The 57,671-nt window shown below is 45.1% G+C and carries 51 protein-coding genes and 3 pseudogenes (1 of these 54 running past the window's edge); 24 read left to right on the top strand and 30 right to left on the bottom strand.

Features of this window, described 5'->3' with window-relative positions; translation table 11 throughout:
* Positions 1 to 899, bottom strand: the 5' portion of a protein-coding gene (locus OU793_RS10645) for a DEAD/DEAH box helicase (protein WP_069544733.1). 670 nt of this gene lie to the left of the window's left edge; the window shows 899 of its 1,569 coding nt (coding positions 1–899); its start codon is at positions 897 to 899; its stop codon lies beyond the left edge, outside the window.
* A 233-nt stretch (positions 900 to 1,132) separates the two neighbouring features.
* Here OU793_RS10645 and OU793_RS10640 point away from each other — a divergent pair.
* The 4 genes and pseudogenes from OU793_RS10640 (at position 1,133) to OU793_RS10625 (ending at position 5,816) form a co-directional block, all read left to right on the top strand.
* Positions 1,133 to 1,560 (top strand): annotated as a pseudogene (locus tag OU793_RS10640) (VOC family protein).
* Positions 1,561 to 2,129: 569 nt separating this feature from the next.
* Positions 2,130 to 3,474 (top strand): annotated as a pseudogene (locus OU793_RS10635) (diguanylate cyclase).
* A complete protein-coding gene (locus OU793_RS10630; protein ID WP_025572507.1) occupies positions 3,461 to 4,777 on the top strand; it encodes a glycosyltransferase in 1,317 nt (438 codons plus the stop codon). The pseudogene OU793_RS10635 and the gene OU793_RS10630 overlap by 14 nt, the downstream one beginning before the upstream one ends.
* A gap of 1 nt (position 4,778) precedes the next feature.
* Complete coding sequence (locus OU793_RS10625; RefSeq protein WP_140103208.1) at positions 4,779 to 5,816, top strand: HlyD family secretion protein; 1,038 nt, start codon at positions 4,779 to 4,781, stop codon at positions 5,814 to 5,816.
* Between the two features lie 49 nt (positions 5,817 to 5,865).
* Here the strand turns inward: OU793_RS10625 and OU793_RS10620 are convergent, their stop codons facing one another.
* Positions 5,866 to 6,576 (bottom strand): lipoate--protein ligase, encoded by a 711-nt coding sequence (locus OU793_RS10620; RefSeq protein WP_140103209.1) that lies wholly within the window; start codon positions 6,574 to 6,576, stop codon positions 5,866 to 5,868.
* 224 nt (positions 6,577 to 6,800) lie between these two features.
* Between OU793_RS10620 and OU793_RS10615 the strand changes: the two genes are divergently transcribed.
* Positions 6,801 to 7,127, top strand: coding sequence for a DUF4156 domain-containing protein (locus tag OU793_RS10615; protein WP_020834976.1), 327 nt, complete (start codon positions 6,801 to 6,803; stop codon positions 7,125 to 7,127).
* A 95-nt stretch (positions 7,128 to 7,222) separates the two neighbouring features.
* On the opposite strand, the gene OU793_RS10610 is transcribed toward OU793_RS10615, so the two are convergent.
* Together OU793_RS10610 and OU793_RS10605 are read right to left on the bottom strand one after the other, a co-directional pair.
* Positions 7,223 to 8,251 carry a hypothetical protein gene (locus tag OU793_RS10610; protein ID WP_159404298.1) on the bottom strand — a complete coding sequence of 343 codons (1,029 nt, stop codon included), beginning with the start codon at positions 8,249 to 8,251 and terminating at the stop codon, positions 7,223 to 7,225.
* A 414-nt stretch (positions 8,252 to 8,665) separates the two neighbouring features.
* Positions 8,666 to 9,814 carry a PLP-dependent aminotransferase family protein gene (locus OU793_RS10605; protein ID WP_159404299.1) on the bottom strand — a complete coding sequence of 383 codons (1,149 nt, stop codon included), beginning with the start codon at positions 9,812 to 9,814 and terminating at the stop codon, positions 8,666 to 8,668.
* Positions 9,815 to 9,939: 125 nt separating this feature from the next.
* Between OU793_RS10605 and OU793_RS10600 the strand changes: the two genes are divergently transcribed.
* A complete protein-coding gene (locus OU793_RS10600) occupies positions 9,940 to 10,809 on the top strand; it encodes a GyrI-like domain-containing protein (RefSeq protein WP_140103210.1) in 870 nt (289 codons plus the stop codon).
* 104 nt (positions 10,810 to 10,913) lie between these two features.
* Here the strand turns inward: OU793_RS10600 and OU793_RS10595 are convergent, their stop codons facing one another.
* On the bottom strand, positions 10,914 to 11,951 hold the full coding sequence (locus OU793_RS10595) for a DUF4382 domain-containing protein (RefSeq protein ID WP_180793860.1): 1,038 nt from the start codon (positions 11,949 to 11,951) through the stop codon (positions 10,914 to 10,916).
* Between the two features lie 232 nt (positions 11,952 to 12,183).
* Between OU793_RS10595 and OU793_RS10590 the strand changes: the two genes are divergently transcribed.
* Entirely contained in the window at positions 12,184 to 12,423 is a 240-nt protein-coding gene (locus OU793_RS10590) for a YdcH family protein (protein WP_005479911.1), read from the top strand.
* Positions 12,424 to 12,485: 62 nt separating this feature from the next.
* Here the strand turns inward: OU793_RS10590 and OU793_RS10585 are convergent, their stop codons facing one another.
* Positions 12,486 to 13,394: a DMT family transporter gene (locus tag OU793_RS10585; protein ID WP_140199502.1), complete on the bottom strand. Its 909-nt coding sequence runs from the start codon at positions 13,392 to 13,394 to the stop codon at positions 12,486 to 12,488.
* A 98-nt stretch (positions 13,395 to 13,492) separates the two neighbouring features.
* Between OU793_RS10585 and OU793_RS10580 the strand changes: the two genes are divergently transcribed.
* Complete coding sequence (locus OU793_RS10580) at positions 13,493 to 14,281, top strand: helix-turn-helix domain-containing protein (protein ID WP_017447919.1); 789 nt, start codon at positions 13,493 to 13,495, stop codon at positions 14,279 to 14,281.
* On the opposite strand, the gene OU793_RS10575 is transcribed toward OU793_RS10580, so the two are convergent.
* On the bottom strand, positions 14,276 to 15,193 hold the full coding sequence (locus tag OU793_RS10575) for a M14 family metallocarboxypeptidase (RefSeq protein ID WP_159404300.1): 918 nt from the start codon (positions 15,191 to 15,193) through the stop codon (positions 14,276 to 14,278). The two genes, OU793_RS10580 and OU793_RS10575, sit on opposite strands and share 6 nt — an antisense overlap.
* 172 nt (positions 15,194 to 15,365) lie before the next feature.
* Between OU793_RS10575 and OU793_RS10570 the strand changes: the two genes are divergently transcribed.
* Positions 15,366 to 16,271 carry a DUF808 domain-containing protein gene (locus tag OU793_RS10570; RefSeq protein ID WP_005464288.1) on the top strand — a complete coding sequence of 302 codons (906 nt, stop codon included), beginning with the start codon at positions 15,366 to 15,368 and terminating at the stop codon, positions 16,269 to 16,271.
* Positions 16,272 to 16,359: 88 nt separating this feature from the next.
* Here the strand turns inward: OU793_RS10570 and pyrC are convergent, their stop codons facing one another.
* Both pyrC and OU793_RS10560 read right to left on the bottom strand, forming a co-directional pair.
* Positions 16,360 to 17,388, bottom strand: a complete 1,029-nt coding sequence (pyrC, locus tag OU793_RS10565) for a dihydroorotase (RefSeq protein WP_005480191.1) — start codon at positions 17,386 to 17,388, stop codon at positions 16,360 to 16,362.
* Between the two features lie 157 nt (positions 17,389 to 17,545).
* Positions 17,546 to 17,710 (bottom strand): YqaE/Pmp3 family membrane protein, encoded by a 165-nt coding sequence (locus OU793_RS10560; protein WP_005480188.1) that lies wholly within the window; start codon positions 17,708 to 17,710, stop codon positions 17,546 to 17,548.
* Positions 17,711 to 17,976: 266 nt separating this feature from the next.
* On the opposite strand from OU793_RS10560, the gene OU793_RS10555 reads away from it, so the two are divergent.
* Positions 17,977 to 19,794, top strand: coding sequence for a hybrid-cluster NAD(P)-dependent oxidoreductase (locus OU793_RS10555; protein WP_062852185.1), 1,818 nt, complete (start codon positions 17,977 to 17,979; stop codon positions 19,792 to 19,794).
* 85 nt (positions 19,795 to 19,879) lie between these two features.
* On the opposite strand, the gene nadE is transcribed toward OU793_RS10555, so the two are convergent.
* Positions 19,880 to 20,710 (bottom strand): ammonia-dependent NAD(+) synthetase, encoded by an 831-nt coding sequence (gene nadE / locus OU793_RS10550; protein ID WP_274647768.1) that lies wholly within the window; start codon positions 20,708 to 20,710, stop codon positions 19,880 to 19,882.
* A 222-nt stretch (positions 20,711 to 20,932) separates the two neighbouring features.
* Here nadE and OU793_RS10545 point away from each other — a divergent pair, with 222 nt between their 5' ends.
* Both OU793_RS10545 and OU793_RS10540 read left to right on the top strand, forming a co-directional pair.
* Positions 20,933 to 21,466, top strand: coding sequence for a nicotinate-nicotinamide nucleotide adenylyltransferase (locus OU793_RS10545; protein WP_159404301.1), 534 nt, complete (start codon positions 20,933 to 20,935; stop codon positions 21,464 to 21,466).
* A 13-nt stretch (positions 21,467 to 21,479) separates the two neighbouring features.
* Entirely contained in the window at positions 21,480 to 21,962 is a 483-nt protein-coding gene (locus OU793_RS10540; RefSeq protein WP_005480810.1) for a hypothetical protein, read from the top strand.
* Between the two features lie 163 nt (positions 21,963 to 22,125).
* Here the strand turns inward: OU793_RS10540 and OU793_RS10535 are convergent, their stop codons facing one another.
* Positions 22,126 to 22,734, bottom strand: coding sequence for an AraC family transcriptional regulator (locus OU793_RS10535; RefSeq protein WP_005480809.1), 609 nt, complete (start codon positions 22,732 to 22,734; stop codon positions 22,126 to 22,128).
* Positions 22,735 to 22,926: 192 nt separating this feature from the next.
* Between OU793_RS10535 and OU793_RS10530 the strand changes: the two are divergent.
* Positions 22,927 to 24,020, top strand: a pseudogene (locus OU793_RS10530) (1-acyl-sn-glycerol-3-phosphate acyltransferase).
* Positions 24,021 to 24,132: 112 nt separating this feature from the next.
* Here OU793_RS10530 and OU793_RS10525 read toward each other — a convergent pair.
* Positions 24,133 to 24,732 carry a hypothetical protein gene (locus OU793_RS10525; protein ID WP_129147168.1) on the bottom strand — a complete coding sequence of 200 codons (600 nt, stop codon included), beginning with the start codon at positions 24,730 to 24,732 and terminating at the stop codon, positions 24,133 to 24,135.
* A gap of 208 nt (positions 24,733 to 24,940) precedes the next feature.
* On the opposite strand from OU793_RS10525, the gene OU793_RS10520 reads away from it, so the two are divergent.
* Positions 24,941 to 25,213, top strand: a complete 273-nt coding sequence (locus OU793_RS10520; RefSeq protein ID WP_140103780.1) for a YnjH family protein — start codon at positions 24,941 to 24,943, stop codon at positions 25,211 to 25,213.
* Between the two features lie 44 nt (positions 25,214 to 25,257).
* Here OU793_RS10520 and OU793_RS10515 read toward each other — a convergent pair whose 3' ends face one another.
* Positions 25,258 to 25,557, bottom strand: coding sequence for a YfcZ/YiiS family protein (locus OU793_RS10515; protein ID WP_005488152.1), 300 nt, complete (start codon positions 25,555 to 25,557; stop codon positions 25,258 to 25,260).
* A gap of 524 nt (positions 25,558 to 26,081) precedes the next feature.
* Between OU793_RS10515 and OU793_RS10510 the strand changes: the two genes are divergently transcribed.
* Positions 26,082 to 26,543, top strand: coding sequence for a TetR/AcrR family transcriptional regulator (locus OU793_RS10510; protein ID WP_005481342.1), 462 nt, complete (start codon positions 26,082 to 26,084; stop codon positions 26,541 to 26,543).
* 131 nt (positions 26,544 to 26,674) lie between these two features.
* Here OU793_RS10510 and OU793_RS10505 read toward each other — a convergent pair whose 3' ends face one another.
* From OU793_RS10505 to OU793_RS10480, 6 genes are read right to left on the bottom strand one after another with little or no spacing between them, the layout of a single operon-like run.
* Positions 26,675 to 27,457 carry a heme ABC transporter ATP-binding protein gene (locus OU793_RS10505; protein WP_069490731.1) on the bottom strand — a complete coding sequence of 261 codons (783 nt, stop codon included), beginning with the start codon at positions 27,455 to 27,457 and terminating at the stop codon, positions 26,675 to 26,677.
* Entirely contained in the window at positions 27,457 to 28,494 is a 1,038-nt protein-coding gene (locus OU793_RS10500) for an iron ABC transporter permease (protein ID WP_069490729.1), read from the bottom strand. The genes OU793_RS10505 and OU793_RS10500 overlap by 1 nt, the downstream gene beginning before the upstream one ends.
* Before the next feature lie 9 nt (positions 28,495 to 28,503).
* The gene (locus OU793_RS10495) at positions 28,504 to 29,373 is read right to left on the bottom strand and encodes a hemin ABC transporter substrate-binding protein (RefSeq protein ID WP_079857641.1); all 870 of its coding nucleotides are present in this window, start codon (positions 29,371 to 29,373) and stop codon (positions 28,504 to 28,506) included.
* Between the two features lie 27 nt (positions 29,374 to 29,400).
* Entirely contained in the window at positions 29,401 to 29,814 is a 414-nt protein-coding gene (locus tag OU793_RS10490; RefSeq protein WP_274647767.1) for a biopolymer transporter ExbD, read from the bottom strand.
* Complete coding sequence (locus OU793_RS10485) at positions 29,811 to 30,509, bottom strand: MotA/TolQ/ExbB proton channel family protein (RefSeq protein WP_021487040.1); 699 nt, start codon at positions 30,507 to 30,509, stop codon at positions 29,811 to 29,813. Before OU793_RS10485 ends, OU793_RS10490 begins: the two co-directional genes overlap by 4 nt.
* On the bottom strand, positions 30,509 to 31,252 hold the full coding sequence (locus OU793_RS10480) for an energy transducer TonB (RefSeq protein WP_025517877.1): 744 nt from the start codon (positions 31,250 to 31,252) through the stop codon (positions 30,509 to 30,511). Before OU793_RS10480 ends, OU793_RS10485 begins: the two co-directional genes overlap by 1 nt.
* 162 nt (positions 31,253 to 31,414) lie before the next feature.
* Between OU793_RS10480 and hutW the strand changes: the two genes are divergently transcribed.
* From hutW to OU793_RS10460, 4 genes are all read left to right on the top strand, one after another.
* A complete protein-coding gene (hutW, locus tag OU793_RS10475; protein ID WP_140103779.1) occupies positions 31,415 to 32,785 on the top strand; it encodes a heme anaerobic degradation radical SAM methyltransferase ChuW/HutW in 1,371 nt (456 codons plus the stop codon).
* A gap of 33 nt (positions 32,786 to 32,818) precedes the next feature.
* Entirely contained in the window at positions 32,819 to 33,322 is a 504-nt protein-coding gene (gene hutX / locus OU793_RS10470; protein ID WP_025507548.1) for a heme utilization cystosolic carrier protein HutX, read from the top strand.
* A 118-nt stretch (positions 33,323 to 33,440) separates the two neighbouring features.
* Positions 33,441 to 33,971, top strand: a complete 531-nt coding sequence (hutZ, locus tag OU793_RS10465) for a heme utilization protein HutZ (protein ID WP_005488117.1) — start codon at positions 33,441 to 33,443, stop codon at positions 33,969 to 33,971.
* A 75-nt stretch (positions 33,972 to 34,046) separates the two neighbouring features.
* Positions 34,047 to 34,583 (top strand): ATP--cob(I)alamin adenosyltransferase, encoded by a 537-nt coding sequence (locus tag OU793_RS10460; RefSeq protein ID WP_025500720.1) that lies wholly within the window; start codon positions 34,047 to 34,049, stop codon positions 34,581 to 34,583.
* A 140-nt stretch (positions 34,584 to 34,723) separates the two neighbouring features.
* Here OU793_RS10460 and OU793_RS10455 read toward each other — a convergent pair whose 3' ends face one another.
* Entirely contained in the window at positions 34,724 to 35,638 is a 915-nt protein-coding gene (locus OU793_RS10455) for a chemotaxis protein (RefSeq protein WP_140103778.1), read from the bottom strand.
* Positions 35,639 to 35,903: 265 nt separating this feature from the next.
* Here OU793_RS10455 and ppiC point away from each other — a divergent pair, with 265 nt between their 5' ends.
* Positions 35,904 to 36,182: a peptidylprolyl isomerase PpiC gene (gene ppiC, locus OU793_RS10450; RefSeq protein ID WP_140103776.1), complete on the top strand. Its 279-nt coding sequence runs from the start codon at positions 35,904 to 35,906 to the stop codon at positions 36,180 to 36,182.
* 538 nt (positions 36,183 to 36,720) lie between these two features.
* Positions 36,721 to 38,178 carry a DUF3360 domain-containing protein gene (locus tag OU793_RS10445; RefSeq protein ID WP_005498234.1) on the top strand — a complete coding sequence of 486 codons (1,458 nt, stop codon included), beginning with the start codon at positions 36,721 to 36,723 and terminating at the stop codon, positions 38,176 to 38,178.
* Between the two features lie 405 nt (positions 38,179 to 38,583).
* Here OU793_RS10445 and OU793_RS10440 read toward each other — a convergent pair whose 3' ends face one another.
* Positions 38,584 to 42,102, bottom strand: a complete 3,519-nt coding sequence (locus OU793_RS10440; protein ID WP_140103775.1) for an AAA domain-containing protein — start codon at positions 42,100 to 42,102, stop codon at positions 38,584 to 38,586.
* Positions 42,103 to 42,920: 818 nt separating this feature from the next.
* Here OU793_RS10440 and OU793_RS10435 point away from each other — a divergent pair.
* Positions 42,921 to 44,825 (top strand): S8 family serine peptidase, encoded by a 1,905-nt coding sequence (locus OU793_RS10435; protein WP_159404302.1) that lies wholly within the window; start codon positions 42,921 to 42,923, stop codon positions 44,823 to 44,825.
* Positions 44,826 to 44,916: 91 nt separating this feature from the next.
* On the opposite strand, the gene OU793_RS10430 is transcribed toward OU793_RS10435, so the two are convergent.
* Both OU793_RS10430 and ati1 read right to left on the bottom strand, forming a co-directional pair.
* Complete coding sequence (locus OU793_RS10430) at positions 44,917 to 46,410, bottom strand: VPA0450 family T3SS effector inositol phosphatase (protein WP_047123299.1); 1,494 nt, start codon at positions 46,408 to 46,410, stop codon at positions 44,917 to 44,919.
* 40 nt (positions 46,411 to 46,450) lie between these two features.
* Positions 46,451 to 46,900, bottom strand: coding sequence for an Ati1 family type III secretion system chaperone (gene ati1, locus OU793_RS10425; protein ID WP_017447901.1), 450 nt, complete (start codon positions 46,898 to 46,900; stop codon positions 46,451 to 46,453).
* A 246-nt stretch (positions 46,901 to 47,146) separates the two neighbouring features.
* On the opposite strand from ati1, the gene OU793_RS10420 reads away from it, so the two are divergent.
* A complete protein-coding gene (locus tag OU793_RS10420) occupies positions 47,147 to 47,677 on the top strand; it encodes a cytochrome b (protein WP_005498252.1) in 531 nt (176 codons plus the stop codon).
* A 125-nt stretch (positions 47,678 to 47,802) separates the two neighbouring features.
* Here the strand turns inward: OU793_RS10420 and katG are convergent, their stop codons facing one another.
* From katG to OU793_RS10385, 7 genes are all read right to left on the bottom strand, one after another.
* Positions 47,803 to 49,968, bottom strand: coding sequence for a catalase/peroxidase HPI (gene katG / locus OU793_RS10415; protein ID WP_159404303.1), 2,166 nt, complete (start codon positions 49,966 to 49,968; stop codon positions 47,803 to 47,805).
* 126 nt (positions 49,969 to 50,094) lie between these two features.
* On the bottom strand, positions 50,095 to 50,565 hold the full coding sequence (locus OU793_RS10410; protein ID WP_005457571.1) for a Dps family protein: 471 nt from the start codon (positions 50,563 to 50,565) through the stop codon (positions 50,095 to 50,097).
* Between the two features lie 239 nt (positions 50,566 to 50,804).
* The gene (locus tag OU793_RS10405) at positions 50,805 to 51,695 is read right to left on the bottom strand and encodes a hydrogen peroxide-inducible genes activator (protein ID WP_017447896.1); all 891 of its coding nucleotides are present in this window, start codon (positions 51,693 to 51,695) and stop codon (positions 50,805 to 50,807) included.
* Positions 51,696 to 51,999: 304 nt separating this feature from the next.
* Positions 52,000 to 52,665 carry a hypothetical protein gene (locus OU793_RS10400; RefSeq protein ID WP_274647766.1) on the bottom strand — a complete coding sequence of 222 codons (666 nt, stop codon included), beginning with the start codon at positions 52,663 to 52,665 and terminating at the stop codon, positions 52,000 to 52,002.
* A 65-nt stretch (positions 52,666 to 52,730) separates the two neighbouring features.
* A complete protein-coding gene (locus OU793_RS10395) occupies positions 52,731 to 53,594 on the bottom strand; it encodes a LysR family transcriptional regulator (RefSeq protein WP_140103989.1) in 864 nt (287 codons plus the stop codon).
* Positions 53,595 to 53,700: 106 nt separating this feature from the next.
* Entirely contained in the window at positions 53,701 to 56,085 is a 2,385-nt protein-coding gene (locus tag OU793_RS10390) for an arylsulfatase (RefSeq protein WP_140103990.1), read from the bottom strand.
* A gap of 9 nt (positions 56,086 to 56,094) precedes the next feature.
* Positions 56,095 to 57,366, bottom strand: a complete 1,272-nt coding sequence (locus tag OU793_RS10385) for an anaerobic sulfatase maturase (protein ID WP_159408164.1) — start codon at positions 57,364 to 57,366, stop codon at positions 56,095 to 56,097.
* A 94-nt stretch (positions 57,367 to 57,460) separates the two neighbouring features.
* Here OU793_RS10385 and OU793_RS10380 point away from each other — a divergent pair.
* Positions 57,461 to 57,671, top strand: a 211-nt coding sequence (locus OU793_RS10380; RefSeq protein WP_274647765.1) for a LysR family transcriptional regulator, incomplete at its 3' end; no start/stop codon positions are given.

Raw genomic sequence — 57,671 nt, 5'->3', positions numbered from 1 at the left:
GTCGCGACCAACACACGAATTTCACCCGATTTAAAATCCGCCAGTGCTTTGGTACGCGCACCTTGGCTCTTGTTGCCGTGGATGGCAGCAGCCGGTAGATTTTGTTCGATCAGGAACTTCGCCAGACGGTTTGCGCCGTGTTTCGTTTTCGTAAACACCAGCACTTGCTTCCAATCGCCGTCTTTGATCAATTTAACCAACATCGGTGCTTTTTTCTTCACGTCTGCTGGGTAGATGCTTTGCTCAACCGTTCTTGCCGTCGAGTTCGCCGGGTTGACTGAAATCTCAACCGGGTTGTTCACCAAGCCTTTCGCAAGGTCGCGGATTTCATCCGAGAAAGTCGCCGAGAACAGTAGGTTCTGACGTTGTTTTGGTAGCAGAGCTAGGATCTTACGAATGTCACGGATAAAGCCCATATCCAACATGCGGTCTGCTTCATCCAGCACCAGAACTTCTAGTTGGTCGAACTTCACCGCATTTTGGTTGTACAAATCCATCAGGCGGCCTGGTGTCGCAACCAACACATCTGCACCTTTGCGAAGACGCAGCATTTGCGGGTTGATCTTTACACCACCAAAAACAACCGCACTGCTTAGTGGAAGATGACGGCCGTACATAAACACGTTTTCTTGCACCTGAGCCGCAAGTTCACGCGTTGGCGTCAGGATAAGTGCACGAACTTGGTTAGCACGAACGCGAGGGCCATTCGATAAACGCTCAAGAATCGGTAGCGTAAAGCCTGCAGTTTTACCTGTACCAGTCTGCGCTGCTGCCATTACGTCTTTCCCTTCCAAAATAGCAGGAATTGCTTTTGCCTGAATTGGCGAAGGGGTGTCGTAGCCTTTCTCTTGAATAGCTTTAAGGATTGGAGCAGATAGACCTAACGAGGTAAAACCCATATGTATGATTCTCAATTGTAGAGTTAGATAACAACGCGCCGAAAACAAATCGGTGCGAAAAGTGCGACATTCTGAGGCTTTTACGCGCAGGCTTCAACTAATTCCGTCATGGATAAATATTTGAACTGGATCTCATTTATTTTTGGCAGGCAAAAATAGGTTCTTTACCTAAACTTAGCTTGAGGTTCTAGAGTTGCATTAACAACAAAAAACAAGAACCCAAAGGAAAACACATGAGCAGTTATGTAGAACATGCCAATATCTCAGTCGTTGACGCACAAAAGATGATCCAATTTTTGACCGCCGCTATCCCTGAATGGAAAGTGCGCGGCGGCGGAAAAATAGATAATTGGTTTGGCCGACCAATTGAATGGTTTCACGTAGGTGATGATCATTCTTATATTGCCATCTCGTCAGGAGGAAAAGGCGACGCTACTCATTGGACATCACACTTCACAGGTTTTAAACACATAGGGATTGTGGTGCCGGATGTAGAAGCCCTCATCGAAAGGCTAAGCAAAGCAGGTTATGAGCTCGACCACCGAGGCGACGAACACCCATTTAGAAAGAACGTCTACTATCTAGAAGACCACGGTATGCTGTTTGAGTTTATCGAGTACTCTCGGAGAAAGGCTGCGAACGAAATGACTATAATCAATAAGCGTGATATTTCGATGTTTTTCGTCTGATAAGTAAACTAAATGATTGGATTTATTTTTGTGTTATGCCCTCCATTTTTATCAAAATTAAGCTAGTAATATATAACTAAGTCTCAGATTTGATACTGACTGCTGTGATTAAATACTGAGCAGGATGGAACTTGACTTATACAAATAACAATTAGCTTGATGTGAATACAAGGACCTATTTCGGCATCAATTTCGTCGTATATCAGCTTGCTTAAAAAGGTTTATCATGCTCTTTCTACAACATTGTGCTGTTTACAGCTCACCCTTCTCTTTGCTGAATGAAACACTAGCTTTAACTTACTAAGTTATAGCTAGTTAGTAACTTATTCCTATTGTTCGATTGGGCAAGTAGCAAATTTATGCTGGCTTGACATTTTTGTGCGCACTGATTTTGGTTGGTAGCAAAGAGAGTTTGCCTCACTCTGCCGAGGTCAAAGATATAAGTGTGCTCTCAACTTTGGAAAATATAGGAAGGTTTTATGGTATCTAGTCCTATATTTTATTGTGATGAGCAAATATTTTGGTCGTGAGAACTAATGCAATGTCATTAAAAAATAAAAGTTTCTATTGGGTAGGCGAACCGCCAACAAGTAATTTCTGTGAGGGAGTTATCTTAGTTAATCAGATCGAAGAGGTCCCAGTTGGTTTGGGGGGGATGGTGTGTATTTCCTACCAAGACACTCAGCAGATGAACCATGCGTTAAAAGCATTTTTTAAAGAGAAAGGGCGTTGGTCATGGGCGGTTTATGTCACTGTGGAAACTCCTTATTCTCGATGTATTGCCGACGGTGTATTTGAAGAAGTAGAGTCAAAAAAAGTTTGGCGCTCCATTCAAAGCAAGATCGACTCCATTGACGAACCGGACGTGTTGGACCCGTTGATTGGTTGGCTTGGAGTAAATCGTCAGCGTCGAGTGAGCGCTTTAAAAAGTTTAGAGTCTACGTCGATTTATTCGTTTCCGATAATTGACCTTCTGTTTCCTGATATTTATTCCACTTATCGATACGTACTCTCCGAGCAAGGCCGGGGAGTATTAGAGCCTGAAGCGCTGATTGACAGAATTCGTGTTTGCTCCCATTGCAATAGTGGACACTTGAACTATGTAGAAGTATGTCCTGACTGCAGCAGTATCGATATCGATTCTCAGAGCTCTTTACACTGTTTCACTTGTGGTCATGTTGGTGAACAACATAGCTTTCAGCGTCGTGGAAAGCTTGAATGTCCAAAATGTCTGACTCAGCTACGCCATATTGGTGTGGACTATGACCGTCCGCTTGAAAATCATGTGTGCCATAGTTGCTCTAGTTTGTTTGTCGAGGCTGCTACCATCAGTCAATGTTTGAGCTGTGATTCAAAGATCAAAGTCGAAGAGCTTGTTGTTCGTAAAATTTATCAATATCGACTTGGCGAAGTCGGTGAGTACATCTTCCAGCACGGAAAGTCTATTCAGGCTCCTGAGTTATCGATTAAAGGAAAAGTCGAAGTCAGCTTTTTCCAAAACCTACTGGCGTGGCTAAATAAAGTCGCATTGAGACACAAAGAGCAGCATCTTCTACTTGGATTACACTTACCGACTATTGATGAAATATGGTGATGCCAAATTATTCTCGTTGATGGATCAACTGACGCGCCGTCTTAGCGGCTTGTTTCGAGATACGGACATATGTTGTCAGTACAAACAGGATGTGTTGCTTGTCCTAATGCCAAACACGACTAACGCAAGCTTGTCCGTTTTACAGCAAAAATTATCGGATTTGGGTGATCTTGTTGAAGACGAAGAATTTGAGTTGGACGTATTTGCTTGGGATTTGCCTGATCCGGTCATTGAAGGTGGTGTTTCTGTTTGGATCGAATCGTTGATGGGAGAGATCTATGCTGCAAGATAGTCTCGTTTTACTCGACTATCTTCGAGGCATGCTTCTTCACAATGAAGAACTATGGCTATTGTTGTTTCCAGTAATGATCATCATAGAGTTGCCGCTGTATTTGTTGGTGTTAACAGGGATATTTCGTTGGTCATATATGCGAGAAGAGCCAGAGTTAAAACGATTTCCATCAGTAAGCTTCGTTATCACTTGCTACGGTGAGGGAGAGGCGATTGGGATCACCATCGATACGTTAGTTGAGCAAGTTTACCCAGGTCATATTGAAATACTCGCAGTGGTTGATGGGGCGGTGCAAAACCAAGATACCTATAAAGCCGCATTAAATGGTGAGAGAAGACATACAGGTGTCCGTAATCGTAAAGTTCGTGTCTTGCCAAAGTGGCAACGTGGAGGCCGTGTTTCGACATTGAATGCCGGCTTATCAATGGCCAGCGGTGAAATTGTCATTAACGTAGATGGAGATACCTCATTCGATAACGACATGGTTTTCACCATGATGAAACAGTTTGCGGATAAAAATGTGATTGCTAGCGGTGGTGCGTTAAGAGTTCGCAACCACAACGCCAACTTACTAACCAAAATGCAATCCTTGGAGTACATGCTGTCTATGCAAGCAGGTAAAACAGGGATGGCGACGTGGGGTGTGCTCAATAATATCTCTGGCGCATTCGGAGCGTTTCGAAAGAACCTTCTTAAGCAAGTAGGGGGGTGGGATACGCATACTGCAGAAGATCTCGACTTAACCATGCGTTTGAAGCAATACAAACGTCGTTATCCTGATAATAAGTTGGCCTTTTCGACGCATTCAATCGGCCATACTGATGTACCAGATACGTTGAAAGGTTTGGTATTGCAACGACTTCGTTGGGATGGCGATTTATTGTTTTTATTTTTGCGTAAGCACAATGAGGGGCTGTCTCCACGTTTACTTGGTTGGGGAAACTTTGTATTCACTTTGGCTTATGGCGTGATTCAAAATGTTCTATTACCGCTGCTCGTGGTGATATTTAGCATTTATATGGTGATTGTCTATCCACTTAAATTTGTATTGGCGTTGATGCTAATGCTCTATTTTGTCTACCTCTTTTTATCTGCTCTGATTTTTGTTGTCTATATCGGGCTTGTATCAGAGAGAAAAAAAGAGGATCTGAAGTCAGCGAAATGGTTATTTCTTTACCCTGTCTACCAGTTTTTTATGCGTTTGATTACCGCTTTCTCAATGGTTAACGAGGTTGTGAGGAGAAGTCATGAAGAATCAAGTATGGCACCTTGGTGGGTATTGAAGCGAGGTAAAAAGTTTTAGTATGAAAGTTAACTTTCACTTAGATAAGAAAAACAAACCGCAGTCTGAGAGCGGTATGAAAGTCGTCTATGGACAGGCAAAACGTGGCGGCTATCGTCTTCGTTGGTACTTGATTTTAGCCATTGTAGTCAGTCCACTCTTGTTCATGGCATATTACTTGTTCCGAACTCAGGTGTTAGTGACAGCGCCAGCGATAATTACTTCTTACCCATTAACGGTAACCTCAACTCGCTCAGCGATTGTTGGCCCTATTCCGGTCAATGTTGGTACGGAAGTAGCTCAGGATCAAGCGCTCTTGCTGTTAAAAGACAATCCTCTGAACAAGGAGATTGATTTTATAAAAGAAGAGTTGATTAAATTGTCAAAAAATCAGGTTCAGAGTACGGATGAACTGTATAAAAATGCGATTGGAAGTTCTGAAGAGGGCTTGAAAAAAGTACAAGAAATTCAAAAAAAATATGACGTGTATAGAAAAAAGGGACAGGTTTCAGAGGTCGATTATGCTGCAATTGTTAGTGTAAACAACTCTTTGAGTAATCAATTGAGTAGTCAAAAAATTGCTTACGTAGATGCGATGCGCGATTTAGAAGAACTGGAGCTTGCTGGTCCGGTAACTCAAGAGTACCGATCATTAATGCGTGAATTGGTAGTCAAACGCGCGCAACAAGAAAATTTAACTTTTCGTTCTCCTATGAAAGGGCGAGTGCTCGATGTTCATGTACACGAAGGGCAAAATGTCTCTGAAAATACTCCCTTACTTACGATCGCTCGCAATGTTACGCCGGAGATAACCGCTTTCTTAAACCCGAAATATCTCCAATACAGTAAGATGGATACTAAAGCGAAAGTTGTATTTCCTGATGGCAGAAAGTTCAGTGCAACGGTATCGAAGCCGGTTGAAGTGGTGAACAAGCTGCCTTCTGAACTGCAAAGCCCATTCGAAGGTCAACCTGCGTATTTGAAGGTGACGCTGAGTTTTGATGAAGCTCTAGAAAAAAGCCGTTGGATTGAAGGCGTAGAAGTCGAAGTTCGCTTTTAATATCGTTAAACAAAAAGGAGCTTTTGCTCCTTTTTGTTTACACTGATTTTTACTCAGCTTTTGCATGCGTTAAAAACGCACTCGTCAATTGCTGAAAGAGTGAATCTACCGATGGGCGGTCGGATATATGATGGAAGAGCGGTGTGTGGACATCGCCACGAATATCATCGTCATGACCACAAAGCTGATTACACATTCTTACTGGTTCGACAATCTTCTCGACGTCGGCATCAATCAGAATGCATGCTTGTGACAATACCACTTGTCCGCCGCCTTTTTTAAGTAAAACACGCTGCGCGGTTCCCACGACTTTTTGCCCGCCAATGTTGAGGTTGTATTCGCCATCGCAGTAGGAATAAGGCGTAGCATGAACATCCACTTTCACGCCTAACTGTTCAAAGAAAACCGTTAATATCGCACATAAATCGAGATACGCTTTTTTGATGTTGTAAGGCTCACCTTCTGGCCAGTGATAGATATGGGATAGATTAATAATACCCGGTACCTGAGGGACTGGTGCACCACCGGTTTTACGAGAAAAGAGCTTCCAGCCAGACGTATTTAACGCATGTTCCAATTCATTAGACACTGGCCATTTCTTGCCCGCGGGAAGCACGAGCGTCGGGCTTTTTACTTGCCAAAGTAAGAGCACTTGCAAGAGTTGGTTGGATTGAACTTGTTTAATGAGCTCATCTTCTTTTTCAAATGCATCAGCGACTTCCGTAGCTGTGAAGCGAATTAGCTTATTCTTAGCAACCAAAACTCTATCCCTCGTGTGTATTTAATCGTTACTGTTTTATCTCAGATACGGTTTTATTGCTAGGTCTGTGATTGCGAGGTTTTTACTCGTTAGATGCGTTGCCACTTTTGGGTTTTTCCGTTGTCCATTAGTTCTACTTGAACGCGCGATAGAAATATTTTGTTGGTCATCGCATAAGCAACTCATAAAATCCGCCATCTATAAAATTTTTTGGCGATATGAATATGAAAAAGCGAGTGATGTGTCTCGCGTTAGCGGCATCATTAACGGGGTGTGTGACGTTCCCAACTCAAGAATCTGAGCAAGTACAGGTGCTTTGGGATAATGTGAATGCGATTGAAAACTGTGAACTAATGGGTACCGTGATTGGCTCAGAAGGGCACTTTTACGACTACTGGCTTCACGCAGATAAAGACATGGTTTGGGGTACACTAAACCAAATGCGCATCAAGGCAGCAGATTTAGGCGCAGATACCTTGTATTTATACCAACCGTTAAGCTTTTCTACGTCAGTGACGATGTTTGCAAACGCTTACAAATGCAAACAGTAGCGATTTTCTTGCTCATAACTGAAAGACAGGCGTTGCTCGCCTGTCTTTGACACGCTCAACAAACATGGGTTTGTTCGTTATGTTCTCTCTCGCCGTTAATTCACATTGGCTGTTGCTACCGCGATAGAGTCGGAAAACGACAGCGTGAAATCTTGCTCTGTATTGAGCACTTTGGCCGGAAACTCTAAGCTTAATTGCGCGTGTGGCGCGACTTCTGAAGCAATACTGGTGACGAATTTTCGAGTTTCTCCTGGAGAGATCGACAAGCTGTTTCCACCTTTGGATGAAAGCTCGGCAATGCCCATAGTTTGCAGCGTGTTGCCTGCCGTATCAGCCAGATGCAGTAAAGATTCTGACTTATAGACCAACTCTCCACTTTCGGTGCGATAGGCGCTAAAAGTGTTGAAGTTTGGCTGTAATGAACCTTGAGAACCTACGTTTGTGACGGAGAAAATCACGTTAGAACCATCAAAATTCTCGACTTTCACCAACACGTTACCGTCTTGGTAACGAGCGGCTGCCGCAGCACTTGCTTGCTGTTTCTGCCTCTGTTTTTCTCTTTCAATGTTGCTCAATTGGTTTTGCTCGTTTGCTAGGCGGTTTTCAGCCATCGCGTACGATTGATCCACCATTGCCAACAGCGCTGGGATTGAATGCAGCGTTAGACCTTCCAAATGGTCAAAGTCGATTTTAGCATGCTGAGTTAGTTCGTGATTCGAGAACTGGCAGTAGCCATCAATCAAGCTAACGAACGCGACTTCAAAAGTGCCCTGTAATCGGCTTACTTCCTGTGCGGCTTTTTCTAAATCTGAGCGTACTTTTCGGATCTCTTCCAAAGTCTTTTGTGGCAGACGTCCATTGGGCGACACGTCATTGGAAACCGAGACCAGTTCTTCGGTTACAAATGGATTGTTTTGAGCGGGAATCACTGTGGTGATGCGGTTGGATTTGGTGATGTCTTCGCCCAATAAGACCATCATTTTTTGCGATACGGCGGTTGTGTTGCCCGCTAATACGTCACTACAGTTTGGAGACGTACTCGCATACGCGGCGAATGCGGTAAAAAGTGAAAAGATAACGGACCAGCCAGTGGCGACGAGTCCTGTCGTGGTTCGAGTGTTCATCCTGATAACCCCTCTGTCATTTGGTGCGATTCACTGACGTAATTGCCAATCAAGCGACTGGCTCGCGACATTCAGAATGGTTCTGGTCAATCCTTCGTAGTGGGCATGCCTGCAGATGCTTTCTAGTCGATTTTTCAATCGCTAAGCCACGACTGAGTAAAGTGTCTGAAATTGAGAGCATTAATGCTGCGAAGTTGATGTCTTTTGTCTGAAAGATAGACGTAACTTTTCTAACCATCAAATACGTGATTAGGTTCTCACTTTTATATGAGTGAGAGGATCAAGAGAAAACAGGCACTTACTGTAGAGACTTGATTTGAAGGAAAAATATAAATTTTTTTGGGGAACTTTTTTGATGCTGCCTTTGAGACTTTTTTCGAATCTCAAAGGCAGGTTCTAACGCGCGGTACTCAATTACAAAGCGTTAAGTACATCCGCAAGTCGAGTGACAGCCGTCGTCAGTTCTTCTGGTGTGGCATTGGTAAAGTTAAGACGCAGAGCGGCTTTTACCTTGGAACCTTCCGGATAAAATACCGGGCTTGGCACCACAGCAACCCAGTTTTCGAGTAGAGTTTTCGCAAGTTCGAACGTGTCGCATTCTGGAATTTCGACCCAGACAAACATGCCACCATCGACAGGTTTTAGTACGCAACTTTCTGGCAGCTGCTTTTGCAGCTCAGCAAACATGACATCGTAACGCGATTTGTAAAGTGCGCAGATGGTTGAAATGTGTGTTTCGAAATTGTCATGCTGAAGTAGACCATGCAGCAATGCTTGCATAGGAAAACTAGAGTGCAGATCTGCACCTTGTTTGATTTTGATGAGTGGCTCAAGGTAACTGCGTTTGCCGGTTACCACACCAATACGCAAGCCTGGTGAGGCGATTTTGGAGAATGAACGCAGCACGATGGAGTGCTGCGGGCAGAAATCCGAAACCAGCGGCAGTGCTTCACCAGAAAAACGCAGCTCGCGGTATGGTGCGTCTTCAATGAATGCAACGTCGTATTGGATACAAAGCTCGGCAACTTTTTGGCGAGTCTCTAGCGCCCAGCATACGCCCGTTGGGTTGTGAAAATCGGGCACGGCGTAGAACATTTTTGGTTGCTGTGTGGAAAAGCATTGCTCGAGTTCTTCAAGGTTTGGGCCACACTCGGTTTGCGAAACGGTCACGATGTTGGCTTGAACTAAACCGAATACTTGCATGGCTCCAAGGTAGCTTGGCGCTTCCATCACCACTTTATCGCCCGGATTCACGTACGCACGCGCGATCAAATCTAGCCCTTGCTGAGAACCCGTTGTGATCATCGCCAAATGAGATTCTGGTAGCTGGTAATAATCGGTCAAAAAATTAAGTAGCGGTGCGTAGCCTGCTGTTGCGCCGTATTGAAACACCTCTGGCATGTTCGCGAGGTTTTCTAGCGTCGGTTTCATTAAGTCGATCGGGAAGGTTTTTTCGTCCGGTAAGCCACCCGCAAGAGAAATGACATTCTTATCGCTCGCTGCTGCGAGGATCTCTCGAATGTAGGATGACTTAGTTTGTTGTAATGACTGTGCGATTTCCATGTGCTGTGCTTCTCGTAATTGTCTTTTTTTATGTCAGAAATAGTATAGGTAAATTGCCAAGCTTGGTGTGTCCATTTATGCTGTTAAACATGCCCATTTATGCTATTTGAGCGAAAGTTTACTCCGTGAGCCATCAACAAGTTTCCAGAATCAATGACGTGCTGTTTTACATTCACCAGGACATTAGCAGAGATTTATCAGCTAAAGAGCTAGCGGACGTAGCAGCCTATTCTGAACAACACTTCCATCGTATTTTTAAAGATGTCGTGGGGGAATCCATCCATCAATATATCCGCCGTACCAGAATGGAATACGCCGCCAATCAACTGATGTTTGATACCGGCTCATCAGTGCTAGACATTGCTAACAAGTGTGGCTTTAACTCGGTATCTTCTTTTAGCCGAGCGTTTAAAGCGACGTTCGCTATGTCTCCTGGTGCATGGCGAAAGCATGATTTACAAGTCGCAGAAAAACCGTATTTGAAGGATCCGGAAGTGGCAGCGGGTTATCATCGGGTTGCGAAACGCGAGTTGCCAGAACCAAAAATTATAGAGGTCCCACAACGCTTTGCGGTGTATGTTCGACATGAGGGCTATAACCGTTCCATTCGCAATGCGTGGCTGATTTTGAAAGCGTGGGCAAGTTCTGAGAATCGGGACTTTTCGGTTCAATATGGTTTGCATCACTCCAACCCTGCTTGGGTTGAGCTCGACAAGTGTCGTTATGTGGCTTGTATGGCGATTGATAGGCCGCTCAAAGTACGCGGTGTCGTGAATCAAATGACGATTCCGGGTGGTTTACATGCTGTTTTTCGCTTAACGGGAGTATATGGTGAGCTTCTTCCTCAACTGAGTATGGTATTAGAGAAGTGGTTGCCTAACTCAGGCTTTAAGCAACGTTCCACGCCCGCTTATGTTCATTATCTTAAAAACCATTTCCTCAGCCATGATGAGGCGTTTGAGCTGGATTTCTATCTACCCATCAGTTTTTTCTAAGCATCAGAAACACGCGGCTTGGCGAAAAGAATGCAGTCGCATGGAACGAAAAGGCAGAGCCCAAAACAAGCGCTGCCTTATTTTTAGAATATCTTGATAGGTGGCTAGAAATTGGCATCCGTCTCAGCACCAGCCGATACCGTTAACTCACTTGTTACTTGATAAATACTGAAGGTTTCTCCGGCGACAATACCTTCTTCAGAGTCATCATTTGCAGTGCAGGTATAGCCAACCGAGTAGGTGCCGGGTTCTACAAAACCAAACTCGTATTCGTAATTAACTTGCTCCATATCTGGAACCACGTTGGCTGCTGCAATTGGTGTGGCTTTCCCGTCTTCGCCAGCAAATGGCCCCATGTCCTCTTTGGCGACGCTGCCTTCATATAAGTAAACGGCGTGCGCATAGTCGTTTGCACTGGACGTATCAATTTCGCAATCCGCATAGGTTTGTGAGGCGACATCGCCCTGAATTTCACCTGTCGTAACGGTGTTTATCAAGGTCACCGAAGTGCGTTGAATACTGTACCCTTCGTTTTGACCCGTTCCGTCTTTTAAGCCTCGACGCAGATCAAACTCGACTACGAATTCATTGTTATCAGGATTAACCGCAAAGGTGTTATTAAAGAACAATACCCCAGAGTTAGGCTCTTTACCCACGCCTTGAGGACAAGCACCATCGCCTTTGACGGTCAGTGGGATTTGATTTCCTGTTGCTTCGTCAATCACATACGATGGGTAGTCGGGGTGATCGCCATCATTGGCAAACACACACAACTTGTAGTTGCCAGAAGGAATCACTTCATCTTCAACCAGCTCTTGAACATCACTGCCTTGATAGTTGAGCAAGTTAACACTCAACGGCAGAGGATCTTCACCATCAGGAATTGGATCGCCGTTTTCATCCACGTAATTGCCTTCTTCATCGGTTTTATACACCTCAAAAATTTGTGGTGATCCGCCATCAAGAGGAAGGAAAGCAACTTTGCTGTAAGTGATGACCACTTCGGAAACGTCGTCTATAGGCGCATCAGAGACGGATAGAGTGACAGGGGTTGTCGTGGTGATGGTATTACTGTCAGAGTTACAGCCAAAGAGCGCTACTACCACCGCTGCACCAACTAGGCTGAATTTTATGGTGTTCATTGGGGTTACCTTCTTAGTGGGAAGTCTATTAAATGTAGTAGAAAATGATGAGATTTTGCGCAGGAGACGGGGGCTTTTGAATACCAAGTAGTTAAGATATTGTAAATTAAATACGTTGCGTAAAAGTGTGGTCAACTCGACGATATCACCCCGAATGAAGTGCTATGGTTAATATTGTCTTGCTTAAAAAATAAGCAAGACAAACATCAATAACGCCACTCAAGAGGTCTCTATGTTAGGTGAAAATCACTCATTAACCCATGAATTTCCGGAACATTTGGATACCATCACTCAGCTTAGCCAAAACGATGCATCATTTGCTGAAAACGTTAAAAACTACAACGCACTCGATAAGGAGATTCGTGTATTAGAGCTGCAAGGCAGCCCGATAGACGACCACGCCATGAATGTGCTCAAGCATAATCGAGCGGAGCTAAAAGACTGGCTGCACTCCCGAATTATGGGTTCTTAACCAAGCAATGAGTATCGGCTCGTATCAACGAGCCGATTTTAGAAGAGGGAGGGGCCAACAAATTAACGAGTTGTAGTTGTCAACGATTCGGATACCACAAGATCTTGCTTCTTCCGTACTTTTATCTGCGACAGAATCACGCCGGAGATAACCATCAAGCCGCCGATAATATGGTACACATGAACCTCTTCACCGAGCAGTGTTGACGCTAAGGCGACAGAGACCACAGGCATTAAGTTCATGAACATGGCGCTGGAGTCTGCGCCAATCAAATCTATTGCTTTTACCCACATCAATGGAGCGAAAATAGACGCTGCGATACCAGCATAAGCGATCAGTGGAAGCGCCTCTTGGCTAGGAAGCAGTTGTTCGCTTGAAAGCCACAGTGGAGTCAGCATGATGACAGAGAAGAAGCCTTGCATGTAAACCAATGTTAGGCTGTTAAATGGCATCTTCCAACGCTTTAAAAGCACACAGTATGCGGCATAAACTAACGCGGCCAGTAACATTAAGCTGTCGCCTTGTGTCATATCTTGATGCAAGAAGTAGGTGACGTCACCGTGCCCAAGCATAAATGCTAAACCACCAAGTGAAATTACCCCACCGACAATGCTTAACATAGAAACCGATTTACCCAATAGAGGGACGCTTAAAAACACGCTAATCAAAGGCACCAATGACGTGATAAGTGCCATGTTTGAAGCCGTTGTAGTTAAGCCTGCGTAGTAGCCTAACGACTGGTTAAGTACCATGCCGAGTAGGGCTAAAAATGCCAGTTTAGTAAGGTATGGACGAATTACATGACGCTGTTTGATTACGGCTGGCAAGCAAAATGGCGTTAGAAGAACCATCGCAACAAACCAACGATAGAAGCTCATTGCGCTAGGTTCAATCGTGCTTGCCGCCATTTTGTTTACGATAGAATTTCCACCCCAAATCATGACAGTAAAAAACGGAAGCAAATAAACCATGAGAACCTCATCGCACAATAATTGATGGCGCTAGTCTGACAGGTCTTTATAATGAAAAGTATCTCTTAAAAGACATCGTAAGCGATAGGAAGACAATTTTGAAAAAGAGTGCGAGAAATCTTCATCCTTCATTATCAATTGATCGTGCGCCATCGGATGTTTTTATGAATTTTGAAGCGTTTCTTTCCAACACGGAAACCCGGATTCATAGCCATCCTTGGGGGCAAGTGCAGCTGATCAGCGGTGGGATTTTGGAAATGGATGCGGAGGACACACGATTTTTAGCGCCACCTCATTTGGCAATTTGGGTGCCAGCGGGCATTCGTCATACCAGCTACAACCGAAAACCAATCGAATATTGCTCATTGAATATTGCACCAGAGCTGACGGCACATTTTCCAACCAAAACCAGTTTAATCAAAGTCACCCCCATCGTTTCTGCCATCATTGAGGACTTTCGTCAGCGTGACATTAACGTAGCGCAGAGCGATGAAGACAAACGCTTGGTGCGAGTGTTGTTGGATCAACTGGCGAAACAAGAAGTGGAACATCACTTTTTACCGACAACCGACAACAAATATCTTCAGCCAATCTTAAAAGCGGTAGAAGAATCGCCAACCGATGAAATCAGCTTGGCGGAGTGGGCGGCAAAAGTGCATACCACAGAGCGCACGTTAGCGAGACATTGCCAGAGTGAGTTAGGAATGAGCTTTACTGAGTGGCGTTTACGTGTGCGGTATTTGCACTCGATGGAGTTGCTACGCAAAGGGCAAACCGTAAAAGAAGTCGCGCTGACGTTAGGTTACAACCAAGCCAGCCCTTTTATCGCGATGTTTAAGAAATACTCCGGCATGACACCGGAGCAATATAAGAATCGCTTGTTATAGCTGAGCGAGGACGTAATCCAGACCACCCACAACAGCAGCGACTTGTGCATCATTGCACTCTTCGTCCGTTACTTTCGGGCTGTCTGGATAAACTTCTGTGGTGGTGCCGTAAACGCAATTTGTTACGCCGCCACACAGACCCAGTTTCACCATTGGGTAGTTGATAACGCCAAATTGTACGACTGGGGAACCAATGATCTCGCCGTGTTCATCTGCTGGTGCAATGTGAGTCACTTTTGCAACCGACTCAATGACTGCCTTTTGGAAGTCAGGTTGAGGGTTTTCAGTATCTCCCACGGTGTAAAAGCCATCTGGGATCATACCTTCAATGTACTCAATACCATCACGAGCAGCTAAGGCAGGACGGAACTCAGTTTCGTCAGAATCTGTCGTCTCGTGCAAATCAATGTGCATTAACACGTCGCCCAATGTCGATACGAGCTTGATCAAGTTGGCTGACTCTTCCGCTGGGCTATCTGTATAGAAAGAGCGGTTTGGATCAATCGCGTTTGGATTCCAACGGTTGATCACTTCGTAACCCCATGGGCTCACGCAGGGTGCCACTACAATATTGAAGTGCTCTGCGTAATGCTCTGCTTCTGTTTTTACGAATTTTAGCGCGCCGTGTACGCCGCTGGTCTCGTAGCCATGCACACCGCCAGTTACAAGAACAATCGGTTTTGCTGAGTCCCAGTTACGTGTTTTAATGCAAAACAGTGGGAAGCGAGCTTGGTCGTAAGAAAGCGCACCATATTGTTCCACATCGAAACGGTCGCGTAGCGCATCAATTTTGCTGACTACTTCTTCTTGGTAGCGGCGTTTTACTTCGCGCTGTGCGAGCCACGCTTTGCGTTCTGCTTCGCCCCAAGGTTGGCCTGGGGTACCGATTGGGTAAGAGTATCCGCTTTTCATCTATACTTTTTCTTTTGTGTGCTGAAAGGTATGACAAGACTAGACCTGTCTTATCTTATCGGCAATACAAAATACCAATTGTGACGGTATTCTTTGCAAAATCATCACTTTGCCAAGGGGTTTAATGGTGTTACATTTTGTTACTTACTCAATTTCATATAAGAGATAAAAAATGGCTGGAGCAAGTTTACTCACACTGTTGGATGATATTGCCGCGGTATTGGATGATGTTGCGTTGATGTCAAAAATGGCGGCAAAGAAAACCGCAGGTGTATTGGGTGATGATTTAGCGTTAAACGCTCAGCAGGTCTCGGGTGTCGCATCTGAGCGAGAAATTCCAGTAGTTTGGGCGGTGGCCAAAGGTTCATTTAAAAACAAACTGATTTTGGTGCCTTCTGCATTATTGATTAGCGCAATTATTCCTTGGTTGATCATGCCATTGCTACTAATCGGCGGTTTGTTTCTCTGTTTTGAAGGGGCTGAAAAAGTACTCGAAAAACTGTTTCCACACTCACATCCCCATGAAGAAAAAGAAGAGCTTGTGGATACGGGCGAGTCGTTAGAGGATTACGAAAAGCGAAAAGTTGCAGGTGCGATTCGAACCGATTTTATTCTCTCAGCGGAAATTATTGTGATTGCGTTGGGCACCGTGACTGGGGCGAGTCTTGTGACGCAAATCTTAGTGGTGAGCTTAATTGCGGTCATCATGACCATTGGTGTTTATGGCTTAGTAGCAGGCATCGTGAAATTGGATGACTTGGGCTTCTACCTTGAAATTCGCTCAAAAGGTAAGGGCTGGATGGCGAAAGTTGGCAGTGCTTTAGTTGCTTTTGCACCAAAGCTGATGAAGTTGTTAACGATTGTGGGAACTGCTGCGATGTTTTTAGTCGGTGGCGGGATTGTAGTGCATAACGTGCCAGCCATTCACCACTTTGTAGAACCGATTATTATGAACTTTAGTGGTCATTCGGTTGCTACAGCGATTCTGCCTATTTTGCTTAACGGCATTATCGGTTTTGTAGCGGGTTTGATTGTGGTTGCTGTATGGACGGTGGTAGAAAAGCTTCGCGGTAAATAATCCACATATAAAATGAAAAAGGGCCATGCTGTCTCTAATGCGGAGAACGTCATGGCCCTTTTTTATGCACGTTATTTGCGTGAAGCGATTACTTCACTTTCCACTCAATTTGTTCGTTTGCACGAATAGGCACAACGATGTCGTTGCCAAATGGCATAGATTCAGGAACATCCCAAGCCGATTTTTCTAGCGTCACCGTATCTGCGTTGCGCGCAATACCGTAAAAATCAGGACCGTTGAAGCTTGCAAACGCTTCCAAGTTTTCCAACTTGCCTTCTTTTTCAAAGACTTCTGCATAAAGTTCTAGCGCCGCGTGCGCAGTGTAAGAACCTGCACAACCGCAAGCCGATTCTTTCGCGCCTTTTGCATGCGGAGCGGAGTCGGTACCTAGGAAAAACTTCTTGCTACCGCTGGTTGCGGCTTCGATTAGGGCTTGCTGGTGGGTGTTGCGCTTTAGAATCGGTAAGCAGTAGAAATGAGGCTTAATGCCACCGACAAGCATGTGATTGCGGTTGAAAAGAAGGTGGTGAGCAGTAATGGTAGCGGCAACATTATCAGACGCGTTGTTAACGAACTGTGCTGCGTCGGCGGTGGTGATATGTTCTAGAACGATTTTAAGATTAGGGAAGTCATTAACGATAGGAGCGAGGACGGTATCAAGGAATTCTTTTTCTCGGTCGAAGATATCAACGTGGTGATGAGTGACTTCTCCATGAACCAAAAGCAACATCCCGACTTCTTCCATGGCTTCGAGAACGTGGTAAATGTTCTTCGCATCGGTCACACCAGAATCTGAGTTAGTCGTTGCACCTGCAGGGTAAAGCTTCGCTGCGACAATTTTACCGGTTGCTTTTGCTGCGCGAATCTCTTCTGGCGTGGTGTTATCGGTTAGGTAAAGCGCCATCAGAGGTTCGAATTGTTCGCCGTGCTGCTCTTTCAGAATTCGATCGCGGTAGGCAAGTGCCATTTCGGTATTGGTAACAGGTGGGACGGTGTTTGGCATGATCAGCGCGCGGCCATTGTAGCGGCTGATATCGCGAACGGTGTCTTTTAGAACTTCACCATCGCGTAAGTGAACGTGCCAGTCGTCAGGACGAGTAATAGTCAGTGTTGTCATTAATTGCTCCCACCATTGAAAAGTTGTCTGATTGGAGCCTAAACGCTGCATTTGCCTTTTGGAGCAAACGCTTGCGCTTAGGCGACAGGATGATAGAGGAATTGCCCTCACATTTCATCCCATTTTTCACTTTTCTACAGAGTAGGAGTGTAAGTGGTTACTTCATCGTTAACCAAAGTGCGTGAATCGTACCTGGCAGGAAGAAGAAGAAAGTTAGGATCAAGTTGATGAAGAAGTCTTTATTCAGACCTTTTTCCATGTAAACCGCTACCGGTGGAAGAAAGATACACAGCAAAATTAGAATCAGTTTTTTTGTATCCATGGGTAAAGCTCCAAGTCAATGAATGGATGTCGTCAAAAATATGGCGCATTATGTGTTTTGTATCACACTTTATCAAATGGTATTTGGTCAGAGCAGTGTTAAAAAATGTGAATTCTGAGTGTAGTAAAGGCATCTCAGTAAATCCAAGTCGTTTTCTCTCTTAAAGGTTTGATTTTGGGATAAATGCTAATGCGTGAATCTGCATCTTAATGTCATTTAGGTATACAATACTGCAACAATTAAAGATCACCCGTAGGAAGAAGGCTATGTCGCAACCCGTTTTATCCCAAATCAATGTTTTTCCGGTTAAATCAGTCGGAGGTGTGTCGCTTTCGTCCGCATGGGTAGAAAAACAAGGGTTGAGTTTTGACCGTCGTTTTATGATCGCCAAAGCCGATGGTTCGATGATCACTGCGCGAAAGTACCCGCAAATGGTAACCGTGAAATCAGCGTTGCTTGCCGATGGGGTGGTGTTCAGTAGCTTGGGAATGGAACCACTTAAAATCCGTTATCAAGATTTCAAAATGCAGGAAACACCCGCAACAGTTTGGAAAGATGCCTTCACCGCTTACACGACTACCGATGATGCGGATGATTGGTTTAGTCAGGTATTAGGACAGCGCGTAGAGTTGCTTTTTAGCGGTGAACAATCCAATCGTGTCCGTGAAAGCCTGGGACAAAATGTGAGTTTTGCTGACGGCTATCCAGTGTTGGTGATCAGCCAAGCTTCGCTAGAGGAATTGAACAAAAGAAGTTCTGAGCAACACTCCATGGATCAGTTCCGCACAAACTTAGTCGTATCTGATACTAAGCCATTTGAAGAAGATTCTTGGAAGCGCATCCGAATAGGGGAAGTGGAGTTCGAATCTCTCAAACCTTGTGAGCGTTGTATTCTTACCACGATCAATACTCAACGTGGCACTTTCCGTGAGAGCAAAGAACCGCTCAAAACGTTGCAACAGTTCCGCGCCAATGAACGAGGTGGTGTGTTCTTTGGACAAAACCTTGTGGCGCGCAATGAGGGCATTATTCGCCAAGGCGATAAAGTTGAAGTGCTCGAATATAAGGAGCCGGAATTTTATCCGGACAACTCACCTGTGCGAATGACGCTGACGTGTGTTGAGCGTGAAGAGATTGCTCAAGATTTCGTGACCTTATGGCTAGAACCGAGCAAAGGTTCTTTACCAAACTACTTACCGGGCCAACATTTGCCGATAGAGGTGGATATCAATGGTAAGAAAATTGGTCGTCGATATACCTTATCGTCTAGCCCATCTCGCCCTGGTCGCTATGCTATCTCCGTTAAGCGTATTGCGGGTGGCCGCGTGTCGAATGCCTTGTTAGACAACCTACAAGTCGGTGATGTATTAGAGGCAGAAAACCCAGATGGTCAGTTCCACCTTAAAACGCATGATGCGCAGCCGCTACTATTGCTGTCGGCGGGCAGTGGTGTTACTCCAATGCTGTCGATGGTGCGCTATCTTGCAGATCACAATCAACTGAATGACGTGGTGTTTTACCATCAATGCCGTACTGAGCACGATATTCCATGTCGTTCAGAGTTAGAGCAATTAAAACGCGAACATTCAGGGCTGGAAGTGAAAATCTGTTTAACGCAACCAGCGGTGGATTGGTTTGGTCTTAAAGGGCGTTTAAGTCTGTCTCATATCAAGCAAATCAAAGACGTTGAACAACGACAAGTGTTTGTTTGTGGGCCTGATGGTTTCATGCAAAAAGCAAAAAACTTATTGTTGAAGAAAGGTTTGCCAGAGGCACATTATCATCAAGAAGCCTTTGGTGTTTCTGCTGTGGAAGCAAGACCAGAAAAAGAGGTTGAGATTGAATTCAATGGCTTGAAGATCCAAGGCAACAATCAAAAAACGCTTTTGGATCAGATTGAAGATGCAGGGAAAGTAGTGAGCAATAGCTGTCGTGCTGGCTTGTGCGGTGCGTGTAAGGTACAGCTCACATCAGGACAAGTTCATCACCCAGATGTACCAGCCTTGACAGATGAAGAACGCGCAATGGGAACGGTATTGGCGTGTTGCGCGATTCCAGAAACGGATGTCACGGTAACGGAATAACCGAGAAGGTGCGGCCACTAACCAACAAAAAACGCTGCTAATTTTAGCAGCGTTTTGAGTTTTAAAAGCGAGCAAAAAAGATCACTTAGTCGTAAATCGTTGGGATTGGCTGACGCTTGTGCTGAGTTGCTTTGTAAATCGAAACCAAACGATCGACAACTTGTTGAGAAACTGGCTTACCTTCTAAGAAGTCGTCAATTTGCTCATAAGTTAGGTTTAGTGCATCTTCATCTGCTTTCTGCGGTGCCAGTTCTTCTAGGTCTGCGGTTGGCACTTTCTTCACTAACACCTCTGGCGCGCCCAAAGTTGCGGCTACTTCGCGCACTTGACGTTTGTTCAAACCAAACAGAGGGGCAAGGTCACACGCGCCATCACCAAATTTGGTATAGAAACCAGTGATGTTTTCTGCAGAGTGGTCAGTACCTAACACCAAGCTACCGACGTAACCAGCGATCTCGTATTGAGCGATCATACGAGCACGTGCTTTTACGTTACCTTTTACAAAGTCTACTTTTGCCGCGTCTTCTGGCATTAGCCCTGTGCCTTCTAGTGCAACATTAGAAGCGGCATGCATACCATCAACACCTTGTTTGATGTTCACAGAGACTGAATGCGTAGGTTTAATGAATGACAACGCCAATTGCGCTTCATCTTCGTCTTTTTGCTCACCGTAAGGCAGACGTACTGCGATAAACTGGTAATCGTTGCTGCCAGTTTCTTCGTTAAGTTGGTCTACAGCAAGTTGGGCAAGGCGACCTAACGTGGTTGAGTCAACACCGCCACTGATGCCAAGCACAAGTGACTTACAACCTGCTTCTTGTAGCTTGCGCTTAATAAAAGCAATACGGCGTTCAATTTCGAAATGCGGGTCAATTGACGGCAATACACGCATTTCGTCACGGATGGATTGTTCCATTTAGGGTTCCTTTTCCTGCAAATATCTTAGACACAAAAACTGCTTCGAGTGGTCATTCACCAAAGATCAAACAGTGTGACGTCGTTATCGAGCTAAAATGGTGATAAACCATTCAATTAAGGCTCGTAAACGTCGCTTTAGTGTCAAAAGCTCTAAAGATTAGTAGTATCATACCGAATTCATCAGATTAGAAAACTCTCTTCAACCAGGTAATCACCGGATATGAAAAAAATCGCCATTTTTGGTAGCGCATTTAACCCTCCTAGTTTAGGTCACAAGAGCGTTATCGAGTCTCTGAGCCACTTCGATCTCGTGCTACTCGAGCCTAGCATTGCACATGCATGGGGCAAGAATATGTTGGATTACCCAATTCGGTGCAAACTGGTTGATGCCTTTATCAAGGACATGGGGTTTTCTAATGTTCAGCGCTCTGAGCTAGAGCAAGCTTTGTACCAACCGGGACAAAGTGTGACGACCTATGCGTTATTAGAAAAAATTCAAGAAATCTACCCAACTGCCGATATAACTTTTGTCATTGGTCCGGATAATTTCTTCAAATTTGCTAAATTTTATAAGGCGGAAGAAATTACGGAACGTTGGACTGTCATGGCGTGCCCAGAAAAAGTTAAAATCAGAAGCACGGATATCCGCAATGCACTCATAGAAGGCAAAGATATCAGCACCTATACGACACCAACTGTCAGTGAACTGTTGCTCAACGAAGGCTTATATAGAGAAACATTATCTGGTAAATAAGAGGTCGGTTTTCATGGTCAGAGTAGCCGTATTTAGTGCATGTGCGCTGCTTGTGGTGACGCAAGCTAACTCCGCATGTAACTATCTTTCTGATCGCTCCGTGGTGTTTGAAGACAACACCATGCCCATCTGTGAAGAAATTTTTGATACTGTTGGTGTGCTTAGTACCGATACCTTAGATTGGTATGCTGCTGAAGCGACAGCAGAAGGACCAACAGAAAACTACTGGGAAGAGTGGGCAATCAAATCGCAAGACATTCCGTTTCTTACTCAAAACGTAGACAAAAACTATTTTGGTCTTGGTATTTGGATGCCAGAAGAGCTACGTGAAGAAGAAAACAAAATGACCACAGAAGAGTGGCTTCGCAGCCATGGTCTCATGTTCAGTATCGGTTTTGGTAATAAAGCTGATGGAGAGCCAAGAATGCGCTTCGACTATCGTTGGCACGAGTATTACGACGCCGACTGGATGATGCAAATTGAAGTGCCATTTTAGTTCATCGTTTTTCACCGAGCGTTCGATGTGTGTTGTACTTGGGATTACTTGGGGAAATATGTGACCCTACGTGAGGCAAAGAATAAGAAAAGGGCGTACCGCAAAGTACGCCCTTTTTGATCTTGTGTGAGTCTCGTGTGAGAAAACGCTATACACCGTTAACTTATAGCGCTTCACCAAACACTAGAAAGCAAAGCTGTTCGTATTCTTCTGTGTTGCCAGCAAACAAGTGCTCAACAATTTGAGATTCCTTTTTCCCAGACAATTTCATTTTTCTTGCTTCGCGCAGCGTAAGCACCAAACAAAGCTCTCTCGAAATGCGAGCTTCGCATCCTGGCTTCCACTGATTGATTGCTTGGCTGAGTGCCGAGTTTGATAGATTTGGTGAAATCGCCAGTACTTCGTGTTTAACCACAGCGAGCAAATCTAACTGGATATCAGAACGCGTCTCCGTCTTCGCCAACTTTTCAATTAAGGCTTTCAGCAAAATTGATGGTTTGATAAAACCGGCCTGTTGAGCAAATGCATCATTCAAACGCACAGAAAAATCACAACGATGGACATGAGTGTTAGGTAAAAAAGTGAGTGAGCTCAAACATCCTTGAGGAATCCAAAAATACTGGCCGGGTTCAATGGCATACTCTTGCTTACCCAATTTGATGATCGCTAATCCGCTTACGACAGACAGTAAACTGTGCTTTAGCGATTTTTTACGCGCGGCAACGTTCAGAAAAGGGTAATTAGCGTCGTGAAATTCAATAGCGTAGTTCATTATGATCACCAGTGTTTTTGGGGCGCTAAGGGTAACGCTAAACCTAAACGATTCCAACCAGCTAACCGTAATTTTTAGCATGAGAAATTGTAGCCTAACTGGTATGACCATGTTAAAAGTATGGGTTGAAATGCTGCGAGACAGCAAAACTATGCGTAAAATGTGCCAGCTTTTTTTGATATGTAATGAATAATGACTGCCAATACCGATCCTTATATTGAAATTCGTCCTTACAATGACGAAGAAATTCCAGCAGCGCTGGATCGTCTAATCCAAGATGATGAATTTATCACTGCGATTCTCGATCACCGTTTTGAAAACAAAGCGAAATGGTTCAAAACGCTCATGAGTCCGTTCCTTCGCATTTACCTAAAAGCGAAGTGGAGCAAACTTGACTCCGTAGAAGCGATCCAAATCGAGGTGAAAAAATACCTTCAAGATACGTTGAATAAGACAACGGATGGCGTCACGTTCTCTGGTTTAGACAAACTGGATAAAAACACCTCCTACTTATTCGTGTCTAACCATCGCGATATCGCAATGGATCCCGCTTTAGTTAACTACGGTTTGTACCAAAGTGGTCACCGCACTGTGCGTATTGCAATCGGCGATAATTTGCTGAAAAAACCGTGTGCGACAGAGCTGATGCGTTTGAACAAGAGCTTTATTGTTAAGCGTTCTGCAAAAGCGACGCGCTTGGACAGTTGTCTGGCTACATCAAACACTCGCTGGATACGGGTAACTCTATTTGGATTGCTCAAAAAGAAGGGCGCGCAAAAGACGGTAACGATTTTACAGATCCTGCGATCTTAAAAATGTTCCACGTTGAAGGTCGCAAGCAAAAGGTCGCGTTTGGCGAGTACATGCGCTCGTTAAAAATTGTGCCGGTCTCGATTGCTTACGAGAACGATCCATGTGACATCGCTAAGGCAAAAGAGCTATTTGAGAAAGCAGAAAACGGCCGTTATGAAAAAGGCGAGTTTGAAGACATCGAAAGCATCATCCAAGGCATTGTTGGTTACAAAGGCCGTGTTCATGTGGCATTTGGTGACGTGATTGAGCAAGAGTTTGAAACGCCTGAATCGCTAGCGAACGAAATCGACCGTCAGATCCACGAGAACTATAAGTTGTATCCGATCAACTTGCTCGCTGCAGGTCGTGAAGATTCAAGCATTATTACAGAAGCGGTGAAACGTCAGCTTGCTGATAAGCTAGAACAGCTACCAGAAGGCGCAAGACCGTATCTTGTTGCGAGCTACGCTAACCCAGTGAATAACCAAGATTAGTCGCTGTGTATGCTGCCCAAATGAGTTGGGCGCATTCCAACTACTCCAATGAAAAACACCTCGTATTGAACGAGGTGTTTTTGTCTCTGCGTATCTTTTTTTGTCTATCCAATTAGCGCGCGACTGCGCCACCTAAGGTCAGATTCTTTGGCCACTTGATTATCTTATTGCCACCCAAAAAGATGTTGCCTTTTACCGTCATTGTGTCGGGAAACTCGGTCAGGGCCGAACCACCAATGTAGAGGTTGCCATCGACCACCAAGCCTTCTGGTAGCGCTTTCAGTGGCGTTCGGATCACACTCAAATCACCTTTTACTCGAAGTTTTGCCGGAAGTGTTTTTAACGGAGTATCGGTCAGGTTCAAATACCCTCCCAGCTTTACCCCTTTGGGCCAGCTTTCAATCTTACTACCAAGTAAGTTAGCGTAACCTTTGATTTTTACTCCCGACTTGATTGTTTTCAGGGCGCTATTTTTCGCGTCCAAGCTGCCACCAATATCTAAGCCCTTAGGCAGCTGAGTAATTGGCGTTTGGGAAATGTCCACATTCCCTTTTATGACCAAGTCAGATGGGAGTTCAGTGTATGGCTTGTTTCGAAGATCTAGATTGCCATAGTTGTCGATATGGCCAAATTTGGAATAGTAATCGAGCTCGTAAGCACTAGGAGACGAGCTAAATGCAATTAACGCGAGGGCGAAAGGGATGAAACGCATAACGATTACTTTCCAATAAAAAACGATAAAAGCATAACCTAAAGAGTCAGTGACGGCTATATCGGCCTGAGCCTAACTCGCCGTTGTTCGTAACGACGTGGAGGAATATCTGGGAATGAGAAGTAAGAACAAATTGCTAGAATATGAGATTCTGCCAAGAACTTGAAATACTTCCTTGCTAGTATTGTTCGGGCATAAGGGGATATTCATGAAGTTTAAAAGAGTTTCTATTTTTACTCTGAGCGCCATGGTCGCGCTATTGTCTGGTTCAGTTTTTGCCAAATCTTACAGTACGCCGGAGTCAAAGGCTTTGGTGGTTGCTGATGGTAAAATAGGCCAGCGAATTTGTTACTACGAAGATAAAGCCTATACCGCTGGTGCGGTAATCAAAGTCGAAGATGTGCTTTTGGTGTGCTCTGATGAAAACGACTACGAAACCAATGGGTCGTTAAAGTGGGTTGTGTTGAAGCAAAAGAAGTGATTTAGATAAGAATAAAGCGAGCTCGTTGCTCGCTTTAAATTGAATTAACGCGCTAGAGAGCGAGTTTTCAGTTCAAAAATAAGCTTTTCTGCACTTACTTCAAACTTGAATCGAGCGGTTAGCTCTTTAGATTCTTCTGTCAGCTCTGACACATTGTATTCAACGCCAGCGCAGACTGATTTAGCTAGTTCGATGTATTTCGCTAACTCAGACTCTAATGCATCTTTAGTCTCTGCGAAAATCGTTACGTCAGCAACCTCGTCGCCTTCTTTGATGATGAAACCAATCTCACCAGCACAGCCACAAGCTTCACATACTTGGCTTTCTTCTAATTCGACACTCATAACGAATCCTCTTGTAAAAACTAAGGGTATTCTAGCAGGTATTTGATCTGTATCTACAAAAATGAGCAGTTTCGTATAAAAATACAACAGTATGTTGTTTTGTTAATTGCCGGTTAACGGTTGGGTGAGTAAGTCAACAATAACGTTAATGTGATATGTATCAACATTTAAGAGCAATTAACCAACATACTAACGAGATTTGGGCCAGGCCAGTTGAACTAGGGGTAAATTTATAAGACTATTTCTTGATTGATTATTTCTACATAATTATCATTCTTGGTCTTTGAATAGTTTCAATGAATAATTTGGCGCAAGGTTTTGATGCAATTCACTTTTCGCCTGATTTTAAGCGACGTGTATTGACACAAATATCACCGTAAATTGCACGTTACGCAGTGCAATTTCGTTATGATTGAGGGCCTAACGTTACGTTAGGAAAGCACAGTACATAATGCTGAGGATGATTTCATTCTGGCCTCATTTAATTGTGAGTTAGATGGATTTACAAAGAGAAGAGCTTAAGTATGCCAAAGCGTAGTAAAGAAGATACCGAAATCACTATCCAGAAGATCATGGATGCCGTTGTTGATCAATTGCTAAGACTTGGTTACGACAAAATGTCGTATACGACGTTGAGTCAGCAGACAGGTGTATCGCGTACAGGTATTAGCCACCATTTTCCTAAGAAAACGGACTTCACCGCAGCACTAGATGGTCGTATCTTTAAAATGTTTATCGAACATCTAGAGTTCGAAAAAGGTTTAGATGCGTTTTCACAGAGCTGGATTAAAGCTTTAGAAGACTCTGAATTCTTAGCGATTTTACGACTACTATTCCATCACATTGTTACGTCTGAAAGCGCTCACGAATTTGCAGCAAATGGCATTGATCGTCTGTACAAGATGGTAGAAAGCCAGTTTGGCTCAGGTGGAGATAAAGAACTGGAATGGTTGATTGGACGCTCGCTGATTCAAATGAGCAAATAATCAAAAATTACAAAAAGCCCCGCTAATTATTAGCGGGGCTTTTGCGTTTCTGAGGGGAAATTTAAACAAGTGAGTGGCAGACTGGCTAGTGCTCGAAAGCGCTTCTTAAAGAGGCTCTGCGCCTCTTTAAGCTATGCCGCAGCGTGGACTTGAGGAAAGTCCAGAGTCGGGTGTTTTGTCACGATAGATCGATACCCATAAACTTGTTCAATACGTTCGGGCGTTAGGGCTTGCCAAGGGTTGTTATCGCATACAAGTTTGCCGTTATGGAGCAACACCAGTCGGTCTGCGTATTGTGAGGCTAAGTTCAAGTCATGTAATACGACAACCACCGCAGCGTTCTGCGCTTTTGCCGCCTCACGAGCAATTTTAAGCGTGTTGTGCTGGTGGGCGAGATCCAGTGCCGACGTAGGTTCGTCCAACATCAGAATCTTTTTGTCACCAGATTGATGCAGTTGCGTTAGCACTCGAGCCAAGTGCAAACGTTGTTTCTCTCCGCCTGAGAGGGCAGGGTACAAGCTTTCCGCTAAGTGCAGAACATCGGTTTTTTGCATGTAGTGTAGGGCAAGCTCAGTCGTTTCTTTGTTTGAAAGTGACAAAGGGATCGCGCCGAGTTCGACCACCTCTCGTGCCAAAAATGGAAAAGTGAGCGTGCTGTGCTGTGGCAGCATAGCGAGGTGCTTTGCTATGTCTTTAGGTTTCCAGGCTTCTTTAGGCTCGCCAAAATAGTCAATCTCGTTGTGTGATGGAATCTCACCACACAAAAGTTTAAGTAGTGTACTTTTCCCCGCGCCGTTTGGCCCCAATAACGCCGTCACTTCGCCGGTACGAATATCGATGCTGATGTCATCAAGTACTACTCGATGGCCGTATTTCATTGAAATATTCCGGCCAGATAAAACCACGTGATTCATTACAGAATCTTCCCTCTTTGCTGGAACAGTAAGTAGATGAAAAATGGCGCACCGATGAGCGCTGTTACGATTCCGACAGGTAATTCGGCTGGTGCTAATAACACTCGCGCGATCATGTCTGCACAGGTCAGCAGCAAAGCCCCTAATAACGCCGAAATAGGTAACAGTGTGCGATGATCTGGGCCTGCTAGCATGCGTCCGAGATGTGGGATAACCAAACCGATAAAGCCGATTGCCCCGCAGATACTTACTGTGACACCAACGCCTACGGCGGAAAGCAGAATGAGCTGACGCTTCAATTTTTGTACCGGAACGCCCAAGTGGCGAGCTTCTGATTCACCAAGTAATAATGCGTTTAAAGACATGGCTTTTTTGTGAAACCAGAAAAGTAACGCCACGAGAGTCACAGAAGCTAAGCCAATGCCTGCCCAGTTTGCACCCGCAAGCGAACCCATCGACCACAACGTTAAATCGCGCAGCATTTGGTCATCCGCAGAAAAGTTGAGAAAGCCGATCGCGGCACCTGAAAGTGCACTGATCGCCACGCCAGCGAGCAGCATGATCGTGACGGACGTACCAAACTTATTCGTACCGAGCCAGTACACCAGCACCGTTGTCAGAGCACCGCCCAGAAAAGCAAATAATGGCAACGCTGCTAAGTTCATGAGTTGAGGATGGTTTTGGCTAAACTCAGCAAAAACGACGATGGCAAAAGCGCCGCCCAACGCCGCCCCAGCAGAAACCCCGATAATGCCGGGTTCTGCCAATGGGTTTCGGAAAAGCCCTTGCATGACCACCCCACAAATCGCGAGGATTGCGCCGATGAACATACACAAAATCGTACGAGGCAGGCGTATCTCATTGATAACGAGTTGAATGTGTGGTGCCAGCTCTGAATGTGCGCCAACTAAGCCGCGCAGACTGTCTGTGAAACTGATGTTCATCGGGCCGACGGTTATAGAAGCGATGGCGATAAACGCTAAAAATCCAGACAGCGTAATCAGCGTGGTTGATAAAGGAATACGTCGTAACAGCATCTAAAATCTCTATGGGTAAAGCAAGGTATTGAGACGTTTAGCCTCTGACAGGCTTTTAAGTCCCAAACCGCCAACCAAAGCGTGTCCATCAATGGTGATGATGTTCTTTGTCTGGCCTGCTGGTGTTGCTGCAAGTAACGGCATCGCCTTTAAAATGGCGTCTGCACCGCCCATGGTCTCATAGCTGCGGCCACTAACTAAAATGACATCGGGTTGCATCTCTACCATCGCTTCGGTTGACAGTGGTTTGTAAGAGGTCAGTTTTTTCGCCGCAGGATTATCACCGCCTGCTAACGCGATGATGGCGTCTGGCGTGGTATCCAAGCCTGCAACATTGGCTGGGCGACCTTCGTGAATAAGCAAAAACAGCACTTTCTTTTTAGCAGAAGGTGCAGGCTGATTCGCTTGCAAAGATTCGACTTGCGTTTTTACCTCTTGCTTCAAGTTTGCTGCTTGAGACTCACGGTTCATGATCGTTGCAATCTGGTCGATACGATGCAAAAGCCCGTTAACGTTGGCTTCTGTATTGACTATCTCGACATCCACACCTGCCGACTTTAGTTGATTTAAGGTGGTAGTTGGTCCCATCTCATCAGAGCCAATTAACTTGGTTGGGCTCAGTGCCAACAACCCCTCTGCTGAAAGTCGGCGATGATACCCAACGTCGGGTAACTCCATGCCTTGCGGCAAAGTACTGGTTACATCAACGGCGACCAAGCTGTCTTTCGCATCGAGCGCAAGTAATAGTTCGGTAACGGCGCTGCCCGCACTGACGACGCGTTCTGAGGTCGGGGCGTTGTTGGCAAAAAGGTTCGTGCTTGCAAGTAACAGAGCGGCAGCAGTCAACGCAGTGCGCATTGGTGATAATGTGTTCTTCATGAAAATGTTCTCAGTTTTATGTTCTTGTTATGGCGACTCTTCAGTGAGCAATTGAGTCGCCTGAATTCCGTTTTCTTGCAAAAAGCCAAGAAGCTGAACAAGTGATTGAATATTGGCTGTTTTTTCTGCACCAATCACAATAGGTTTATCGGTCGATTTACTCTCTTCTAGCAGCGCGAGAGTGAAGTTTTCCCAATCAATGTACGTTTGTCCGTTGATCGCCCAATAAGGCTCATCCTTGAGGATATTAACGGTAATCGACTGCTTATCGACCTCAGCAACGGCCTGAGAGTCGGTGCTTGGCAGCGCGACATCTAATGAATCGAGTTTGACTGCGGCGGTAAGCATCAAGAAAACCATCACAATAAAAATCATGTCTAACAGCGGTGTTAAATCTGGTGTTAAGCCGTTGCGGTTATTGTCCTGTGGTACTTTGATCATGAAGCTTTCGCCTCAGCCGTTTTGGTGATACTTGCCGTTGTTTTTGTTTTTTCTGGAGACACGTGCTGCAGGGAAATGCCTTCAAGCCACAAATTCACGTAGTTGAGAGTATGCTCAAGTTTGGCGAGTACGCGGTCAGCCCACAAACCGATGATTTGTGCGCCAGAAATAGCGGGTAGGGCGATGATCAAGCCTGCGGCCGTTGTGCGCATGGCTAAACCCAAGCCGTCGGCCAAATCGTTAGGTGTGATGTTCCCAGTTGAAACCGCAATGCCTTTAAACATCTCAATCAATCCCAATACTGTGCCGAGAAGACCAATTAGCGGGCTGATTACGCCGATCAACGTCAGAAGGCGAAGACCAGAATGCAGTTGATGACGCTTTTCTTGCAGCCACATGCCCGCCGCGTCTTCACGCAGCGATTTAGCGAATGAGTGGTGAGCCAATAGCATTGCTACACCGCGATAAAGCAAAGGACGCTTGCCCGACAACTCATCGGCCAGCGCTTCAATATCTCGGCTGTTGGTTGGGTCTAGACTAGCCAAATGTTGACGAATGGCACTTTTGCCAACGCCAAGACTGATGAATACTTGGAAGAGTCGTTCTGCAATGATCATGACGGTGAGTGCCGAGCAAATGATCAAAGGCCATGTCATAAGACCGAACTGAGTTTGTAATTCTTGTAGTTGTTCCATTATCCTTCCAACTTAAAACGAACTGGTATTTGTACTCGGTGAGCCACTTTTAGCCCGCCTAAAATATGTGGTGTAAATTGCCATTGTTTAATGGCTCGCAGTGCTGAGGCATCCAGCGACTCGGCGCCAGATGATTCAAGCAAAACATGTTTGATTTGGTTGCCATTTTCATCGAGCCATACCTCATACAAGGCTGCGCCTTCGATACCGCGCCTTTGCGCAGACCTTGGATAGCGGGGCTGCGTTGGTTGACTCACAAACGTTGGTTTGTCGACCAAAATAGGCTGAGACGTTGCCCCTTTGGATTGGCTCGCTGATGCAGTTTGCTGAGTAACCGTATCTTTCTTCACCGGTTCTATTTTTTTCTTCGGTTCGGCTTTGGGCTGAGTTTCTTGCTTGGCAACCGTTTTGGTTGGTTCCACTTTCTTAGGTTGCTTAATTGGCTCTGGCTTTTTCTCGACCACCTTTTTCTTCACCGCCTCTTTTTTGACAACCTGCTTCTTAACGATCTTCTTTTCAGGCTCAGGCTGCTTTTGAGGCTGTGGCTCTTTTGGTGGTTCCACATTCTCTGGTGTGGGCTTTTCGAGCGTTGGCGGTGGTGCAGATACAAGGTTGAGGCTTACCGAGCTTGCTGGGTTTCCAGCAGGCATTGCGAACACTTTGTTCTCTTGCGAGACAAAAAGAAGTGCGGCATGAATGACGAGAGAGGCGCCTCCTGCAATGACATATCTTTGTACGTTCACGGGTTATTCTCGGTAGAACTATGAAAACTTGAGGCGATTATTACTTACAATCGAAATAAGATCAATTATCAATTGCATTATCATTACGGTCAAATTATGATCCTTGCAGTTTTTTTGAGATTAGCCTCTATCCCTTATGTGGTGGGGTTTAAGTGAGTATATATGAGCGTCGATATTGATAAATTTGACGAATCAGTTCTGGGCAGCGATAGCCCTGACCCCCTGAGATTTGCTTTTGTGAAGAAGCACTCGGCTCATGCTGGCGGAGCGAGTGTGCCAGTACCGCCACTTCAACAAGCAGGGCTTTTGTCGAGCATTACTTCTGACCAAAACGTGAGAAACAACAAACGCTGTTTGTACATTCACGTACCATTTTGCCGTGTTCGCTGCACTTTTTGTAACTTCTTTCAGAATGCGGCCAGTCGCAAACTTGTCGATGAGTACTTCGCTGCTTTAATGCAGGATTTGAAGGAGAAAGCAGCGCTTCCTTGGACGCAAAGCGGCATCTTCCATGCGGTTTACATTGGTGGTGGAACGCCGACCGATCTTTCTCCCGAACAAGTTCGCGTGCTGGGGCAGGCCATTCATGATTATTTCCCTCTCGCGTCTGATTGCGAAATTACTTTAGAAGGGCGCATCAATCGTTTTTCCGATGAGTTGTATCAAGGTGCGTTAGATGGCGGGTTTAATCGCTTCTCTTTTGGCGTGCAGAGCTTCAACACTCAAGTTCGTCGCAGTGCAAAGCGTCTTGATGATAGAGAAGACGTACTTAAACGCGTTTCGGAACTGGCGAAGGAAGACAAAATCCCAGTCATCATCGACTTGTTGTACGGCTTGCCTTATCAAACCAAAGAAATACTTGAACAAGATCTTAACGATTTTATGTCGACAGGCGCGCATGGCTTGGATTTGTATCAGTTGGTCGTGGGTGGAACTGCGCCAATGCTCAATCTCGTTGAAAAAGGCAAGATCCCCCCACCAGCGACGACGCCAGAGAAAGCGGGCATGTATGAGCTGGGTGTGAACTTTATGGCGAAGCACCATATGAAGCAGTTGAGCGTGAACCACTGGGCCGTCGATAACCGTGAGCGTAGCCTATACAACAGCTTAGCCAAGACGTACGCAGAAGTGTTGCCGATTGGATGCGGTGCTGGTGGCAGCATTGGCGTCTACGGGATGATGCTGCACCGTACTTTAGACACCTACATCAAAGCGGTGAATGAAGGGCAAAGTACGATTGCGATGATGATGAAGCACAGCCCATTAGAGCCATTATTTGCAGCGCTAAAATCCGGGTTTGACCGCGGCATTGTTCAGGCAAGTAAATTGCCGGTGTTTATGGGTAGCGATACGTTCGATTTTCTCATGCCGCTGTTTAAAGTATGGCAAGACAAAGGCTTAGTTGAGCTTCAAGAGCGAAGCTTAGTGCTTACTTTAGCGGGCAGTTTTTGGGCCGTTTCGTTAGCGCAAGCCTGTATTCAGGTACTGACATCAGAGATGAACGAAAGCGTGCCAAAAGTATCCAATAATTAATGAAGACAAATTGAAGAAAAGATGGAAAACAAAATGGAATCAATCAAGCAACAGGTAGAAGCTCTATTGGAACAAGAACCTCAACTTCTGCCTGCCGCAATGGCAGAGCGTTTAGGTGTGACAGAATTTGATGTTGTCGCAACACTGCCGCAAGAGATGGTTGCGATTGCTCCGGGCGAACAAGTGCAGACAATCCTTGAAAGCCTAGTTGGCTTTGGCCCAGTGACGACGATCGTACACTCCTTCGGATCCATTTTCGAAGTGAAAGCGCCTTTTCCGAAAGGGAAAGTTGCGCGTGGTTATTACAACCTAATGGGGCGAGAAGGTGAACTGCATGGTCACCTCAAATTGGATAACGTGAAAAATATCGCGCTGGTCAGTAAACCGTTTATGGGACGTGAAAGTCACTACTTTGGCTTTTTCTCTGAATGCGGCAGCAATATCTTCAAAGTGTACTTAGGGCGTGACGAAAAACGCGAACTTATTGCTGAGCAGGTAACGGCGTTTCGTGCCATGCAAGCTGAGCTAAATCAGTAACAAAGACAGCCAGTCGTCGCGGCTTTTACGTTCAAGAACGTGAGAAGTCGCGACCACGAACATACATAACCGAACTAGAATTCGGGACAAATAAATAGAAATAAAGTCAGGTATCAATATGGATCAACAAGTTAAACAAGAGCGTTTGCAAGGCCGTCTAGGGCCAGAGATTAAGGAATTTCGTCAGGAGCGCCGTACTTTACAGCTTGCAACGGTAGACAGCGAAGGCCGTCCGAACGTAAGTTACGCGCCTTATGTTCAGAATCAGGAAGGTTACTTCGTTTTGATCTCTCAGATTGCTCGCCATGCTCGAAATCTGCTAGAAAATCCAAACGTTTCACTGATGATGATCGAAGATGAAGATTCATCTAAACAGCTTTTCGCACGTAAGCGTCTGACGTTTGATGCGGTCGCAACGGTTGTTGAGCGTGATACTGAAATGTGGCAATTGGTCGTTGGTCAGATGAAAGCGCGTTTCGGTGACATCATCGACGGTCTAAGCCAGCTTGAAGACTTTGTACTGTTCAACCTTAAAGCTGAGAAAGGTTTGTTCGTAAAAGGGTTCGGTCAAGCGTATCAAGTCTCAGGCGATGACTTGGTTGATTTTGTGCATCTACAAGAAGGCCACAAGAAAATCGAAAACGCCTAATGCGGACGTCGTTTTTATGATTGCTAGGAGGGAGTTAGGTTATACTGGCTCCCTTTTTTACATTGGAACAACAGCATGAGACCTGTAAGCAAGGAACTGAGCGAGATCTGTTATCCCTTTATTTACGAAGACAGCCCTGTGTGCGATTTCGAGATCACCGCAGACGAGTTGTGCAGCCGGATTGGGTTGGTGCTGTCGATGGAATTGGACGACTTCAGTCGAGATATTCTCACGCGCCTTCAGCCTAATGTTTACCATCTCAATGGTTCGGTGCGTGGCAAGTTAGCGATTACAGAATCGGAAGTTGAAGAGCTGAAAGCAGACTATGAGGCCATAAAAGCGCGCATAGACGGTGGTTTTAAAGGTTTTGTGCTGCCCGGTGGCCATGCTACGTCTAGTCAACTCCATTTGTGCCGCTGCCAAGCAAAGAAAACCGTTCGAGCACTCGTCGCGATAGAGCATGCTGGGAAAAAGCAACCAGCGCCGATTCTGTTTCGTTACGCCAACTTAATGGCCAATGTCATTTACAGTTTGGCTTCCTACATAAATCATGTTTACCAAGTGGAAGAAACTGAGTTTGTGTCTCGCAGCTACGCTATGCCAAAGAAGTAAACGCTGTAAACAAGTCGCTTTAGTACACGTGCCTTAAGCGTCGCAGTGTCATCAATAGTCAGCAATAAATCGTTGAAATGACGACAAAGTGATAACGATTTCGAGTGAACACAAAGCCACATATTATGTTCAGTTAAACGTTAAGAAGCCATGGCATTGGCTTCTAGCTCTTTTGCCCCGCGGAGCATAGCTTCGATGAGCTCACCAGCATTAAACTTTTCTAACGCTTCGTGAGCGCCAACTTGATGCGCTCTATCGACACAAATCTCACTCGACAGTGAAGTATGCAGAATGCGGTACGAGTGATTAAGAGCTGAGTCATTTTGCACTTCAAACGCTAACTCGTAACCATCCAATCCCGGCATTTCAATATCACTGACCAAAATATCTATTGGGCGATTTGCTTCTGCCTCATTTTTCATCAACTGCAGCGCATCTGAGCCATTTTTACAAATTTGATAGGAGATATTGATGCTATCTAGCGCGTCACTTAATTGCTTACGCGCAATCGACGAGTCATCCACCAACAAGATATTCAGTGCTTTGAGACGTTCACGCTCTACATCCGTCAGCATCGGGATATTCCCGTTTTCATACTGCGGATAAATTTTAGAAAGCAGCAGCTCGACATCGAGCATTTGAACTGTTTGATCGCCATAACGAGTGATACCCGTTACGAAGATGTTTTTTCCAGCACTTGCTGGTGGCGTTTCAATGGCTTTCCAATCACATTCGATGATCTTCTCTATGCTACGAACCATAAACGCAACCACAGTGCGTAAACAGTCGGTCACGATGAGGTAGCAGTTTTTGTATTCTTCTTGCGTAATTGGGCGAAAGCCAACCGCAGCGGACATGTCGATAACAGGAACGGTGAGATCACGAATGGTCACCGTACCAATCACATGGTGATGGGAGTACGGGATTTTTGTGGTTGGCATGTAGGGTACAATTTCACGAACTTTAAGTGTCCCTATTGCGAAGTTTTGTTGCAGGGTGAGCTTAAACATCAACATACCCTGAGATTGATTCGCCTTACTAACGACTTTTGCCATGAAATAACCTTATAAATGCCACCGATTTGTGCCTAATCATATCTTATAAAGCGACAGCTTCAACCGTATAGGAAGTAAATGTGAGCTTTTTAAGCAATCTCTTTATAAATCGAGGTCAATATTACCCGCGTTGCACAGGTTTTCATCATCTAGCCAAGTGTTTTGGGGGCAAGCCATGGCCTAAAATGGGTAAGGTGGAGAAATGTTTGGCGCAAATCGGTGTATTCGGTAAACTTGCGCCACCAGAATAGTGAGAGATAAACATATGGCAAACACAGCAGCCGCATTGCACATTCTTGTTAAGCACAAAGAACAAGCTGAAGACATCATCAAGCAACTGAAAAAAGGCGCTAAATTCCAAACACTAGCGAAAAAATATTCAACTTGCCCGTCTGGCAAACGTGGTGGTGACCTCGGTGAGTTCCGTCGCGGTCAAATGGTGCCTCAATTCGACAAAGTTTGTTTTTCTGGTGAAGTGTTAACTCCGTACTTAGTCAAAACAAAATTTGGCTGGCATGTGGTCAAGGTTCTCTACAGAACATAGCCTCTACCCAGAGCTCATGAGCTGACTTTCGAGTTTCTCGAACGCCAGTACATACGAGCAGAAATCATGGTAAGCACGAATTGGCTTGCCATGATTCATTTATTCTTGCCCAAAATCACTCAGAGTCAGAAACTCTATTTAATTCCTTTCACACTATTAGTTCTAATGGCTTCAAGCTGACTGCAAAATAGACAACGTACCTCAATAGCAACCCTTACGTTCCCCAAAAACTTAGTCTTTAACAAATATAAGTTGGAGCGACGACCGTTCTCCCTTTGACTTACCTTGAGAAAACAACTCATACAAGATCAACGCACACTAATGTATTGTTAAATTAATGTTTAATAAGTGGGAGTTTTGTTGCTCTTTTACTAATGTCTAATATTCCTATCGGTAGCAACACATGCTTAATAAGTGCAAATCAATAAAGGTGCTCGATAGCAGCTAGGGTGTGGTCTCGTATTGGTCGAAGGTTTGTGTACCTCGCGAAACTCTAGTTGAGATGGTTCAGCTTTGAAACGTAAAAAAGGATAACTCAATGTCTGACTCAAGTAAGACTTTTTACAGGGATGTGCGCAAGAAACCGCATGAATTTGAAAGCCGAGAAGACTTTCTAAACCATGATTTAACCGTCATGAGCTTTCGTCGCTGGGGTATTCATTTGCCATCGCGTGATTACAGTATTGAAATCGAAGATTGGGTACCAGCGTTAGCCGCCACCATAGGAAAAGTGGTTATGGTGACCGCCATGGTTGCGGCCTTTGCCGCTCAGTTCGGTTTATCTCCGGAGTTCGTTGCAGAAAACGTGCGTTACGAACTGCTTATTGCAGGAGCTCTGTTCGTTATCCTGTTTTCCGCCATCCTAAACCCGAACGCAAACTTGGCCGGTACTCATGGCCCAATGATACCGCTGATTCCTATGATTGCTGCCGCTGGCGGGCATCCTCTGGCTCTCGGCTTGATGGTCTGTGCGTTTGGCTTAATTCTCGCTTTTACTAAAGGCGGTTCAAAACTCATGACCCTGACTGGCATTGGGGTTAGAGGTGGGTTGCTGATCTACCTTGGCGCAGTGGGATTGATCGGACAAATCAATAAGACAGAAGCGTGGGCTGCAAGTACCGACCAAGGTTACATCTCGTTTGTGGTCATTGGTCTAACGGTTATGGTTTATGCCTACTTAGCCAAGATCAACAAACGTTGGTTGGCTATCCCACTGTGTTCTGCGCTAGCGGGTATTGTCGCTTACGCGATGGGCGCTGAGTTTGCTTTTACCACTGAGCCTGGCCTGCCTAATTTCAGTCCATTCTACTGGTGGGGTGAAAATACCGGCTGGCAACTAGGTTGGCCAACTTTGGAGCACTTTATTGCTGTTACGCCATTTGCTCTATTAGCCGTCGCTATGTGGTCTCCTGACTACCTTGGGCATCGAGTTTTTCAAGAACTTAACTACCCAAAAGAAGCGAAAGGCGTACTAATGGATGTCGACGATACGATGGTCGGCGCGTCTATTCGTCAGGGGGTTGGTTCACTATTAGGTGGCGGTAACTTAGCCTCTTCTTGGGGCACGTACATGATTCCAGCCGCAATTGCCAAACGTCCTATTCCTGGTGGCGCGCTGTTAACTGGCTTAATGTGTATTGCTGCTGCGGTAATTGGTTACCCAATGGATCTCGCGATGTGGGAGCCTGTTTTACGCGTTGCGTTGATTGTCGGCGTGTTCTTACCACTTCTTGAAGCGGGTATGCAGATGATCCATAAGCATAAAGATTCACTCAGTGCGGGCATCTGTATTTTTGCTTGTGCATTCGTTAACCCAGTGTTCGGCTGGGCAATAACTATGCTGTTGGATAACCTCGGACTTATCGGTGATCATGAGCGCGCTAACGAACTATCGGGTAAAGATAAATACCTGATCCCTGGCGTGGCCTTTATCATTTGCGCTGGTTCCCTTGCTGTCGTTGGTCAACTTCCGGGTATTCCCGCTCTAATTAGCTAATAGACGCTCGTTCTAAAGGCATAGATGGTAACTATCTATGCCTTCTCTCGTTCCCACTCTACTCTTGTCCAAAGTCCATCGGATATTAGATAAGACTATTGGTTCACTTCTTTAGTGCTGAGTTCAACTCGATAAAGAGGGGGAAGCCAATTTTCACTTCAGCGCCATAGTCATTTGGAATTGGTGACTTGATGTTGATGTAATTTGTTTATGCCCCATTGTCATTTTCGCTCATAAAATCGCTTGCTCTTCTAGCTCCAAATTTTCCCCAATAAAATTCATCTGAAAGGAATGCAACTCACTTCGTAGTTGCTAATTAAAAATGATTAATTAGCAATTAACTGTCTGAGGGTATGCTGAAAATGATTTTGAGTCACTTCGGGACAAAAGAGTGACGCTTTGTGTCTACGTCACGGGCTGCTTGTTTGTGTTGCAGCTTCGGCTATTTAAGAAGTCGAGTTGAGTTTTGATCTCCTTCTCTAACTCACCGACATAGATTAATGATGTCTCGATATTGGCGTATTTTCCGCTTCTGCTCGCACTAAACCAATTGAATGACCCCACCGCCATATACCGATCATCAGCAAAAACGCTTTTACTATGGACACCATTTATCACATTGATAACGATACCAAGCTGTTCCAAGGTCGCGCAGCAATGTTGAAACGCTTTTACTTTATTAGTATCCGGGTGGTTTGCGACCGTGGTATTGAAATGTCTGTCGGTGTGTATGGTTATCTGGACACCTTTGTGCAGTGCTGTTTTTAGTAGTTCTAACTGACCAGTTGATTGCAGTTTGTCTAGCAGTAACCAAGGCGAGACGATGTCTATTTTTCGTTGTACTTCCCTCAGCAGTTTTGATAAGAACGCATCGTGCTCTTCGGCATTGGTTAGCAGTTTCGGATGGCCGCATATTTGTAATAAATCGGGGCGTTGACCAACACTAAACTCAAGCTCATTTCGCTCGTCAGTGAAGAGATACTTGGCGAGTAATCCTCGTGGAGAAGATGATGGCGCAGCTTCAATGATATCCAAATCACCAAACACCAAGAATGCATCTTTGGCTCGAGAGACAGCGACGTTGAGCATTGACGGATCCATATCGATAAACCCGCCATCGTTGTGTCTGGTGTACACCTGGGAAAAAATAATGATTTTGCGTTCAGCACCTTGAAGAGAGTGAACGGTGCCAACGGTTAGTTGGTCATCCCCCTTGCCTGCTTTGATATCGAACTCACCACACGCGGTCTTGATCTGGTTCACTTGAGCTGAAAATGGAGTAATGATACCCACACACTTGGCCAGTGGCTCGCCGTAGTAATTCTCTATTTCAACCTTATTGGCATGTAGCCATGCAGCGATAGTTTCTGCTTCTAACTTATTGCGTCGGCTGCCGCTAAATGATTCCGCGATACCGTCGACGTGCAAATGACTGAAAGGAGAGTAGAGGCTATCTTCGGTCGCTTGTCCTCGCTTGGGGATCAGGATACCTTGATAGCAAAGGTCATTGCAGTATGAGATTAATTCATCGTAGCAGCGTCTATGTTCTTGCAAAAACATTCCAGGCTCAGCTTCCGGCATATAATGAAAGCGGCTTGCTTGTTGCGCTACATGCATCACACTGCCAGTCACTACACTTCGGCCTTCCTCTTGAATGACTGTGTATTCATCATCAGAGCTGATAACTTTATGCTGCTTTAAATTACCCCGGTCAATTGATGAGCACACATTTCTAATCGGCGGGATTTGGTAAATATCACCAATCACCAACGCTTTTTTGGCTAGTGAGAACGAGGCTGCGGCAACTTCTGGAGCTACTTGGCCTGCTTCATCAACGATCAAAAGGTCGATTTCATTAAGCAGATAGTCAGTTTCAAATTCATTATTTCCAACGTGAGACTGGTAAGTCATATGAGAAGGCAGAGAATGGAACGTTGATACAATGCAAGGAGTAAGCATCATTCGGCGTTGCCAGCGAGGACGAACTGTTTTCAAACCTGTTTTCCGGGCCTGCTTGTTCAACTCTTGACCCAAATCTCGGCAACTGAGCAGCCAGCATGCTTCCCAGTAATGGACCGCTAAGCGGAACATTCGAAAACGGGTCGTGATATCTAAAACCGAATCGATGTCAGTCAGTTGTGGAATAGTTTGCTCTGGAGAGTCTTCAGTAAAGTTATTGATAGAATCAAGCCAATTCAGTTGTGATTGCTCAAACTCTTGATACTGCTCTAGCCAAGATTGATACCGATTTTTTTGATCATCAAAATCGTCTTTTTTACTAGAAAATACTTGCTTGAGTAGGCTCTCAAATCGGTCTGATGACAGATTTTCAATTTGCTCTTCATCGTGCTCAATAAGGTTATACATGAAACTCCTGCGCTGGAGTTCAAGTTTATTCTTAATTGGCGGTAACCACTTAAACAGAGTTAACCATGTAGATTCATTGCCGAGGTAGCTTCGCCACGCAGTTAACTGTTCTTTGGCGTTATCTTTCAATGCTTGCGCATTAGAAACGGCTTGTTGTTGATCTGCCAATGTTTGTTGGGGATTGTTCCCCAGCCGAGAATGGATGTCATTTAGTTGGCGGTTGTAGTGATGCCAATTGTTTTGGATGTGATCTAACTGGTTTTGATGTTGGCGCAATTCGGCAAGGAGATACGCTTTAACTTGCGTTACATCAGCAAAATTCTGTTGTGGAAACGCCTGTTTTGCTCTATCCAAATAATGCGCTTGGGCTTGATCGAGAAAATCCAACTGCTCGACTTTTTCATAGAAATGCTTAGTTTGGTAACTTTTGGCTGCTTCCAATTCTCCATACGCCGATGGCAGGTAGCCACCATAGCTAAAAATGTCGGGCAACCATCGGCCTGATAGTTCGTCGTCGCCTTCATCGAAGTCTTTACCAAAGGCATCAATGATGTTGGTTACTGCTTGATTATTAGTCGATGCCGCAATGATTAGCGGCGGCTGACTCTCTTTTAGCGCAGATTCAATCCACAGTGATGCGACTACAGATAGAACAAACGTTGTTTTACCTGTGCCAGGAGGACCATTTACCGCAAGAATATCGCCTTCTTGCATGGCTAAGGTATGGGTCAAGGCATCGCATTGCGCTTTAGTTAGCGGGAATTGACTATTTGAGTGGCCAAAACGCGAATGCACTGTCTGAGATACTTCAATACATTCATCGTGGTTGGTTACTGTTTTTGCCGCGTAACTATCAAGCAGAGGCAAGGTTGTGCTTGAATTGCTCAGGTTATCGTACAGTTTTAAAATATGCCTTGAAGCTCCCAAGCACTCGCTGATTTTGTTGACTAAGCCACGACTTTCAATGTGTTCGTAGAACTGCTTGATTCGGTTTCTATCGCAGTAATCGGCAAATAGTTTTTGGGTGAGTCCGTAGTAGTTGTGCCAATCTTTTTGATGGTTCTGATACTGTTCTTCTTGTTCGAATTTGGCTGGAATACTTTCAGTAGACTGCGCTGGAATTTCATTTGTTGTTAGGAATTCATCGAGCTTATCGACGTCAGCGATAGTAAAGGTGTCATTTCCTTGAGGAGCAAGCAAATCACGAGGTATGAATGGCGTGGTGTTGGGAAATAGTAGTCCTTCACGATTGACCCATAAAGAGCAGACAATTGGTGTCAGTACACCAGGCATATTGCCGCTGTAATCTTTCCCATGAACTTTCCGAAGATAATAGGTGACCGGTCGATGATGAATTTGTACGGCGGTTAGGGTATCTGCTTCATTGCGAAACAGATCTTCTAGCAATGTAGAATCAGGTTTAAGCTTACCTTCTTTGAACTCGTCGGTTGTCGTTCGCACATAATTTTTCAGGTCTTGTTTTTTTAATGCACCTTTCGCGCTATCGGCATCGGCAAGAGAATTACGCCAATAGTGAATCCAGCCCTGATTATTCATACCCGGTCCTTGAAATTTTTGCGATAAGCATGTGATTTTAGTCGAATATCCCCTTGCCAAGGGAGTGTTTTTTGTTAGAACTTTGAACAATTTCTTACTTGTCGATCTTTTAGTCATTCGGATGATGACTATTCGAGCCGTCGAAGAATTGGGGCAGGGGTATTAAAGTCTATTTCTCCTAATGTTATATGAATTTAATGATTAATTATGTGAATGTTTGGCTGCTGGTGACTTATGCATGTATAAACAACTAAAATGTTGTTTTTATGCTGATGGACAACTTTTAAGTTGTATTGGTGGCTTCTGGAAGTTATCGCAAACATCGCACTTGTTAGGCAGGTCAAATCCAGAGCATTGCTGCGTGATTAGTGCGTGAGGTACACGTTTGTCTGTTCTTCACAGCTAAATCAGAACACTTTTGCATTTATATTCATCTTAGATTTAGGTAATTGATGAAACCGCAATAAAAAACTAATGTGCTTGGAGTAATCGTTAGCTGCAGACCTAACTGATTTCTGTCCAAAAATGCGTTTAGAACGTTCTTCTCTTCCCAAATTGATGTGGTGACAGTGTTTTACCGACCAGAAACATTTTTCAGTTTTTTCAAAGAAAATAGTTAGCACCCACTCATTTTCTCACTGTTGCTATCGGTCTATTGCATGCCTTAGATATCCCCCCTTATTGGTAAATTTATCATTAGGCTTCTATTCTAAGCTAAAAGGTTTTGATGGGGGCTGAGTCGTACCCGCTGCCGTTTCATCTGGCAAATGGAGTTCCTCAGTCAAGGAAGGGACTTATCCAACACGGAGTATAGTGCCATGCATCATTCATTATCCTTGCCGATTTTATTGTTGTCGTCTGCGATTGTGCAGGCGGCAGTTCCAGAAAGCCTTGCTATACCGCAGGCTTACCTCGATAGTCATCCTCATTCCGTTCATACAACTCCACCTCCGGCTTATGCCGTGGATCGTATTCTCGTTAAATTCCGTCCCGGTGCAGCGGCGTCTGACGTAGGGGAGTTGATGCGTGAGAGCAGAGCCAAATCGCTCAAAGTCATTTCCGGCATTGATGTGCATGTCTTGCAAGTGCCTGTTGGAACAGTGGAAGCGCAGTTAACCCGTTTTAACCAGAACCCGAATGTGTTGTATGCAGAACCTGATATCAACCACATCGTTCAGTACGTTCCCAATGAAGGTCTCGGTGGAAGTATCTATGCTAGTGACTACTTTTCTGAGCAGTGGGCGCTCAATAATACTGGGCAAGTACATTCTACCGTGGTGAATGACCCACTATTTGGTCCGTATCTGGATGGGGCCTCTGGCTTGCCTGGTGCAGATATCAATGCTCCCGAAGCTTGGGATATGACGAAAGGTAGTTCTGCCGTCAAGATAGCAATTCTCGATTCCGGTATTGATTGTCGTATGGCAGGGGATAGCGTGAGTAGCATTGAGTTCGGGAACGGAAAATGTGTTGATCAGCAGAAATTTGTCACCGATTATCAAAGTGATACGTTAGAGGATGTGGTTGGACACGGCACCCATGTCGCAGGTATTGCGGCGGCTCAGACAGATAACGGTATTGGTATTGCTGGGGTCGGTTTTAACAGTTCTGTTGGCAACCTGAAGACGTGCTACGAATATCTGATTTATAGCTGCGACCCATTTTTTGGCTGCTTCCTTATCGCTGCGACGGGGGTATGCCCGCTATCTTCCTCCATTGATGCCATCACCTATGCTGCCGATAACGGCTACCACGTGATTAACATGAGTTATGGCTCGGATGAAATCGATGAAGAGGGCAATCCGGTTAGCTTAGTCGGTTATAGCCAAGCGGAAAATGACGCTGTTAACTACGCTTGGGGAAAAGGTGTGTTGCTGGTAAGCGCAGCTGGTAACGCAGGAGACCCAATGAAAAACTACCCTGCGGCTTACGACAACGTGATTGCCGTTGGTGCTACGGATGACGATGACAATCGTGCCAGTTTTTCTAGTTTCGGTAGCGATTGGGTGTCGCTAATGGCACCCGGTGACAGTATTCTCTCGACGATGCCAAATGAGCAGTGTGGCACCTTCGATTACGATAATGACGCCTGTCTGCATTGGCAGTCGGGTACATCCATGGCCAGCCCTCATGTTGCTGGCGCAGCTGCGTTACTTTGGGCATACAAATATGCAGATCAGTTATCCGATCCTGCAACTTGCCAAGATGCCTCTGGCGTACCTTGTAACCAGATGATTCGTATGATGTTGGAACAGGGAGCGGATCCAATAGGTGCTGATGGGCAAGATTTACAGAGCATCTCTCAATACGGACGACTTAATTTGGTGGGAGCTCTGACTGCGACACCTTCGGAACCGCCACCACCACCTCCTCTAGTCGTTAAGGCACCAGAAGCTCTTTCCATCTCGATCAACAATAGTATTGTTTCTCTCACTTGGAACTATTCGGGGGATCAAGGTGCCATTGCAGGCTTTAGAGTCGAACGCGAGAGTTGGAATGCAAAACGTAATCGATGGCAAAGCCTAAGCAGTTGGGATGTTCTCGACCCAACGGTCATGACGTTTGAAGATTCCAGCGCCAATGGCGAAGTGCATTATCGTGTTGGCACCATTCAGCAAAGCGATGGTTCTTTGTTCTGGAGTGGATGGAGCGATAACATCACGGTTGCTGGTTCTGGTGGTGGTAAGGGCGGCGGAAAAGGTGGAGGAAAGCCGAACAAATGATCGCCATGAAAAAGGCCCGAGAAGAGGGCCTTTTTGTGTTTTTAACTTTCTATGTTTTCCATATCGAACAGAGATAAATACGGCTCTGTGGCTAAAGATTTGCCACGAATTGTTTATTAAACTCAGCGTTTACTTTATCGCTTAGTTGTTCGTATTTTTCGCTCAACGCAATTTGCTGCGCTTGTAGTTGAGTTGGGTTCTTAGCAAGATCAGAGTCATGAAGTTGGCTCATCTCTTCCATAAAGCCGCTAGTTAGCTGGCTGAAGATCGCGTCTTTACCGATAATAAAGCTCGCAAAATTCTCTTTCACGAATGCTTGTTCATTCGGGTTTAAGTTTTCTAAACCCAGACGTGCTTGGTTAGCAGAGGTTACATCATCAAACGTTGCGTTAGCTGGGTTCGTGCCTGGCTTCAGATAGGCGGCATCATTTTTAAAGTCATTGGCATTTTGAGTAAATGCGTTTTCAATCAACTTTTGAGAAAAGCTTCTGACTTCGAATGTTGACTGCACTGGCTTATGGTCGCTGACATTCTCAAAACCCTCTGTGATAACGCTGGTTTGGTGGTTCTGTAAGTTGCCCGTTTTGTTGGTTAAACCTGTGTTATCCAGCTCACCGAAGTCAGGGCGATCTCGGCCTTCTTTCTGCTTAATATTGCCAGTGTGCTTATCTAGCTGCATGTAAGTATGGCTATCGAGTGGTTTGAACTTAAAGCCATGTTTCGCTAAGTGCGTATCATCGTGGGCAATTGGGTCGTACAGCACATCAGAGCCTTCAGCAACGCGCTTCTCACGTTCATTGAGATCGCCAGTGATCAGAACTTCCTCATTTGGATTAATGCCTTCCATCAACTTGTTGCCTTCGAACTCACGTTTGACTTCTTTGTTGGAATCCAGGTGTGCAGAAATGACGTTTAAAGGTTGTCCATTGATCTCCAAAGCCGTTTTCACGCCGCCTTTATTACCCGTGATGCCCATGAAGAATTCCATGTTTCGTCCACCGATGCCGTGACGATATTCAGACTCATTTTTCACGTTGATATCGACGCCATCTTTCGCAAAAACAGACATCGAAGTGTAGCTGATACCTTCACCAAGCCCTTTAGTCATGACTTTCATTTTGTTTTGGCTAAGCAGGTTCATGCCATCGAGTTCTAGGTCGTTAGCAAGCAATTTCGATTCTTGTTCGGCAAATAAGACCACATCATAGTCACCCTTTTGGATAAGGTTTTGGAAGTAGTTCTTCGTCTCTGCAGGCATCTTTTGGTTGGCTTGGTTGTACGTTAACGTCAGGACCTTAACGTTGCCGTTGTTCTCTTTTTTGTGCAGTTGTTGGTTCATCAAGTTCAGCTTTAAGTCGCTGTTTTTCGATGAATCTGTTTTGCTAAAAAAGCGATTAAAAAAGCTGCGATTTTCTTTTTGTTTGAGGCTAATTTCACCATCATTGCTTTTGGTAACGCTGTATTCTTTACCAAATACAGAGCCAAATTTAACGGTATCGCCTTCTTTCGCATTGGTTTTGATATTTTGAATATCTGCGAGGTCTAAATTACCTCGATGTTGACTATTAATTTGAATTGTCGACATAAAATAAACTCATTTCTAAACATGGTCGTTTTTAGCGGGATTAAATGAAAATCCCAGCAGGTAATTGTTCTGGAATTGCTGCTTCGTTATCGGTTTGTTCAATGAATAGGTGCCACTGCTCAATTTTTTCTAGCAGTTGTTGGAATGTGTTTTGAACATAACTTTGAGGCTTATTAGCTAACGAAATAACCTTATAAACGGTCAGTCTGCGGCTGTCCGGCATTAAACCAACACCGAAACCACCTCGAAATGGTTCTAGCGCGTGTTCACCGATTGCAATTGCGATGGCTTCTGGCAGAGGTGTTGGCAACTCAACTGGGCTGGTCAACGACATGTGCAAATTGATGGTGGTTTCGTTCTTAAATATGGTTAAGAAAAGCGCTTCATCATGGTCATTTGTATTCGATGACAGTTCGCATTGAAATAATCCGTTTGCATCGAAGTTCGCGTCGTTACCTAAAAAACTGATGCTTTCTTGGTAGATATCCATTGTTTTCCCCTCAATCTAAAAATTTATTATGGTTATTACTCATTTTGGGAAAGAGTATAAGAGTGAGGGTGTGGAAGGATATTGAGTATGGGCGTAAGTTTTTATTTTTATCGTATCAACACGGACCACAACTAGAGGGCGGCGACCTGTTTAGTTCGTCTGAGAGTGGTTTGTCTGAATAAAGTATTCATCTTTTATTCATGGCTCATGTGAAGAATAACCATGTCTTTTACATGGAGAAAGAAGATGGACGCGAAAACGAACAATGCAATCTCAAAATCAATGATGTTTTTCCATTGGGTTATCGGGCTTGGAATGATTGCGGTACTCATTTCTGGTCTAGTTATGGATGATGAATCAAACAACTTACTTTTTAATGCTCACATGTCATTCGGACTTTTAGTCTTAGCCTTGAGCGTGCCTAGGTTAGTTGGGAGACTCATTGCGGGTATGCCAAAACCTATGACTGAAAGAAGTAAATTTGAGTCTATCGCGGCGGCTGTGGTTATGTACTCTCTTTTGGCCTTAACTGTGGTGTTGCCTTTGTCTGGTATCGCGGTTTCTGTAGGAGAAGGGTACGGTCTGAGCCTGTTTGGTTTTGAATTAGTGAATTCTGGCAGAGAAATACACATGCTGAAAGAGCTGGGTGAGGGTATCCACGAGTTTAGTGGTGAAGCGTTGTTGCCATTCCTATTGGTTTTGCACCTTGGTGCCAGCTTTATGCATCACTTTATTAAGCAGGACGGAACGTTGCTGAGAATGTTGGGCAAAGCTTGATAAGACAAAACAAGAATGTGCTTCGAAGGTTTCTGAGCAACAAAATGGCAGGTAAGTGATACCTGCCATTTTAATATAAGCGAAAGGATGCCTAATTGTTAGATTAGGCTTCGCTTTGGATGACATCAAAATCGGTCGGCGTTCATCACTTTGGTCCACGCGGCGACAAAGTCTTCAACGAATTTTCCTGCGTTGTCATCTTGTGCATACAGTTCGGCATAGGCTCTGAGTATTGAGTTTGAACCGAAGACAAGATCGACGCGGGTCGCTGTCCATTTTACATCTTTAGAGCGACGGCTGCGGATTTCGTAAAGGTTTTCGCCAACGGGTTCCCACGTGTAGTTCATGTCGGTTAGGTTAATGAAAAAATCGTTGGTAAGTTGGCCGACTCGGTCTGTGAACACACCGTGTTTGCTACCGCCATGATTTGTGCCAAGAACGCGCATCCCTCCGACGAGCACCGTCATTTCAGCGGCAGTTAACCCCATCAACTGGGTGCGATCCAACAGCATTTCTTCTGGTGTTACAACGTAGTTTTGTTTGAGCCAGTTTCGATACCCATCGTGCAACGGTTCTAACACCTCGAAAGACTCAACATCCGTCATATCCTGTGTTGCGTCGCCACGTCCTGGAAGGAAAGGCACAGTGACGTTAACACCCGCAGCGCTGGCGGCTTGCTCAATACCGACGTTACCTGCTAATACGACCACATCAGCGACGCTCGCTCCCGTATCTTTCGCGATGTTTTCTAACACCGGTAATACTCGGGCTAGCCGCTCTGGCTCGTTACCTTGCCAGTCTTTTTGTGGTGCTAAGCGAACACGAGCGCCGTTTGCGCCACCACGTTTGTCAGACTGACGGAACGTGCGTGCACTGTCCCAAGCGGTTGTGACCATGTCACTGACCGATAACCCACTGGCTGCGATTTTGGCTTTTACCGCGTCTACATCGTAGTTTGCATTGCCGTGAGGAACCGGATCTTGCCAGATGAGGTCTTCTTGCGGGACATCAGGGCCGATGTAGCGAGCCTTAGGCCCCATGTCTCTGTGCGTTAATTTAAACCAAGCCCGAGCAAAGGTGTCGGCGAAATAGGCCGGGTCGCTATGGAAGCGTTCTGAGATTTTGCGATACTCCGGATCCATCTTCATCGCCATATCGGCGTCGGTCATGATTGGGTTATGCCGAACGTTAGGGTTTTCAGGATCGACCGGTTTGTCTTCCTCTTGAATGTCGATAGGTTCCCATTGCCATGCGCCGGCTGGGCTTTTTTTCAGTTCCCAATCGTAATTTAACAGCAGATGAAAATAGCCGTTATCCCATTGCGTTGGCTGGCTTGTCCATGCGCCTTCAATCCCACTGGTGACCGCGTTGTTGCCTACGCCGCGGGTTGTCTTGTTTAACCAACCTAATCCTTGGTCGTGAATGTCGGCACCTTCTGGCTCTGGGCCTAAATTGGCTGCATCACCGTTACCATGCGCTTTACCTACGGTGTGGCCACCAGCGGTTAGGGCAACGGTTTCTTCATCATTCATTGCCATTCGAGCGAACGTAACTCGTACGTCGTGCGCGGTTTTGAGTGGATCCGGCTGTCCATCGACGCCTTCTGGGTTGACATAAATTAAGCCCATCATCACAGCGGCGAGTGGATTCTCTAAATCCCGTTCACCTGAATAGCGGCTGTTAGGGTTGTTGGTAGGTGCCAGCCATTCTTTTTCTGAGCCCCAATAAATGTCCTTTTCTGGGTGCCAGATGTCTTCGCGCCCGAATCCGAAGCCGAACGTTTTCAACCCCATGGATTCATAAGCCATCGTACCGGCATACGCAATGAGATCGGCCCAGCTCAGTTGGTTGCCATATTTTTTCTTAATCGGCCAAAGGATACGTCTTGCTTTGTCGAGATTAGCGTTATCTGGCCATGAATTTAGCGGGGCAAAACGTAAATTTCCGGTGCCCGCACCACCGCGACCATCTGCGATTCGATAAGTCCCTGCCGCATGCCATGACATACGAATCATCAAGCCGCCATAATGTCCCCAGTCAGCAGGCCACCATTCTTGGCTATCGGTCATTAGTGCGATTAGGTCTTGTTTGAGTGCAGAGAAATCGAGTTTTTTGACTTCTTCTTGGTAATCAAAATCACTCGGCATTGGATTTGTTTTAGCGTCGTGTTGATGCAAAATATCGAGGTTGAGCGACTTTGGCCACCAGTTCTTTTCTGTTCTGTCATTGGTGGTCATGGAGCCATGCATTACGGGGCATTTGCCTGCGGAATGCGCATTTTGTTGTGTCATGTTAATTCTCCCATTCTTGCGTTTTGCGAGTGCTAGTCGTTACAGCTGGTGAACAAACACGGGCATCCGTTATTAATTACTGATGTTTTAATACAGAGCATTATCCTTAGGTCGTTTCGCTCGGCGTTATTTCTGCAGCGATCGTAACATCCATGCTGTTTTTTCATGGATGCGCATTCTGTCCGACACCAACGCCACGCTAGATTCGTCATCCGCTTGTTGGGCTAGCTTTAACACTTTACGCGCGGTCTTTACGACTTGTTCGTGATTGTGTGTGAGTATGTCGACCATTTCCGTCGCGCTTGGAACGCCTTCAACCTCTTCAATTACACTGAGTTTGGCGAACTCTTTAAACGTGCCGGGAGCGGGAACGTCCAGTGTGCGTATGCGCTCGGCAATCTCGTCTACAGCCGTCGCAAGTTCGGTGTAGTGTTCTTCGAACATGAGATGCAGTTCTCTAAAGTTTGGGCCTTCCACATTCCAGTGGAAGTTGTGCGTTTGCAGATAGAGCGTGTAAGAATCTGCCAAGAGCTGCTTCAAGCCCTCTGCGGTGCTTAATCGGTGCTCTCTATCAATGCCGATATCGATGTGCGTCATGCTAGCTTCCTCTCATTCCATCTGGTTTCACGACTTTTTATAAGCCGTCAGCAAACAACTAAAAAAAGTATTGGATAGATGTTCTGATTTGTAAAAATGATAAAAATGAATGTAACGTTCGGAAATTTTGATTACTGAATGGAAGGCGTTGTCTATAGCAAATATCAACGCCTACAAAGCACACAAAGCACACCGAGGTAACGGCATGCTGCTGGGTTTAAACGATTTTGATTTCGAGATTATTTGAGAGATTGCTTCGCGATACGGGAAAGCGCTTCGAGACTGGAAACGTCCACATAGTTTGGGCGAAACGCGAGGGCTATTCTGCGGTGAGGGCCGGGCTCATTTAAATGCACTGCCGATAATACTGGGTAGTGCGTGACGAGCTGTTCCAGTGCCATTTCCGGGATCAAGGTTGTGCCCATTCCACTCATTACCATTTGAATTAACGTGTTTAGGCTGGTGGCACGGTATTCCTGATTGGAGGTTTGTTCAGAGAGGCGGCAGGCATCCAAAATATGATCTTTGAGGCAGTGGCCTTCTTTAAGCAGCATGAGGTTGGTTTCTTGTAGTTCTTCGGACGTAATGCTGCTTTTGTCTGTGTGCATTTGCCCATCGAGCGCGACCCAGTAAAAGTCTTCTTGCCAAAACTCTAACGTTAACAAGCCGTCACAAGGGTAGGGGATGGCCAGCACGGCCGCGTCAATCTCACCGCTGTGAACCATGTCGACAAGGACATGCGACTGTTCTTCGACGATGTCTATTTTCGCGTTCGGGTACTGCTCTTTTAAGGTGAGTAACAACTTTGGCAGAAGATAAGGTGCAATGGTCGGGATCATGCCAATGGACAACGGAAAGCAAAAAGGTTCGCCGCAACTGTGGTCGAGGTGTGCCATGTCTTCCAGTTGAAGCATGATGTTGCTGGCTTTGTCTAAAACTTCACGACCAAGTGGCGTGACGAGCACTTTTTTATTGTCCCGTTCAAAAATCTTAATGCCTAGCTGACGCTCCAGTTCACTGACGCCTGTACTCAACGTTGATTGGCGGACATGACACAAATCTGCTGCTTTACGAAAATGCAGCGTTTTTGAGACAGCCAAGGCATAAGATAATTGTTTTATCGATAGCATAGCGTTTATCCATCCGTTGAGTCTTCTCGCCGTTCAAACTTCTCGTTCTAATGATCAAGCTTAGAAGATGGCTTTTTGTTATTCGAATTTCCCTAACGTTGTACCTGCCTTTATTTACCATCCTTTCGCTCGGCATTGCCGTTCGATTCTGAGCGCGACTTGCTGTACTTGGTGATCAAGATAATCGGTCGAGCTCACCATTTGTCGCATGTCTTCAACAAAATGAGCGGGGCGAATCATCCGCAAAGTGTTTTCGTTTTTGCAAATAAAGTCGACACGCGGAATGCCAAACTCGTCCTCATATTCAACGATGTAAGTGGCGGCGGTGAAGCTCGAACATCCAATTGAGATATTGCTCTTCAATCCAACTTGAATAGTGCTGCTGGAAATAGTTTTTAAGTGATTGATAGTTAGCACTATTGAAATGGTGATATGTACTTTGTGCTGCCGATTGCGGCTCACTTGTCGTTGGTATGTACAGTTCTATGGGTAATTGATAGGGGTAGCGATCGTGGCTCCAATCTTCGATCACCGATTTAACGTGATTCAAAATGTAGTGCAGGGCGCTGAACAATCTCGCATAAACGAGGCGAGACCCGTAGAACAGGCGTAAATGTTCACCATTGTATTGATTGATGTAATTGAGCGGAATTTTATAATTCACGCTCAAGTCGTCTTCATTAGTTGCAGTGACCGGATCATTACTTTGCAACAACCAGTGTTGGTGCTTGCGCCAAAAGGCAATGTCGGCCGATAGCATGTCCGGCCAAGCGGTGATCGGGAGGTGTGAACGATGGGGGTCACTAAAAGATATGAGGTCGTTACCCTCACCGTGCAGTTTTTGTAAATCGCTATTGAGCTGATAAATCGTATTAGGGTCAGCTTGCTGCCATAGGCGCTGCTTTTCTTCTTCACTATTACTTTCTAAGTACCCAGGCAGATAATGTTCATAAAGTCGTTCTTCTAACATAACTACTCTCTGAAAAGGCATCTGTTGATAGAAAGTATATACGCAGAAATGGGAAGCACAGTTCTTTACGATGTCTCATGAAGCCGATAAAAGCTCTGGATGAGATCGTGACGAATGCGCCTCCTAAGTACTTGATGAGCAACGTTGTGCTTATCTCGATTATGATAAATGAGCTTGTAGTCAATAAATTGGTTGTTTATCGGGCAGGGCAATATTTTCAGCTTGAGGTCGTTTTGCCACTCTCGAGCAAAAGAAAGGGGTAAAGTGCCAAGGCAATCTTGTTTAGAGACACTTAATACCATCCCAGATAAAGATGTCGTGGTCATGTTTATATGTAAACTTTGCTCCGGATCGTTCGCTGTCCAACCCAGATTTATTTCTCGATTGCCTGTATTAACTAGTACACAATGTTGTTCTGCATAAAACATTGATGCGCTCAGTTTATCACTGGTAATGCGTGGGTGCCCCTGACGGCAAATCACCACAACAGGTTCTTTATAAACGGATTCACTCGTAAAAGAAGCTTCTTTTACAGGGTGGGTATCAACAACTAAATCCACTTTATGTAAACGAAGATCATCGAGTAAAGAAGGGTGGTAAGCAGGCGCGCAACGAAGTGAAAAATCTGGAGAGGAGGTCAGTCTCGGAAAAGAGGATTCGGTGCAGCAAACCTGAAATGTAGCTTGTTCGACGATGGCATCGTTTATCATGGCTAGCGCTCGCCTGAATAATGGGACCCAATGGTATGCGGTTGAGGTTAACTCTATATTTCGCCCTTTTCTTACAAAAAGAGTTTTGTTAGTGAGTTGTTCTAGCCGTTTCATTGCAGCACTTATCGCAGGTTGTGTTAATCCCAAGTGTTCTGCCGCTTTGGTATAAGACTTGTGTTCAACGACAACAAGAAAGGTATTGATTAAGTTCAAATCCATTATTTTTTAACCTTTGCAGTAGAAAGGATTTAGGAATGGGCTTTTGTGTTGTTGCCACTAATTAAAATTCAATGCCAACTCTCGATGAGTTGGCATTGTTCATCCTTTATTTAATGATTGGTTGAGTTGGTGCGATCTCTAGATCCACTTTCTCAATATCACCACTAAATTTAAACGGAGCTTTTTCTGTGTAAGCAGGCATCACAGGTGCGCCTAAATCGATACCGATATCTAAGGTTTCTGTTGCAGAGAAGCGAACAGGAACCACTTTCTCGATTTTACCAGAACCAACTTTCTTATCATTGATGTACAAGTCGACCGTACCACCGTTTACATCCTTCAAGAATCTAAATGGCTCTTGTTTGTATACAGCAGAGAGTTTTACTTCACCTGTAGGAATGGCTTTGTTGGACTTAACGGTATAGTAATCTTTACCGAAGAAGTTGTAGCCATACACCAACTTACCGTTATCTGCATAGAATGACAGACCAGCAGAACTGCCGCCCATGGCAAGTAAAATACCGTTAGCTTGCTGTCCTTTTGGAATATCAACGTATGCATCGATACGGTGATCTCGCTGATAAACATCCGGCGCAGAACCTTCAGGAATACGAGTCACATTTGCGGTGTAGCTGAACTTGGTCTTGCCCTTAGTAAGCGAAGGACGCTCAGGGTTAGCTGCACGTTCTGCAAATCTGTCATCAAGAGGGTAGACTTCATTGATCTCAGCTTGTTTGTCGAATTCCTTGATCATTTCTTGCAGCTTATCTGGCATTTTATCGGCTAGATCTACGGCTTCTGAGAAGTCTTTCTCAACGTTGTAAAGCTCCCATTTAGAATCTTTAAAGCCTTTTGAACCGCTAAGCTGCCAAGGAACCCCGTGGAATGAGGCGGCTACCCATCCATCTTTGTAAATTGCGCGGTGACCACCGGTTTCAAAGTATTGAACAGTACGGTGTGATTTCACTTCTGGATTATTGAAGGTATACATCATACTCGTGCCAGCCATTGGTTTTTGCTTCACGCCGTTAACCGTTGCTGGCGCTGGCAGTTTTGCTGCTTCAAGAATGGTTGGTGTGATATCTACAACGTGGTGGAACTGACTCTGAATCGTTCCCGTATTCTTGATTTTCGCAGGCCATGAAACCACCAAGCCGTTGCGAGTGCCACCAAAGTGAGAAGGGACGCGTTTCATCCATTTGAATGGTGTTGAACCAGCCCATGCCCAGCCCACTGGGTAATGGTTTTCATGCTTTTCGTTACCGAGTTCATCCATGTATTTCAACTGAGATTCGACGGTATCAGGTACACCATTTTGAGTCATTATGTTATTGGTTGTTCCCGTTGGTGAACCTTCGGCACTTGCACCATTATCACCCACGATGTACATGATCATTGTGTTGTCAGCGTCTGGCATACTTTCTATTTTATCCAGAAGTCGCCCCACTTCGTAATCGGTGTAGGCTAGGAACCCTGCAAAGACTTCCATGTGTCGCGCATACAGTTTTTTCTGGTCTGGGCTTAAACTATCCCATGCTTCGATTTCTTTTGGTCGTGCGGTAAGTTGGGTGTTTTGTGGAATGATGCCCATTTTTTTCTGACGCGCGAAGACTTCTTCACGGTATTTATCCCAACCCATGTCGAATTTGCCCTTGAACTTGTCAATCCACTCTTTTGGTGCGTGAAGTGGAGCATGGACAGCACCTGGTGCAAAGTAAGTGAAGTAGGGCTTATCAGGATCAATTGATTTTTGTTGGTCTATCCACTTAATTGCATTATCGACCAAATCTTCGTTGAGCTGATAACCATCTTTTGGTTTTTTGTTTGGTTCAACTGGCGTTGTATCGTTGAAAAGTTGAGGTTCCCATTGACTGGTTTCCCCCCCTTGGAACCCATAAAAATGTTGGAAACCAAGACCTGTTGGCCATTGTTGAAATGGTCCTGCTGGAGAAGTTTCCCAGTCTGGCGTGTTATGCCATTTACCAAATGCGCTGGTGCTATAGCCATTGTCTTTCAGTACTTCTGCAATGCTAGCTACTGATTTTGGCCAGACAGAATTGTAACCCGGGAAGCCCGTAGAGAGTTCTGAAATGGTGCCAAAGCCAACCTGGTGGTGGTTACGCCCAGTGAGCAAGGCGGCACGAGTTGGGGAGCTGATGCCAGTGGTGTGGAAGTTATTGTAGGTCACACCACGCGCGGCCAGCTTATCGATATTCGGTGTTGGAATAAGGCCACCAAATCGACCTGCCTGACCAAAGCCCAAGTCATCTAACATGATCACCACAACGTTAGGTGCACCTGCTGGTGCCTTAATAGGTTGGGGGTAATCCGATTTGGATTGATCAAAGGACTTACCAACTCGACCATTGAATTCGGCCGTTTGTTGGATCGGTAGCACAGTACGGTCAATCGTATGCGCGGGCGCAGCGTAACCTGAAGCCGATATAATCAAGCTGGTGAGGGCAACCACGGGCTTTATTTTGGTTTTCATAAAGGTTCCTTAGAGTTGTAGACGTTGTTGGAGTGGAGCGTGGTGGTTAACCACTTTGCTGTAGAATTTTTTTAAGCCAGGACACAAATAATTAAGCCCTGGTTCACCTTTTGTGGTTTTGGTAAAACGGTTTTTAGGACACTCGCCAAAACAGAGAGCCAGAAAGAAACACTGGCGACAGTCGGAAGGTAAGTCGTTGGTTTTGGAGGTGCCAAATGCTTGTTGTGTGCCTGAAAACACCAAATCGCCCAGGTGAGTGTTGGCAATGTTGCCAAGCTTGTATTCGGGGTAGACGAAATGGTCGCAAGAATAGATGTCGCCGTTGTGCTCAACAGCAATGGCCTTGCCACAAAACTCAGCGGAAACACATTTTTGGGCACCATAGCCAAACATCTGTGAAATCACGTTCTCGAACTGGTCGATGAATACTTTCCCAAAGTCATGCTGAAACCATTCATCCCAGATGGTTGTTAAGAATGTCCCCCATTGTCCTGCGTCCACAGACCATTCGGTTACGTAAGCATCTAGTTGTTTGGGGGCCAGTGTTGGGGTGCCGATTTGAATGAGCGTCTCTCTATCCCACTTTATTGGTGCGGTGTGCGTAAATGCTTTTGGTTCTACACAGGGAATAAACTGAATGACTCGGGGTTGAACGTGATCACGGAGAAACCGATAAACTTCTAATGGGAAAGCACCGTTGTCTTGGTTGACCACGCATAACGCATTGAACTCAATCTGAAATTGTTTTAATAAATGAACTGCCGTCATCACCTTGTCAAAAGAAGACTTTCCTGAACGGCTTAAGCGGTGTTGATCGTGAAGATGCTTTGGGCCATCAATAGAAATTCCGACTAAGAATTGGTGTTTTTTTAGAAATTTACACCACGTCTTATTAAGCAAGATGCCATTTGTTTGCAGATCATTGAGAATCGTTTGTTTCGGCTTTTTGTAACGCTTTTGCAGTGCGATTACTTTTTCAAAAAAATCCAATCCCATGAGTGTGGGTTCGCCACCTTGCCAAGTGAATATGACCTCATCGCCAGTTTGCGCTTCAATGTATTGTTGGATATATCGTTCTAGCGTTTCATCACTCATTTTGGCTTGATGGGTTTGCTCCAATAAGGATGCTTTATGTAGGTAAAAGCAGTAAGAGCAATCTAAATTGCAACGTGATGCAGCAGGCTTCGATACAGCATGGAAGCGATAAACATCATGAGCAAGCTTAGGAAGTTGTAGTTGTGGTGAATGAACACCTGTAACGTTCTCATTTTCTAACGCCATATCGGTTCTCATCTAGGTAAAGAAGACCGAAGTAGTGTAGAGTGTGAAAATTAATCATTCACGGAATACCAGGTGTGACAAAATGGAAAACAGAGTGAACTTAAATTTGATTAATTTGCTGATCTTGTTGAAGAAGCACAAAAGCATGCGAATTGTTGCGAAGATCTTAGGAAAATCAGAAAGTGCAATCAGTAAAGATGTCGCTAAATTAAGTAATGAGTTTTCCGAAGTACTCTTTGTTAAAACGAAAAATGGTTTTGAACCTTCGTATTATCTAGAGCAAATTTATCCTGAGTTAGAGGCGT

It is taken from the genome of Vibrio sp. VP6 (assembly GCF_028823755.1).
Classification (GTDB): Bacteria; Pseudomonadota; Gammaproteobacteria; order Enterobacterales; family Vibrionaceae; genus Vibrio; species Vibrio parahaemolyticus.
The sequence above is the reverse complement of the archived record's forward strand: the minus strand, read 5'-3'. Positions and strand labels throughout refer to the sequence as shown.

Bases quoted from the DNA above. Each gene is read 5' to 3' on its own strand.
- OU793_RS10590 (WP_005479911.1), top strand. From the start codon at position 12,184: ATGTTAGGTGAAAATCACTCATTAACCCATGAATTTCCGGAACATTTG.
- OU793_RS10505 (WP_069490731.1), bottom strand. From the start codon at position 27,457: ATGAATCACGTGGTTTTATCTGGCCGGAATATTTCAATGAAATACGGC.
- ati1 (WP_017447901.1), bottom strand. From the start codon at position 46,900: ATGGATATCTACCAAGAAAGCATCAGTTTTTTAGGTAACGACGCGAAC.
- nadE (WP_274647768.1), bottom strand. From the start codon at position 20,710: ATGGAACAATCCATCCGTGACGAAATGCGTGTATTGCCGTCAATTGAC.
- OU793_RS10625 (WP_140103208.1), top strand. From the start codon at position 4,779: ATGAAAGTTAACTTTCACTTAGATAAGAAAAACAAACCGCAGTCTGAG.
- OU793_RS10445 (WP_005498234.1), top strand. From the start codon at position 36,721: ATGTCTGACTCAAGTAAGACTTTTTACAGGGATGTGCGCAAGAAACCG.
- OU793_RS10610 (WP_159404298.1), bottom strand. From the start codon at position 8,251: ATGAACACTCGAACCACGACAGGACTCGTCGCCACTGGCTGGTCCGTT.
- OU793_RS10500 (WP_069490729.1), bottom strand. From the start codon at position 28,494: ATGCTGTTACGACGTATTCCTTTATCAACCACGCTGATTACGCTGTCT.
- OU793_RS10605 (WP_159404299.1), bottom strand. From the start codon at position 9,814: ATGGAAATCGCACAGTCATTACAACAAACTAAGTCATCCTACATTCGA.
- OU793_RS10395 (WP_140103989.1), bottom strand. From the start codon at position 53,594: ATGGATTTGAACTTAATCAATACCTTTCTTGTTGTCGTTGAACACAAG.
- OU793_RS10615 (WP_020834976.1), top strand. From the start codon at position 6,801: ATGAAAAAGCGAGTGATGTGTCTCGCGTTAGCGGCATCATTAACGGGG.
- OU793_RS10545 (WP_159404301.1), top strand. From the start codon at position 20,933: ATGAAAAAAATCGCCATTTTTGGTAGCGCATTTAACCCTCCTAGTTTA.
- OU793_RS10400 (WP_274647766.1), bottom strand. From the start codon at position 52,665: ATGTTAGAAGAACGACTTTATGAACATTATCTGCCTGGGTACTTAGAA.
- OU793_RS10535 (WP_005480809.1), bottom strand. From the start codon at position 22,734: ATGAACTACGCTATTGAATTTCACGACGCTAATTACCCTTTTCTGAAC.
- OU793_RS10490 (WP_274647767.1), bottom strand. From the start codon at position 29,814: ATGATCAAAGTACCACAGGACAATAACCGCAACGGCTTAACACCAGAT.
- OU793_RS10390 (WP_140103990.1), bottom strand. From the start codon at position 56,085: ATGAAAACCAAAATAAAGCCCGTGGTTGCCCTCACCAGCTTGATTATA.
- OU793_RS10420 (WP_005498252.1), top strand. From the start codon at position 47,147: ATGGACGCGAAAACGAACAATGCAATCTCAAAATCAATGATGTTTTTC.
- OU793_RS10510 (WP_005481342.1), top strand. From the start codon at position 26,082: ATGCCAAAGCGTAGTAAAGAAGATACCGAAATCACTATCCAGAAGATC.
- OU793_RS10405 (WP_017447896.1), bottom strand. From the start codon at position 51,695: ATGCTATCGATAAAACAATTATCTTATGCCTTGGCTGTCTCAAAAACG.
- OU793_RS10595 (WP_180793860.1), bottom strand. From the start codon at position 11,951: ATGAACACCATAAAATTCAGCCTAGTTGGTGCAGCGGTGGTAGTAGCG.
- OU793_RS10520 (WP_140103780.1), top strand. From the start codon at position 24,941: ATGAAGTTTAAAAGAGTTTCTATTTTTACTCTGAGCGCCATGGTCGCG.
- OU793_RS10485 (WP_021487040.1), bottom strand. From the start codon at position 30,509: ATGGAACAACTACAAGAATTACAAACTCAGTTCGGTCTTATGACATGG.
- katG (WP_159404303.1), bottom strand. From the start codon at position 49,968: ATGACACAACAAAATGCGCATTCCGCAGGCAAATGCCCCGTAATGCAT.
- OU793_RS10410 (WP_005457571.1), bottom strand. From the start codon at position 50,565: ATGACGCACATCGATATCGGCATTGATAGAGAGCACCGATTAAGCACC.
- OU793_RS10540 (WP_005480810.1), top strand. From the start codon at position 21,480: ATGGTCAGAGTAGCCGTATTTAGTGCATGTGCGCTGCTTGTGGTGACG.
- OU793_RS10555 (WP_062852185.1), top strand. From the start codon at position 17,977: ATGTCGCAACCCGTTTTATCCCAAATCAATGTTTTTCCGGTTAAATCA.
- hutW (WP_140103779.1), top strand. From the start codon at position 31,415: ATGAGCGTCGATATTGATAAATTTGACGAATCAGTTCTGGGCAGCGAT.
- OU793_RS10630 (WP_025572507.1), top strand. From the start codon at position 3,461: ATGCTGCAAGATAGTCTCGTTTTACTCGACTATCTTCGAGGCATGCTT.
- OU793_RS10560 (WP_005480188.1), bottom strand. From the start codon at position 17,710: ATGGATACAAAAAAACTGATTCTAATTTTGCTGTGTATCTTTCTTCCA.
- OU793_RS10575 (WP_159404300.1), bottom strand. From the start codon at position 15,193: ATGAAAAGCGGATACTCTTACCCAATCGGTACCCCAGGCCAACCTTGG.
- OU793_RS10515 (WP_005488152.1), bottom strand. From the start codon at position 25,557: ATGAGTGTCGAATTAGAAGAAAGCCAAGTATGTGAAGCTTGTGGCTGT.
- OU793_RS10460 (WP_025500720.1), top strand. From the start codon at position 34,047: ATGAGACCTGTAAGCAAGGAACTGAGCGAGATCTGTTATCCCTTTATT.
- OU793_RS10440 (WP_140103775.1), bottom strand. From the start codon at position 42,102: ATGAATAATCAGGGCTGGATTCACTATTGGCGTAATTCTCTTGCCGAT.
- OU793_RS10455 (WP_140103778.1), bottom strand. From the start codon at position 35,638: ATGGCAAAAGTCGTTAGTAAGGCGAATCAATCTCAGGGTATGTTGATG.
- hutZ (WP_005488117.1), top strand. From the start codon at position 33,441: ATGGATCAACAAGTTAAACAAGAGCGTTTGCAAGGCCGTCTAGGGCCA.
- OU793_RS10570 (WP_005464288.1), top strand. From the start codon at position 15,366: ATGGCTGGAGCAAGTTTACTCACACTGTTGGATGATATTGCCGCGGTA.
- pyrC (WP_005480191.1), bottom strand. From the start codon at position 17,388: ATGACAACACTGACTATTACTCGTCCTGACGACTGGCACGTTCACTTA.
- OU793_RS10585 (WP_140199502.1), bottom strand. From the start codon at position 13,394: ATGGTTTATTTGCTTCCGTTTTTTACTGTCATGATTTGGGGTGGAAAT.
- hutX (WP_025507548.1), top strand. From the start codon at position 32,819: ATGGAATCAATCAAGCAACAGGTAGAAGCTCTATTGGAACAAGAACCT.
- OU793_RS10385 (WP_159408164.1), bottom strand. From the start codon at position 57,366: ATGGCGTTAGAAAATGAGAACGTTACAGGTGTTCATTCACCACAACTA.
- OU793_RS10435 (WP_159404302.1), top strand. From the start codon at position 42,921: ATGCATCATTCATTATCCTTGCCGATTTTATTGTTGTCGTCTGCGATT.
- OU793_RS10495 (WP_079857641.1), bottom strand. From the start codon at position 29,373: ATGAAGAACACATTATCACCAATGCGCACTGCGTTGACTGCTGCCGCT.
- OU793_RS10430 (WP_047123299.1), bottom strand. From the start codon at position 46,410: ATGTCGACAATTCAAATTAATAGTCAACATCGAGGTAATTTAGACCTC.
- OU793_RS10525 (WP_129147168.1), bottom strand. From the start codon at position 24,732: ATGCGTTTCATCCCTTTCGCCCTCGCGTTAATTGCATTTAGCTCGTCT.
- ppiC (WP_140103776.1), top strand. From the start codon at position 35,904: ATGGCAAACACAGCAGCCGCATTGCACATTCTTGTTAAGCACAAAGAA.